Below are 56,263 nucleotides of genomic sequence, written 5' to 3'. Positions count from 1 at the left end.
CGGCGTCGGCCGCCAGTTGGTATCGCGCTCGATGCGGGCAAGATCGTATTCGCCCCACATGCCGGTCTTCAGCGCTGCGTTCATGACGATGTTTGCCGTCTCGGCTGGGCTGATTTCGCTTTTCAGGCCGGGGAAGCGTTCGGCGGCCCAGCCGATGAAGTCGCCGACGGTCTGTGTGCCGCCGCTGCCGATATTGTAGTGGCGATAGCGCAAATTTTCGGCATCGAGCAGCGCCATGACAGCCTTGGCGACGTCGCTCGACAGCACATAGTCGCCGAGCGGCTCAAGACTGTTCGGCCGGATCGTCTCGTTGCTGAGCGCCATATGCGCGACCCGGTTCGGCAGATGGCGGACATTGCGGCTGCCGGTGACACGGTCCATCGGCCCGTAGACCGAGGACAGCCGGACCGAAATGGCGGACAGGCCGAACAGATCGGCGTAGCGGTTGGTGACCATTTCAGCGGCGAATTTCGAAATGCCGTAGAGCGTCAGCGGCGCGACATAGCCGTCCTCGGGCAACGGCTCGCCGCTCCAGTCAGGGCCGTTATGGCGATAGACCGAACCGGAGCTGACATAGACGAAACGCTTGATGCCGGGACGGCTGCGTGCCCATTCTAGCATCCGCACCGTGCCCATCAGATTGACGTCGACGATGGCGGCCGGATCGTTGGCCTCGGGTGGCTGCGTCGGGTCGCTCGGGCGCGAATTCGGCGTCACCGTCGCGCCATGGATGATCGCCGTGATGCCATGCGTGTCGAGCGCTGCCCCCCATTGCGCGGGGTCCAGTATGTCTGCGGTGAGCACGGTTAGGCGCTCCCTCACCGGCGCGAAGAACTTTTCCGCGATCGAGTCGAGGCCCGAGCGGTCGAGGATCACGGCGCGGGCTTGCGGATCACGATCCAGCCATTCGCGCGCCACCACGCTCATGACAAAGCCGGTACCGCCGGTGACGAGCAGCGTCATGGGAACTCCTTTGAAGTCGACTTGAAGAATTCAGCGCGTCGCATAGCCGCCATCCACGAGCATGTCGGAGCCGGTGACGAAGGACGCGTCCGACGACAAAAGGAAAGCGGCGGCCGCGGCGATCTCATCCGGCTCGGCAATTCGGCCGAGCAGATGCGCCGGTCCGAGTGTGGCATTGGCCGCCTCGAAATCCTTGAATCGGCGCAGCAATCGCGTCGTCGCCACCGCGCCCGGCGACAGACTGTTGACGCGCACCTTGTCAGCAGCGTGGTCGACCGCCATCGCCTTGGCGAGGTGGATCAGCCCGGCCTTGGCGGCGCAGTAGGCAACCGCTTGGGTGGTGGCGACGCGGCCGAACTGCGAGCCGATGAAGACAACCGAACCACCTCCGGTGGCTGCGATCAGCGGCACCGCGAACTTGCTCATCAGGAAGGCGCCGGTCAGGCCGACATCGAGCTCGCGCCGCCACGCGCTCTCGTCGAGATCGACGACGGTGGCGCTGGTCGACGGTGCGGCCGCGTTGTGTACCAGCCCGTCGAGCCGACCGAATTTCTGTCGCGCGAATTCGACTGCGGCCCGGGCGGAACCGCTATCCGTCACATCGCATTGGCAGGCAGCCGCCGAAGGGCCGAGCTTGTCGGCAAGTTGCGTCGCCGGTTCGAGATGATAGTCGGCGCAGACCACACTTGCGCCCTCGGCAATGCACCGCCTGGCGATCGCCGCGCCGATGCCGCTGGCGGCGCCCGCGATCAGGATGACGCTGTCTTGCAGGCGGCTCATAGCGGTGGTCATCAAACGCGCTCCTCGACGGTCTGCACGATATTCGCCGAGACCGGTCGGCGCAGCAGATTGTAGCAGGCGGCAAGCGTCACCAGAACCGCACCGCCGCCGAGCAGCAGGAACATCGCCGGTGCGCCCATATGCGCCATCAAGCCGGCGGAAACGCCGGGCGTCGCAACATTGCCGATCGAGTAGAGCAAAAGCAGCGTTCCGGAGGCGCCGACCATGTGCCGGCTGTGCAACTGCGAGGCGCCGAACGCCATCGCCACCGGATAGATCGTCAGCGCCGTGGCGCCATAGAGGAAGAACAGCACGAACAGCAGCGGTTCGGAGAAATTGCCGAGCCAGGCGATTGTGGCACACAGCGTGACCGACAGCAGACCTTGCGCCAGCAGGATGAGCCGCCGCTCGAACCGGTCCGACAGCCAGCCGACGGGCGTCTGCGCCAGCATGCCGGCAATGCTGATGGTGGTGACGAGCCCGACCGTCGTTCCCGCCGACAGCCCGATCTGGGTTCCGTAGATCGGCGTCAGCACGAAGATGTTCATGTTGGTGATGCCACCCTGGAAGATGGCGACGACCGTCACCGGCGCCAGCCGGAACAGCGCCAGCGGGCCGAGGCGCTTGACCGGCCCGCTCGCATGCTCTGGGTCGGGGATCGAGACAGGCAAAGCCGGCCAGCGTCCGCCGACGAATTTGGAAACCAGCGCCAGCAGCACCATCGCCGTCGCCACCGGGAACAGATGCGGCGACTGCGGCCCGACCAGCGCAACGAGGATCTGACCGAGCAGCACCGCGATCGCCGTCGTCAGCATGTACAGCGAGAACATCGCGCCGCGATTGTGCTGCTCGGCATAGAGGTTGATCCAGCTCTCGCAAACGACGAACAGCGACGCCATCGACAGCCCGCCGAGCAGGCGAAAGCAGATCCAGCTCGGCAGGAAATCGGTGAAGACGAAGCCCGCCGCAGCCAGCAGCGCCAGCGCCAGGATCACCACGAAGGTGCGCTCATGGCCGTAATGGGCGACCGCCGGGCGCGTGACCAGACAGCCGACGAGAAAGCCGACGGGATAGGCGGTGAGCACGATCTGGACGACATCGGGGGAAACACCGGGCTTGCCGAGGTGCAGCGAAACGGCGGTGGTCAGCATGGCGCTGCCGATGCAGGCGAGACAGATGCCGACCATGATCGGCAGCAAAGCGCGCGAGCGCTCTGCGTTTTGCCACAGCCGCATCGCGGATTGGGCGATCGACCTCATGGCTGCGCTGCTCCCCTGGCCGCGCCGACGCCGACGCCACCCCGAGCGAGAGGCTACACGGGGCAGCATTTGCTGCAAACGAAGATAGATACGGCTATGGCTTTGATTTTTTTGGCCATGCTGGCGACGGAAAGCGGCATCTTGGCCGCCGGCAGGGCTTTACAGCGGTTTTGTGCCGTCCATACCATGGGCAAGTTGCCGACATCGCGAGCTGCCGGATCGAAAGCAGCAGGGAGAAATTCCATGACGATCGAACGTCTTGAAAACGGCCAACGCTTCTGCCGGGTGCTCCGATACAATGGCACCGTGTATGTCGCGGGCCTGACGGCGGACGACCTTTCCGGCGATACCACGTCGCAAACCAAGCAGATCCTCGCCAAGATCGATGCCCTTCTGGCCAAGGCCGGCAGCGACAAGAGCAAAATCCTCAGCGCCCAGATCTGGCTGCGCGACATCGCCGATTTCGAGATGATGAACACGGCCTGGGATGCCTGGATCGACCGCAGCGCCATGCCGGTGCGCGCCACGGTGGAGGCGCGCCTCGCCGGCGACCAGTACCGCGTCGAGATCATGGTGACGGCGGCCGTCGGCTGAGGGCGGGCAAACGCAATGCATGAACTGGTCATCAAAGGTGGACGCGTCGCGCTCGACGACGGTTGGGCCGACTGCGACATCGGCATCGATGATGGCCGCATCTCAGCCATCGGCAATGGCCTGTCCGGCGAGACGCTGATCGATGCAGCCAAGCGCTGGGTCATGCCCGGCGGCATCGACGCCCACTGCCATCTCGACCAGCCAGTGTGGGGCGGCGCGGGCAATGCCGACGATTTCGAGTCCGGCACCATCTCTGCCGCTTTCGGCGGCACGACCTGCATCGTGCCGTTCGGCATGCCGGGTCCTGATATGTCGACGATCGGCGCCATCGATCGCACGCTCGATCGTGCCGCGGGCCGCGCGGTGATCGACTACGGTTTGCATGCGGTGGTGACGATGGGCACCGGCGCCGATGTTGAGCAGCAGCTCTCCGAACTTGCCGGCCGTGGCATCGCCTCGGTCAAGCTGTTCATGACCTACCAGGGCTTTGCCGTCGACGACGATCTCTTCTTCAAGGTGCTCGATACCGCTCACAATCTCGGCTGGATCGTCATGGTCCATGCCGAGAACGACGCCGCCATCCGGCGCACGCGCCAGCGGCTGATCGACCTCGGCCGCACCGACATCCGCTACCACGTCGTCGCCCACAGCGAGACCATGGAGCGTGAGGCGACGCACCGCGCTCTGGCCTTCGCGGAGATGACCGGCGCGCGCATGACCATCGTCCACGTCTCGTCCTGGCAATCGGCCGAGGAGGTGGCGCGGGCGCGCTCGCGCGGGGTCGACGCCATCGCCGAAACCTGCCCGCAATATCTCTTCATCGGTTCGGCCGACCTCGACCGCCCGGCAGTCGATGCCGCGCGCTTCGTCTTTTCGCCGCCGCCGCGTTCGCCGCGCAGCCATCAGCATTTGTGGCAGGCGCTGATCGACGGCGGCATCGATCTCTGGTCATCCGACCATTCGCCGTATTTCTTCGCCGACAAGATCGGCAAGGCGGAAACGCCTGGTTTCACTACCACACTCAGCGGCATTCCCGGTATCGAGACCCGTCTGCCACTTTTGTTCTCGGAGGGGCTGTTGACCGGCCGGCTGACGCTCGACCGCTATCTCGATCTCACCTCGCGCAATGCCGCCGCCATCTACGGGCTCGCCAATCGCAAGGGCAGCATAGCGGTCGGCCTCGATGCCGACCTGGCGCTGTGGGATCCCGAAGTGAGATGGACGCTCGGCCACGCCGCCCTGCATTCGCGCGTCGACTTCACACCTTATGAGGGCAGGACCGTCACCGGCAAGCCGACCAGCGTTCTGGTGCGCGGCGTGCCGGTGATCGCCGATGGCGTGCTGAAGGCAAAGCCGGGTTTCGGACAATTCCTGCCGCGCACCGCCGCCGATCCGGCCCGTTCGGGAAAACCAGTCGAGGAGACGACGCCATGGCTCGATGCCTGACCATAGCGGTCGCCCAGACCGGGCCGATCCAGCGCAGCGCAACGCGTGCCGAGACGGTCGGTCGCCTCGTGCATCTTCTGGAACAGGCTGCCGCCGCCGGCGCGGAGATCGCTGTCTTCCCCGAAATGGCACTGACCACCTTCTTCCCGCGCTGGCGCATCGACGATCAGGCCGAGATCGACGCTTTCTTCGAAAGCGCAATGCCTGGCCCGGAAACGCAGCGCCTCTACGATGCAGCGGCACGCCTCAAGGTCGGCTTTGCGCTCGGCTATTGCGAAATCGCGCAGGAGGACGGCCGCACGCGCCATTTCAACACTATGGACCTTGTCGGCCCGGACGGGCGCTTCATCGGCCGCTACCGCAAGATGCATGTGCCGGGCTCGGCCGAGCCGGAAGAAGGCACCACCACGCATCTGGAGCGGCGTTATTTCGAGCCAGGCAATCTCGGTTTCCCGGTCTTCGACTATGGTGGCGTTCGCGTTGGCATGGCGATCTGCAACGACCGCCGGTGGCCGGAGACTTACCGCATGCTGTGCCTCAACGGCGCCGAGGTGGTGCTGCTCGGCTACAACACGCCGCTTCTACTCGACGAGGCGCCGGCGCTGGCGCATCTCAGAATGTTCCACAACCATCTGCCGATGCAGGCCGGCGCCTACCAGAACACGCTTTGGGTAGCGGCCGCCGCCAAGGCCGGCCTCGAAGATGGCCAGGCTCTGATCGGCGGCTCCTGCATCATCGCACCGACCGGCGAGATGGCGGCGCAGGCGATTTCGCTCGGCGACGAAGTCATCGTCCATCGCGCCGACCTCGACCTCATCGCCATCTGCCGGAAGGTGAATTTCGACTTCGCACTCTATCGCCGCCCGGACCAGTATCGGCTCATCAGCGAGCCCGTCGGTTCGCATGTCTGACAGGAGCCGCGACCGATCCGCCGAGTGCACCGAGCCGCCGCTGGCCGTTCCACTATCGCTTGGCGAGATCGTCGAGAACGGGCTCTGCATCGGCTGTGGGCTCTGCCGGTCGCTCGCCGCTCCGCAAGAGATCGAGATGATCATGACGCCGGAGGGGCGGCTACGGCCGATCGCCCGCACGGCGCTCAGTCATTCGACCCTGACGCGGATCAACGCCGTTTGCCCGGGAACGCGCATTGCTGGGCCACCGCCATCGCAAACAGCTGCTGCCGCGCTGAACGATACTGTGTGGGGGCCTGCCGAGCGGCTCAGCCTCGGCTTTTCCGGCGACCCGGCAGTGCGGTTCCAGGCATCGAGCGGCGGAGTGCTGACGGCGCTCGGCCAGTTCCTGCTCACCTCTGGCCGCGTCAACTTCGTGCTCCATGTCTCGGCGTCGCAGACCGCGCCGATGCGCAGCGAGCGGCGGCTGAGCTTCGACGCCGCGTCCGTTCTCGAAGGTGCCGGCTCGCGCTACGGGCCGGTGGCGCCGCTTGAGGATTTCAGCGAGGTCCTCACTCGTGGCGAACCCTTCGCGCTCATCGCCAAGCCTTGCGACATCACCGCCGTGCGCAATCTGGCGCGTCACGATCCGCGCGTCGATGAGTTGATGCGCTATGCGCTCACCTTTGCTTGCGGTGGCGCTTCCGACCTGTCGAAATCGGAACAGGTGCTGCAGCGCTTCGGTCTCACCGAGGACGAGCTCGCGCTGTTCCGCTACCGGGGCTATGGCAATCCTGGCCTCAACCGGATCGAAACCAAGGACGGCCGCGCCTTCCAGCTCACCTACCGGCAGCTGTGGGAAGACGAGGACAAATGGATGATCCAGCCGCGCTGCAAGATCTGTCCCGACGCCATCGGTCAGGTTGCCGACATCGTCGCTACCGATGCCTGGTTGAATGGCGGGCCGGCGGTCGATGACGAAGCCCTCAACGGCATCATGGTGCGCACCGTGCGCGGCCTGGAACTGTTCGATGCGGCGGTTGCGGCCGGCGCATTGGCGATCAAGCGCGAGACCAGTTTTGTCGAACTCGGCGAGCTGCAGTCGCACCAGACGCGCAAGCGCCGCGCGGTGTGGGCCAGGCTGAAAGGCATCGAGATCGCCGGCAAGCCGGTGCCGGTCGTGACCGATCTTGCCCTGGAAGACTGCGCCCGGCAAAACACGCTGACCGGCAATCTCGCTGAGGGCCGCGGCGCCCGCGACCGCGCCAAACGCGGGCGGCTGGGTGAACCCCGACCGGTGCTGCGCGGCGAAGCCGTGAAGGGTGGATGTCCATGAGTGTCGCTGAAGAAACCGACGTGATCGTCATTGGCGGCGGCATGGCCGGCGCCGGCGCTGCCTTCGAGATCAGCCGCTCGGCCAAAGTGGTTCTGCTCGAGCGCGAAAACCATTGCGGCTACCACACCACCGGCCGCTCGGCGGCAAGCTTCACCGAAAACTACGGCAACGGCGTCATCCGCCGCATCGTGCTGGCCAGCCGCTCGTTCATGACCGAACCGCCGGCCGGCTTCTCTGATTATCCGCTGCTCAGCAAGCGCGGCATGATTACCGTGGCGCGCGCCGATCAGCTCGACCTTTTGCGCCAAGACCTGGAGGCAGCGCGGGCGTTGGTTCCATCGATCGTCGCCATGACGCCGGCCGAGGCGATCGCACGCGTGCCGGTGTTGCGCGCCGACTATCTGGCCGGCGCCTATATCGAACCGCATTCGATGGACATCGACGTCAACGGCCTGCACCAGGGTTTTTTGCGCGGCGCCCGCGCGCGCGGCGCCAGGATTGTCACCAATGCCGGCGTCAAGGCCATCGACCGACAAGGTGGCCAATGGCGGGTCGAAACCCCGGCGGGAACCTTCCTCGCGCCGCGCATCGTCAATGCCGCCGGTGCCTGGGGAGACGAGATCGCCGCCATGGCCGGCGTGCGCCCCGTCGGCCTGCAGCCGAAGCGCCGTACCGCCTTCAACATTCCAGCGCCGGCCGGCGTCGACATATCGGACTGGCCGCTGGTCCACGATGTCGGCGCCGAATTCTACTTCAAGCCCGACGCCGGGCAACTCTTCGTTTCCCCGGCCGATGCGACGCTGTCAGTGCCGATGGATGCCTATGCCGAGGACATCGATGTCGCCATCGGCGCCGAACGTCTCGAAAGAGCCACCACCATCGAGGTGCAACGTGTGTCGCGCTCCTGGGCTGGGCTCAGAACGTTTGTCGCCGACGGTTCGCCCGTTGTCGGACCCGATGACGAGGTGCCGGATTTCATCTGGCTGGTCGGGCAGGGCGGCTACGGCATCAAGACCTCGCCCGCTCTGTCACGCGTCTGCGCCAGCATGATTGCCGGTGGCGGCTTGCCGGACGATGTTGCCAGGCAAGGCGTGTCGCTGGCCGATCTCACGCCGCACCGGCTGCGCGAATCTCAACGCAAACAGGTTGCTTCATGAGCGATGCCGCACTGACGGCCGGCGGCCGGCTTGCGCAGAGCGTTCTCGACCGGCTAGCGCAAGCCACCACCGACGCGCCAGGGATAACCCGTGTCGCCTATGGCCCCGGCGAACGTTTTGCCCATCAACTGGTCCGGGACGAGGCCGAAAAACTGGGCGCTGCGGCTCGCGTCGATGCGGCCGGCAATCTCTATCTGACCCTCAGAGGGCGCGACCCCGATCTGCCGGCGATCGTCATCGGCTCGCATCTCGACAGCGTGCCGCATGGCGGCAATTTCGACGGCGCCGCCGGTGTCGTGGCCGGTTTGGCGGTGATGGCCGAGCTGGTCGGGCAAGGCATGCCGCGCGATGTGATCGTGTTGGTGACGCGCGCCGAGGAAGCGGTGTGGTTTCCGCTGTCCTATCCCGGCAGCCAGGCTGCGCTCGGCTTGCTTGACCCGGCAGCGCTGGATGCGAAACGGTCTGACAGTGGACGTTCCCTTGCGGATCACATGCGCGACGAAGGCTTCGACCCTGACGCCGTGCAGCGTGGCATACCAGGCATCGATGCCGGCCGCATCGCGGCCTTTGTCGAAGTGCATATCGAACAGGGTCCACGCCTGGTTTCCGCCGGCGTGCCGGTCGGCATCGTCACCGGCATTGCTGGCGGGTTCCGCCATGTCGATGCCAAATGTCTCGGCGTCTACGCCCATTCCGGCGCCGAGCCACGCTTTGCCCGGCATGACAGCGTGCTCGGCTTCGCCGATCTGGTCGCCGGCCTCGAAGCCGAATGGGACACGCTCGAGCGCGAGGGACACGAGGCCACCATTACCTTCGGCCGGGTGGAATCCGATCCGGGCCAGCATGGCGGCAGCCGCGTGCTCGGCGAAATCAGTTTTACGCTGGATGTGCGCAGCGCCAACGCCACCGTTCTGGAGCGGATCGAGGCACGGCTGCAGGCGCTGTTCGCCGAGATCGGTGCCAGGCGCGGCGTCAGCTTCGAAGCCGGACCGCGCTTCACCTGGGACCCAGCGACGATGTCGCCGACGCTGATTACAAGGCTGGACCGCGCTGCCGCTGATTTGCAGATGCAGGCGCCGCATGTGCCGAGCGGGGCAGGACATGACGCGGCCACCTTCGCGGGCGCCGATATTCCGATCGCCATGCTCTTCGTGCGCAACGAGAACGGCAGCCACAATCCGCATGAAGCGATGGAGATTGCCGATCTCGATCAGGCGATTCGCCTGCTCCTGCGTTTCGTTATCGACTTCGACAAGGACCAACCATGAACCTCGCCGCCTTGCTCGTCATCGACCTGCAGAACGAATACCGCCCAGGCGCTGCCTGGCCGGTCGTCGGCTATGACGCGGTGCTCGCCAATGCCGCCCGTCTGATCGAAGCCGCCCGTGCGGCCGGCATTCCGGTCATCCATGCGCAGGCCTGGGTGAAGCCGGAGGAACGCGCCGGCTATGCCAGGCAGGAAGAAATCCTGACCGAGGAATTCCGCTCGGCGGTGGCCGGCAGCGAAGGCGCCGACATCTGCGCCGAAGTGGCGGCGCTGCCCGGCGACATCGTCGTCCACAAGCATTGGCCGAGCGCCTTTCGCCGCACCGATCTTTCGACGCGGCTTGCCGACCTCAAGGTGGAAAACCTGATCGTCGCCGGCGTGCTGACCGACAGCTGCGTGACCGAGAGCGTCTTCGACGCAGTCTACCAGGGCTTTCGCGTCTGGCTGGTCAAGGACGCCTGCGGCAGCATGAGCGAGGCCATGCACCGCACCGGCATGCTCGACATGGCCAACCGGCTCTATGGCGGCGGCATATTGCGCATGCCTCAAGCGCTGAAGGCGCTCGCCGGTCAGAGCTTCGATGGCTGGCGCTGCACGCGGCCGGTCGAGTTCGTCTACACGCTGGAGACCGTCGACCTGCTCTACGAAGCGCTGTGATCGGCGCCGCAGCCGCAGGCGCCTTTGACGATCATCTTTGAAGCGGCGGGTTTGAGAACCGCGCCCGGCAGCGCACCGGTCGCCTTGCCGTCACTCCAGACGGACACGCCGTTGACAAAAACATGGTCGATGCCGGCGGCGGCCTGACGCGGCTTTTCGAAGGTCGCGGTGTCGATGATCGTCTTTGGATCGAAGATCGTCAGATCGGCAAAATTGCCGATCGCCAGCGTGCCGCGCTGCTCAATGCCGAATTCGCGCGCGGCCAGGCCCGTCATCCGGAACACCGCCTCCTCCAGGCTGAACAGGCCAACATCCCTGGCATAGTGGCCAAGCACGCGCGGAAACGTGCCCCACAGGCGCGGATGCGGGTGGATGTCGTGCGGCAAGCCGTCCGACCCGACCATGCTGCGCGGATGGGCAAGGATGGTGCGCACATCGTTTTCGTCGAGCTGGAAATAGACCGCACCCGCCGGCAGCAGCCGCTCGCCAGCCTCACGCTCCGTGCATTTCCATTCGCGGGCGATGTCGGCAATCTCGCGATTGGCCATTTCGGGATACGGCGTCGACCAGGTGATGAGCACCTTCAGTCCGGTGTCGCAGCGTTCCAGCCTGAGCACGGTCGAGCTCGCAGCATAGGGGTAGACATCCATGCCGATATCCATCGTCGCGCGTGCCCGGTCGATCCGCTTCAGCGAAGGACCGCTCTTGCCGAAATTGGCACGGCCCGTGCACTGGTGGTGCGAGATGAACAGCTTGCCGCCGGCATGGCCGGCAATGTCGATGGCTTCCTCGATCGCCTCGTCCATCGTCTCGAAATAGTTGCGTGTATGGGTGACATAAGGCCCGCCAAGACGTGCCGCCGTCGCCGCCAGCGCCTTGACTTCCTCGGTCGAGGAATTGACCGCCGGCGGATAGTCGAGCCCTGTGCTGAGACCGAAGGCGCCGTCGGCCATGGCCTCAGCGACTGCCTCTTGCATCGCCGCCGTCTCGACCTCGTTGGCCGGACGATCGGTCACCGGCATGCAGCGTTGGCGCAAGGTGGTGTGGCCGACGAGCAGCGCCGCGTTGGTGGCGATGCCGCGTTTCTTTAGTTCGGCGACATAGTCGGCAAAACGGTCGAAGCGGAAATTCTCCTGGCCGCCGACCAGCGTGAAGGGCGGCGGCGGTGCGCCGTCGAGAAGCAATGGCGCGAGGCTGATGCCGCAATTGCCGGCGATCACCGTCGTCACGCCCTGGCTGATCTTCGGCACCATGCCGTCGGGCGCCAGCAGCGCGCCGTCATCATGCGTGTGCACGTCGATGAAGCCCGGCGCGACGATCTTGCCCGCGGCGTCGATCTCCCGCGCGCCGCGTGCGTCGGCCAGGTTGCCAATGGCGGCGATCCTGTCGCCGTCGATGGCGAGGTCGGCCTCGAAGCGATGCGAACCGTCGCCCGAGATCAGCGTCGCATGGCGGATGACGAGATCGTATGGCATTGCTGTCAGCCGTCCGGATTGGCGGCGATCTCTTCGCGGCGGCGCGCGACATAGGCGTCGAGCTCCTCGCGGATCGCTGCGTCCATCACCGGCTCCTCGTAATCATGCAGCGCCTGCTGCCAGAGCTCTGTAGCGCGCTCCAGCGCATCCTTGCCGCCGGCTTCCTCCCAGGCGCCATGGTTCTGCCAGTTGGACAGCATCGGCTGATAGAAGGCGGTGGTGTAGCGCGACATGGTATGCTCGGCGCCGAAGAAATGGCCGCCGGCCGGCACCGACTTGATCGCTTCGAAGCCGAGATCGTCCTCCTGGAACGGCAGCGGCCGCAGGAACTCCATCATGTTCTGCAGGATTTCGACATCGAGCACGAGCTTTTCGTAGGACGCCGTCAGCCCGCCTTCCAGCCAGCCCGCCGCGTGATAGATCAGATTAGCGCCGCCGAGCACCGCTCCCCACGTCGCCATCTCGGTCTCGTAGGCCGCCTGCAGATCGACGACGTTCGAAGCGTTCGCGTTGGAGGTGCGGTAGGGCAGATTGTAGCGCCGCGCCAATTGCCCGGCGATGATGTTGGCCTTGGCGTTCTCCGGCGTGCCGAAGGCCGGCGCGCCCGACTTCATGTCGACATTGGAGGTGAAGGCGCCGTACATCACCGGCGTGCCCGGATTGACCAGCTGCGTCAGCACCACGCCGAACAGCGCTTCGGCATTCTGCTGGCAAAGGGCCGCCGCCAATGTCACCGGCGTCATCGCGCCCATCAGCGTGAACGGCGTCACCGTCACCGGCTGGCCGAACTCGGCCATGGCGATCAACCCTTCAGCCATCGCGTCGTCGAACAGGCGCGGCGAGTTGATCGAAATGATTGTCGTCACGCCGGGTGAGGCCCGCATCTCCTCGACGCTGATGCCGCGCGCGATCGCCATCATGTTGATGCCGTCCATCGCCCTGGCGCGGCCGATTGCCGTGCAGTGGAAGGAGAGATCGCTCAGCGTCAGATTGGCGTAATAGGTGTCCAGATGGCGCGAGTTGGCCGGCAGCTCCATCGGCGCCACCACCTGGTTGCCGATGATGTGGATGGCGTTGAAGTGGTGCGCCAGCCGGATGAAGTTCTGATAGTCGGGCAAATTGCCTTGGCGCCGGCCGTTGATGCGGTCATGTACATTGGGCGGACCGGCGACCAGCCCGAACACCAGGGAATTGCCGCCGAGATGCACCTGCTTTTGCGGGTTGCGGCTGGTCAGCGTGAAGGAGGACGGAACCGCTCGCAGCGTTTCGCGCACCAGGCTTTCGTCGATGCGGATGGTCGTATTCTCGCGGTCGACGATGGCCCCGGCGGCGGCGAACAGATCCATCACCCGCTCGCTCATCACGCGGATGCCGAGCTCCGACAGGATGCGCATCGAGGTGTCGTGCAGCTGCTGCATCCGCTCTTCGTCCAGCAACTGCATCGGCGGATAGGGGTTCTTCACATGCTGCCACGGCAGTTGCGCGATGCCGCCGCCGCTGCGCCCGAGCTTTGATCTGCGGCCACCGCCGCGCCTGTCCTGCGTCATCTCTCTTGTCCCCCTCGGCTTTAGTAGCCGCGCTCCGGATTGACGGTGTTTTCCAGCGGCCGACCGCTGCGGTAGCGCTTCAGATTGTCGGCGAACATGCGCACGGATTTGACGTCCCAGCCCTCGTAGACGGCCGCGCAATGCGGGGTGATGGCGACATTGTCGTAGCCCCACAAAGGATGGTCCGCCGGCAGCGGCTCGGCTGTGAAGACATCGAGCGCCGCGCCTTTGATCCGCTTACCGTCGAGGGCTTCGAGCAGTGCCGCTTCCTCGGTCACACCGCCGCGCGAAATATCGATGAGCACGGCGGATGGTTTCATTGCGGCGAAGGTCGCCTTGCCGATCAGGCCGCGCGTGCTGGCCAGCAGCGGCACGCAGCAGACGATGAAGTCGGCGCGACCGAGCAGAGCAAGCAGGGCATCCGGGTCGTGCACCTCGTCAAGGCTGGGCATCGGCTTCGGCCGGGCGCGGATGCCGAGTGTTTCCATGCCCATCGCCTTGGCGCGCTGGGCAATGGCCGTACCGGTCTTGCCGAGGCCGATGACGAGGACCGTCTTGCCTTCGATAGGCTCGACGCGGCCCCCGCCCCACTGGCGCGCCAGCTGGCGACGCTCGAAACCGCGCAGGTCGAGCGAGAAGGACAGCATGGCGCCCAGCGCATACTCCGCCAGCATGCCGGCGGCGACGCCGGCCGAATTGGTCACCGTGACGCGCGCCGGATCCCAACGTCCGAGATGATCGGTTCCCGAACCGCCGATCGATACCCACTTCACGGTCGGGCTCTCGACAAGAGCCTGGCGCGGAAAGCGCGGCGTGCCGTCGAAGCGGACGGTGTAGACCACCTCCGCGGCTGTCTGCTCGATCAGAGCCGGCAAAGCCGTATAGGTATCACAGGCGTGGACGGTGAGATCCGGGTGCGTCTCCCCAAGCACCGCCACCGCTGCGGCTGGCCGGTCGGTGTGCAGGATGACGGTGGGGTGAGCCGACATTGCGCGAGCCTCAGCCGCGGCCAATATGATCGGCCAGAGGGCCGAGCGCCGTCAGCAGCGCCTTGCCGCTTTCCAGCGTCGCATTCTCATGCGGCGCGCGCAGGTTCAGCCAGCGCTTGTCGCCGGAGCGCACCGCCAGCACCGCCTTCATCGCCGGGATCAGGCCGGCGTCCTGGATCACCTTGCGAAACGCCTTGATCGCGGCATCCGCTTCGCTGACGTCCTTGCCTGCGATGGTTGCGTCGTAAAGCGCCCGGATGGCCGCGGCGTTGAGATTGACCGTCGCCGAGATGCAGCCTGCAGCACCATTGGCGAGCCCCTTGGTCAGCTGCGCCTCGGAACTCGGAAACACGGCGACATTGGGTGCGGCGGCAATCACCGACGCCGTGTTGTTCCAGTCGCCGGCGCTGTCCTTGAAGGCGACGACCGTTTCGGGAAATGCCGCGCTCAGCCGGGCTGTCAAAGCCGGGCTGACCGGCACGCCGGAGTTCTGCGGGATATGGTAGAGGATCATCTTCAGCGCCGGGTTGGCTACCCGCGCGATCAGCTCGCTGTAGTAGCGCGCCTGGCCGTTGTCGCCGGCCGCGGTGTAGAAAAACGACGGCAGCACCATCACGCCGGCGCAGCCGAGGCCGACAGCATGCTTCGATAGCTCGACCGTTTCAGGCAATGCGGTGACGCCGGTACCGGGCATCATCCGGGCAGGCGAAATGCCGGCCTCGACCAGCCACTCAAGCGCCTGCATGCGTTCGCTCAGCGAGAGCGACAGCGCCTCGCCCGTGGTGCCGAAGGGCGACAGGAAATGCGCGCCCTGGTCCAGCACCCATTTGGCGTGCGAGATCCAGAGATCTCGGGCGATGCGGCCATCGTTCTCGAACGGCGTCAGGATCGGGGCGATGGTTCCTTGCGGGCGGGTCATGGATGTCCTCTATGCCTGATGTTGCGTGCAGTGCCTGGCCACCGCCTCTATGGTCCGGGCGAAATACGCCGACGCGGTGACGTCGAACAGTACATCGAAACCGGCTGGCGTGCGGAAGGTGACGGCTTCGATATGGCCGACGCGCGTCTGGGCGATATCTTCGGCGCTGAATTTGTTGGCGCGCAGATCGAGCGCGCAGAGCCGGCTCATCGCTTCGGCAACTGCGGGGCCGGAAAGGCGCATCCACGCCCAGCCTTCGTCGCGCCAGGATGAATAGCCCTTCGGCCCGGTGTCATTTTCCCAGGCGCTTCTGAGTTCGGCCAGCGCCTCATCGGCACTTTCGCCAAGCAGCAGGATATCCTCGTTGCCAAGCCGCAGTACGCGCAGGCCGCGATGACTGCCGATGCGGTTGATCGCGGGCAGGGAAACACCATACGCGGTGAGCCAGGCTGCGCTGCCGCCTCCCTTCAAGCCGAAACGCGGGGTGGCGGTGAGATCGGTTAGCGCAACAGTGCCGGACGGCAGCATTGTGCCTTGCGCGGCACCGCCTTGCATGATGGGAAATACAGGCATTGCGTCGAGGCCCGCCATCTACATTTCCTGCCGCGCATTGGTCGGGTCGAAGAAGGCGTGCCCAACCACAGGAACCTCGACCAGAGCGCCGTCGCGGCACTTCACCGTCACCCGGCTTCCCTCTGTGGCATCGTCGACATGGACATAGGCCAGCGCGATGTAAGAGCCGAGCGTTGGCGAAAAGCCGATCGAGGTGATCTGGCCGACGGGATCGTTGCCGCGCAGCGCCAGGCAGCTCTCGCCGGGTATGTCCCCGGCGCCGGCGGGAAATTGCAGGCCGACCAGCTTGCGCGATTGGCCGAGCCTCGCGCGCATTTCGATGGAGCGCTTGCCGACGAAGAACGGCTTCCTCTTCGAAACCGCCCAGCCGAAGCCGAGTTCGTCCGGCGTGGTGATCGCGTCCGTGTCCTGGCCGATCAGGATATGGCCTTTCTCCAGCCGCAGGATGCGCGACGCCTCCAGCCCATAGGGCGTGAGGCCATGCGGCTTGCCGGCTTCCATCACCGCATCCCACAGCGCCGGCGCCAGGCTGGACGGGCAATGCAATTCGAAGCTGAGTTCGCCGGTGAAGCCGATCCGCATCACCCGCACCGGCACGCCGGCGACAACGCCTTCGCGGCCGCTGAGATAGGGGAAGGCTTCGCGGCCGAAATCGATGTTGCTTTCCAGCGCCTCGAGCACCGACCGCGCCTTCGGGCCGGTGACGTTCAAGCCTGAGAACGCGCCGGTGAGATTGAGGACGTCGACCTTGAGCCGCCACTGCGCGTTCCAGAACAGCATGTCGGCATAGACGCGCGCGACGGCGCCTGTCGTGGCCGTGACATAGAAGCGATCGTCGGCCATGCGGTAGGCGACGCCGTCATCGACCACCGAGCCCATTTCGTTGAGCATCAGGCAATAGCGCACGCGCCCGACCGGCTGGTTGGCATGCGCCATGGTGTAGAGCCGGTCGAGGAATTCGCCGGCATCCGGTCCGCGCAGCTCCAGCTTGCCGAGCGTCGAGACGTCGAGCAGGCCGACGCCTTCGCGCACGGCCATGATCTCGTCGCGGACTGCCTTTTGCGCGCCCCTGGCATCGCCGTAGAAATAGGGCCGCCACCAGGCGCCGACCGGCTTCATCGCGGCGTTGAGCGCAAGGTGCCGGGCGTGCAGCGCCGTGCGCCGCTCCAGTGGTTCGTGATGGCCCGCAAGCACGCCGAGCGTCTCCGGTCCGACAGGCGGGCGCGCGGTGGTGATGCCGACTTCAGCCACCGTGCGGTCGGTGGCCTCGGCGACGATCCTTGCCGTCGCCAGCGCCGAATGGCGCCCCTGACTCGGGCCCATGCCGACGGTGGTGAAGCGCTTGACCAGTTCGATCTCGCGATAGCCGTCCTTGATCGCATTGTGCAGATCCTTGACCTGCAGATCCTCGTCGAAATCGACGAAGTCGCGACCTTTGGCATTGGCAAGGATCGGCTGCACATGAGCCGGGCAGGATGGTTTCGCTTTGCCGAGGACTGCGTCTTGTGCAACCACATGGCCGAGCCGCTGCAATGCGATCGATGCCGAACGACGGGCGCCGGCAACAGCGCCCTCCAGACCATTGTCTCCGGCAACGGAGCCGGCAAGCTGTACTGATCCCCGCGCCGGCATGAGCGACATCGAGCCGATGCCGGCATCGTACCCGACCTTGGCGCCTGCCTGACACGGCAGCTGCCACGCCGGCACCTCGCCAACGGAGATCGTCAGCAGGTCGCATTCGACCCAGCGCCCGCCGATGCGAACGCGGGCAAGGTGTCCGCCGCGGCCTTCGGCGGCATCGATCGTCACCGCCTTCTGGATTGCCACGCCCTTGCCATGCAGTTCCGCTTCGAACGGGCCAGGCAGACCGCCAACGCGCGGATCGACGACCAGCATGACCGAGACGCCGGCCTCGACCAGATCGAGCGCGACGGCATAGCCTTCGTCATTGCCGGTCAGCACAACTGCCTTTTGCCCCGGGCGCACACCATAGTGGCGGATCAGCCGTTGCGCCGCGCTGCCGAGCATGATCCCCGGCAGATCATTGTTGCGGAAGATAGCGGGCTGCCCGATCGCGCCGGTGGCAAGGATGACCTCGCGCGCTCGTGTGCGATAGAGCCGGTCGCCCTGGATCAGCGGCAGCCAATTGTCCTCATACCAGCCATTGCAGAGCGTGCCCGTCATGATCCGCAGATTGGGCAGCGCCTCGAGACGCGCCGTCAGGTCCGCAAGCATTGCCGGGTCGTGGCGGCCATAGGTCAGCGACCCGCCGACCTCCGGGTTCTCATCGCAAAGCACGACGTCGGCACCCCCTTCGGCGGCGGCGATCGCGGCATTCAGCCCGGCCGGACCGGCACCGACCACCAGCACATCGCAGTGAAGATGCGACTTGTCGAAATGCCGGTGCGCAGCCTTGGTGTCAACGACGCCGAGCCCGGCCTTGCGGCGGATCATCGGCTCCCAGAATTTCAGCCAGCTGTCGCGGCGCGGGCCTATGAAGGTGCGGTAGTAGAAGCCGACCGGCAGGAAGCGCCCCAGCCTGTCGATGATCGCATCGCGGTCATGCGCGAGCGAGCCGTTGACGTTCTGTGCGCTGACCTGCAGGCCGTCGCTGACCGGCGTGCGGTCGGCGGCGACATTCGGCTCAGACGGCAGTTGCACCAGGGTGTTGGCTTCGGCGCCGTTCATGCTGAAGACGCCGCGCGGGCGATGGTATTTGAACGAGCGCGACAGCATCCATTGCCCCGACGCGGCGAGCGCGCTGGCGATGGAGTCGCCGGCATAGGCTTCGAAGCCTTTGCCTTCGAAGCTGAAGCGCAGCGGGCGCGTCCGGTCGATCCTGGTGCCGAAAGGAGCGGGCAGGCGGTTCATGATTGGCCGCTGCGTTGCGAGGCATCGAAGGTGCGAATGATCTCGTTGCTGACGAGATCGCGCTCGGCGAGGAAAAAGTAATTGCTCGGCACGTGCCGCCACCACTCGACCACAACGCCTTTGCGGTTCTCGGCGCGGAACAGATGCCGCGACCAGTCGGCGTCGGCGGTCACCGCTGGATCGAGCGTCTCGCGCACCGGTCCGAACGACTGGAACTCGTCTATGTTGCGCGGGCCATTCATCGGGCAGGTCAAGATTTTCATCGTCAGTGTTGTTTCATGTTCAATGACTTGCCGCCGTCGCGCCCATCTCATTGAGTAGCTGGAAGGTCTCGAACCGCTCCAGCGCGAACGGCTTCAGGATATCGGGCACGCGGCCACTGGCGATGGTCTCGGCCATGCGCTTGCCGGCAACCGGCGTTGCCTTGAAGCCCCATGTGCCCCAGCCGCAATCGAGCCACAGATTGTCGAGCGGGCTGGCGCCCATGATCGGGCTGTAGTCCGGAGTCATATCGGTAATTCCGGCCCATTGCCGGAGCAGCCTGACACCTTGCAGGAACGGGAAGAGATGCACGGCGCCTTCGGCCAGATGCTCTTTCATGTCCAGCGTAGAGCGCGTCGAATAGAGCTGGTAAGGATCAGAGCCACCGCCGATCACCACTTCGCCGCGCGACGACTGCACGAGATAGGTGTGCAGCGAGACGGAGGAGACCAGCGTGTTGAGCCATGGTTTCAGGGGCTGCGTCACCATTGCCTGCAGCGGATAGCAGCGGATCGGCAGCTCGACGCCGGCCATCAGCGCCACATCGTAGTTCATGCCGCCGGTCGCGATCAGCACCTGGCCGCAGGCGATGCGGCCGCGGTTGGTCTTCACCGCCTCGACCCGGTCGCCGACGATTTCAAAACCTTGCACCTCGGTGCGCTGGTGGATCTCGACACCGCGCCGCGACGCCTGTGCGGCATAACCCCAGGCGACCGCATCGTGCCGCGCGGTGCCGCCATCGGCATGCCAGAGACCGCCGAGGATTTCGAGCGCGCCGCCATAGTCCATGTTGAGGGACGGCACCAAGTCTTCGACTGTCTTCTGGTCGACCACTTCGGTGCGTGTGCCCAGATGCTTGCCCATCTCGGCGCGTGAGTGGAAGCTGCGCAGCGTCGCTTCGCTGTGTGCAAGTGTCAGCTGGCCGCGCTGCGAGAACATGACGTTGAAATCGAGCTCCTGCGACAGCGTCTCGAACAGCGCCACGCCTTCCTTGTAGAATGCGATGCCTTGCGGTGTGATGTAGTTGGAGCGGATCGTCGTGGTGTTGCGCGCGGTGTTGCCGCCGGCGAGGTAGCCCTTCTCGAGCACCGCGACACTGGTGATGCCGTGGTACTTCGCCAGATGATGCGCGCATGACAGACCGTGGCCGCCGCCGCCGATTATGACGACATCGTAGGACGGTTTGAGCTCGGGCGTGGCGGGGATATCCTCGCTGGCCGGATAGTCCCGGCTGAGACCGTATTTCAGCAGTCTGAGCGGCATATCAGTCTACCACGCCGGCCGCTGAAGGATTTTGCTGATCACTGGAGGATCGTAGAGCAGGCCTGAAAGATCGGTGAAGCGGCTGTCGGGGTCGGTGAGCGACAGGATGGCATCGCGGATCGCCATGGCGCGGCCTCGTCCGAGCACGGGCGTTGCGAACTCCATATATTTGGCCTCGATGTCCCCTGACGCCAGCGGCGCTTCCGGGCCGCCGCGTGCATGGACATCGCCCGAGGTCAGCACCCGTCCGTCAGTCGTGGTGATGATGACATCGGCCCAGCGGCCCGCCGGGAAGCGGGCGCTGTGGCGCTCGTGCTCCGACACGCTGATGCGGGCGAGCATCTCGGCGACAGCTGCATCCTCAAGGCCGGCGCCGGATATGTGCTCCAGCCCGATGCGACCATGCAGGATGAAGGTCGCAACGGCAAAGCGCAGGCTGTACTGCGCCTTCGACGTCGTGTCGGGCATGCCATCGAACAGCGTCGCGGCATAGTGGAAACTGTTGACTTGGACATGGCCGATGTCGGCCGGCGTCAGGTGATGTGAAAGAACCAGTCCGCGCGTCGCGTCGATCGCTGCATGCGCCCAGCGGCAGATCGGGTAGGGCTTCACATATTGATGCAGCGTCTGCCAGAAGACGCCGAGGTCCCGCCAATGATCGGCGACTTCGGGCGCCTCGACGGTGATGGCTGGCGCGCCGGTGAAGCCGCGTTCGGCAAGCACCGCCGCCGACAGGCCGGTCAGCGCGCCGATGCCCGAACCGTCATGCAGCATCGTCGGCGTGGCGATCTCGCGCATCATCTGGCTGCGCGGACCGTGATACTCGGCAATGCCAAGCGCCTCGCGCAACTGCCCGTCACTCAGCTTGCGCAGACGCGCCGCCACGGCGGCAACGCCCAGCGCATTCCAGGCACCTGACGTATGATAGTCCGACACCGTCGCATGCAGCGCGATGCCGGCCCGTCCGGCGACCTCGTAGCCGATGACCAGGGCTGCCAGCGCGTCAGGGCCGCTAAGCTCAGGAAGCTGTTCCGCCAGCGCCGCCAGCGCCGGCACCACCACCACGCCGATATGGCCCTTGGTCGGGCTGTAACCGTCATGGCCGTCGAGATTGTCGATCTGCGTCGCGGCCGCGTAGGCCGCCCCCGCCGTCGAGGCGCGGCGGCCGTCGAAGAGCATGCGTGCGCAATGCTTGGGGTCGTTCGAATTGTAGAGCAGGGTCGCGGTATCACGGGCGATGCGTCCGGCCTCCATCGGCCCCGCCGCAATCGCAATTCCAATCGTGTCGAGCAAGAGGTAGCGGGCCTGGTCCAGCACCGCCGCGGGGAAGACCGATGCCGGCCGGCGTAAGACGAAGTCGGCCACGCGCACGGCAGTTTCAGCGCTCGCATCCGGCCCTTCACGGCGATGGGGCGACACAGCCACTTGCTTCACTCCCTCTGTCGTCACGACATCATTAATTTGGGTCCATCGCGCTTTCACGCAATTAGTTCAGCGGCTTTGGCCAAAAATATCTATGCCATGTCGCTTGCGTGCAATTGAACGCCGGCGGCTCCATGGTCTACCTATTCTGGCACAGCGCAGGAGCCGGAGATGAAGCCACCCCCGCCTTTGAACTATATCAGGTCATTCGAGAGCTCGGCCCGGCATCTGAGTTTCACCATGGCAGCCAAGGAGCTTGGCTACACGCAGGCGGCTGTCAGCACGCATGTCCGCTCGCTCGAACACTACATCGGCCGGCAATTGTTCATCCGCTATCCGCGCAGCCTCAAGCTGACCGAGATGGGCGAGGCGTTTCTGCCGACGCTGCGCCAGGCGCTCGACCAGATCGACCAGGCGACGGAGGCGATCGTCACCTCGTCGCGCAACCGCACCGTGGTCGTCTCCTGTCCGATGAGCCTTGCGGAAAACTGGCTGGCCGGCTGCATGGCCGCCTTCCGCAAGAAGCATCCCGAAATCGAGATCGTGCTGCATGGCACGATCTGGGAGGATCTCAGCGAACAGATCGCCGACATCACCATTTCGACGCGGCGCTTCGACGATCGCCCGCCCGCCGCCATCCCGCTCTGGAATGACGAACTGGTGCTGCTGTGCGCACCTTCGCTGCTCGAAGGCGAGCACGCCGTCAAAGCGCCGGAGGATATCCTCAAGGTGGACCGGATCTTCGTGCATGGCCGCCAGGAATACTGGCAGGTCGTTGCCACCGCGCTCGGCGTCGACATGCAGGATTTCGACAAGGGCCTGTCGACCAACGCCTCCAACATCGCGCTCGAGCTTGCCGCCATGGGCGCCGGACTCGTCGCCACCCAGCGTTCGCTTGCCCACGCCTATCTCAGGCGCGGACTGCTCGTCGAGCCGTTTGCGGTCCGGCCGCCAAGCCCCTGGAATTACTACCTGACCGAGACCCAGCTTTCCAAGGGCAACATCGCCCGCACGGTGCGCGAATGGATCATAGCGCGGGCGCAGGAAGACAGCGCCTGAGGAGCGGTCGCCGACATCGGCATGACCGCACGTGAAAAAATTTGAGACGCCAATGGCATTGTTTTATTAGGTCTCGCAGGCCGGTTTTCAGCGGTTTGTGAGGCCTCAAGCCCTTCCGGGATTTTTGCATCGGCTCTAACATTCTCCGCGCAATGGGGAATGAACGGGCGGAAAGCCCAAACCGGAGAAGCAACAATGGCACTTTTCAGGAGCAACGGTGACCGCGTCCCGGCGGTCATCGAAAGCTACGCAGATGAAGTCAGAAGCGGCAGGATGGACCGCCGCGAATTCCTCGCCATGGCGAGCGCGATGGGCGCCTCGACGGCGTTCGCCTATGCAATGGCTGGCCTTCCCACGCCGGCTGAAGCTGCAACGATGGAGCCTGGCAAGAAGGGCGGTATCCTGAAGATGCAGATGATCATCAAGGACATGAAGGATCCGCGCACATGGGACTGGTCGGAAATGGCCAACGTGCTGCGCCAGTGCAACGACTACATGATCCGCTACACCCAGGACTTCACCTTCGAGGGCCATCTCATCGAAAGCTGGGAGGTCAGCGACGACGCCACCGAATACACGCTGCATGTGCGCAAGGGCGTGAAGTGGTCGAACGGCGACGAGCTCAACGCCGACGACATCGTCTTCAACATCGGGCGCTGGTGCGACAAGGCGGCCGAAGGCAATTCGATGGCTGGCCGCATGGCCACGCTGATCGATCCTGCCACCAAGAAGGCGATTGCAGGCGCCATCACCAAGGTCGACGACCATACGGTGAAACTGAAATGCGGCCAGTCCGATGTCACCATCATACCCGGCTTCGCCGACTATCCGGCCATCATCGTCCACCGCGACTTCGACAAGAACGGCGCCGACATGACCAAGACGCCCGGCACCGGCCCGTATGAGTTGATCTCCTACAAGGTCGGTGACTCGGCCTCGGTTCGGCGTCGCAAGGACTTCACCTGGTTCGGCGGAGAAACCTATCTCGATGGCGTCGACTGGACCGACTACGGCACGGACGCTTCAAACCCCGCCATCGCCAGCGCCTTCGAAGCCGGCGAGATCGACTGCAACTACCAGACCGTCGGCGGCACGGTGGACCTCTATGACGGTATGGGTCTGGTCAAGGAATCCGTCGTCACCGCGGGAACGATCGTGCTGCGCACCAATATCAGCAACAAGCCCTATGACGACAAACGGGTGCGAAACGCGATCCAGCTCGCGGTCGACAACGAGACGGTGCTGAAGCTCGGCTATAGCGGCCTCGGCCAGGTCGCCGAAAACCACCATGTCTGCCCGATCCATCCCGAATATTACGAACTGCCGAAAGTGCCGCGCGATCTCGCCAAGGCCAAGGCGCTGATGACCGAGGCCGGCCAGATGGATCACGAGTTCGAACTCATCTCCTATGATTCGGACTATGTGAAGGACCCTGCCGACGTCGTTGCCGCGCAGATGCGCGAGGCCGGATTCAAGGTCAAGCGCACGATCATCCCGGGCACTTCGTTCTGGAACGACTGGACGAAATATCCGTGGTCGACCACCGAATGGGGCATGCGTCCGCTGGGTGTACAGGTGCTGGCGCTCGCCTACCGCAGCGGCGAAGCCTGGAATGAGTCGGCCTACGCCAATCCCGAGTTCGACAAGAAGCTCAATGCCGCACTCGCCATCGCCGATACGGCCAAGCGCAAGGAGTTGATGAAGGATGTCGAGTTCATCCTGCAGGATTCTGGCGTCCTGGTTCAGTCGTTCTGGCGCTCGCTCTACCGCCATCACGCCACCTATGTGAAAAACCTCAAAATGCATCAGACATTCGAGCTGCAACTGGAGAAGGTCTGGCTCGACAAGGCTTGAACTCTAAGCATCTAGGGGGCGGCCCGATCGCCCCCTGGAGTTTCGCCAAGGCGACGAGACCGAATTCATTGATCTGGAACAAGACAAGTCGCCGAACACAAAGGGAAGAAATCTCGATATGCGTACCCATGCACAAGCCGTTGTCATCGGCGGCGGCCTGATCGGCTGCTCGATCCTCTATCATTTGGCCAAGCATGGCTGGTCCGATGTCGTCCTGCTTGAGCGCGACGAGCTGACCTCCGGCTCGACCTGGCACGCGGCCGCCAACATTCATGGCCTGCATGACTCGACCAACATCAGCCGCCTGCAGCACTACACCATGGCGCTGTACAAGGAGCTGGAGACCGAGACCGGCCAGGGCTGCGGTATTTTCCAGCCGGGCTCGCTCTATCTTGCCCAGACCGAGGCGCGCGAGCACCAGCTGCGGCTGCAGGAGGCCAAGGCGCGGCGCTACAAGATGAATTTTTATGAAGTCGCGCGCGACGAGGCGGAGCGCCTCCATCCGCTGGTCGATTTCGACGGCATACGCTGCATCATGTACGAACCCGAAGGCGGCAATGTCGATCCGTCCGGCGTCACCGCCGCCTATGCGGCAGGCGCGCGCCAGCGCGGCGCCGAGATCCATCGCTTCACCCCGGTCACCGGCACTGAAGCGCAACCTGACGGCAGCTGGATCGTGCGCACGCCGAAAGGCGATATCCACACGCAATGGGTGGTCAATGCCGCCGGCCTGTGGGGCCGCGAGGTTGCCGCCATGGCCGGCCTGCAATTGCCGCTGATCCCGACCGAGCACCAGTATTTCGTCACCGAGACCATTCCCGAAATCGCCGCCATGGGACGCCGGCTGCCTTCGGTCGCCGACCGCGACGGCGAATATTACCTGCGTCAGGAAGGGCTCGGCCTGCTCATCGGCGCCTATGAACGCAACATGAAGTTCTGGGCCGAGGACGGTACACCGCTCGACTTCGGCCACGAATTGTTTCCCGACGATCTCGACCGCATCGAGGACAATATGATGCGCGCCATCGCGCGCGTGCCGGCGGTCGGCAAGGCAGGCGTCAAGCGCGTCATCAACGGCCCGATGATCTGGTCGCCAGACAGCGCCGTGCTGTTCGGCCCGGTCCCGGAATTGCAGAACTATTTCTGCTGCAACGGCATCATTCCCGGCTTCTCGCAATCCGGTGGCATGGGCAAGCTGGCGGCCGAGTGGATGATCGAGGGCGAACCGTCGCTCGACATGTTCGCCTGGGACATGGCGCGGTTCGGCCACTGGGCCGGCAAGGCCTTCACCAAGGCCCGCGTGCAGGACCAGTACAGCCACCGCTTCAAGATCCATTTCCCCAATGAGGAACGCGCCGCCGGGCGCCCCGTCCGCACGCGGCCTGCTTACGAGATGCAAAAGCAGATGGGTGCCGTCTTCGGTCTCAACTTCGGCTGGGAGCATCCGCTCTGGTTCGCTGCCGAGGGTGAGCCGCGCGAGGAGACGAACGGCTTCACCAGGCAGAACTGGTGGGGCCCGGTCGGCCGTGAGGCGCGCATGCTGCGCGAACATGCCGGCATCATCGACGTCTCGAATTTCGCCAAATACGAGGTCAAGGGGCCGGGCGCCGAGGCCTGGCTGAATTCGCTGTTCGCCAACCGCATGCCGTCCGAAATCGGCCGCTCCTGTCTGACGCCATTGATCGGCAAGCGCGGCGGCATCGCCGGCGACTTCACCGTGACGAAGCTTGGCCAAGACGAGTTCATGGTCTTCGGTTCCGGCATGGCCGAGCGCTTCCATCAGCGGTTCTTCAAGGCGGTCCCGTTGCCCGAAGGCACGAGCTTCCGCTCGCGCACCGAGGAAATGGGCGGCTTCAACGTCGCCGGTCCGAAGTCGCGCGAATTGCTGCAGCGGCTGACCAATGCGGACCTGTCGAGCGAAACGTTTCCCTTCATGCGCTCGCGGCGGATCACCGTTGCCGGCGTCGACGTGGTGGCATTGCGCGTCTCCTTCACCGGCGATCTCGGCTGGGAGCTTTATTGCCCGGCCGCGGACCAGGTCGAGCTCTACAGTGCGCTGCTCAAGGCTGGCAGCGAAGTCGGCGCCGGTCCGGTCGGCTCGCGCGCGCTGATGTCGCTGCGCGTCGAAAAAGGCTATGGCAGCTGGAGCCGCGAATACTCGCCCGAATATTGGCCGCAGGAGGTCAAGTTCGACCGCCTGGTCAAGATGGACAAGGGCGACTTCCTAAACCGCGACGCCTATGCCGCCATCTCCGAAAAGCCGGCCCGCGACCAACTGATCATGCTGTCGATCGCCGCCAAGGATGCCGACGCCACCGGTGGTGAGCCTATCTTTCTCCCCGACGGCACGCCGATCGGCCAGGTCTCGTCAGGCGCGTACGGCTACTTCGTCGAGCAGTCGCTGGCGCTGGGCTATGTCAAGGCAGGCTCCGCCAAGGCTGGAGACAAGGTGTCGGTGGCGATCCTCGGCCGGCCGCACGACGCGGTGCTGTTGAGCGAGCCGCCGTTCGACCCCGAAGGCAAGCGGCTGCGGGCGTAGACGTATGGCTTTCCGGGGCGCCCGGAGAACCTGAGTCAGGAAGATTTCAACGACGAAAAAGGGGAATCGCATGATCAAACGGCATCTGCTTAGCACCATGTTTGCCCTGCTTCTGACGTCCTCTGCGCACGCGGCGGACGTCAAAGTCATCAATGACGACGCCTGGTTCGCCGAAGGTCCGGTCTGGTACCAGGACAAGCTCTTCTATGTCGAATATGGCCGCGGCACCGTGGACGTATGGGACGGCAACAAGAACGAGATCTTCTGGAAGATGGACGGCTGCGGCCCTTCGGCGGTGCTGCCGACGACGTCAGGCGAGTTCCTCGTCACCTGCTACGACAGCAACTCGATCGGCCGCATCTCCGCCGACGGCAAGACGCTGCCGGCCTATGACAAGGATACCGACGGCAAGCCGTTCAGCGGACCGAACGACTTCGCGCCCGACAAGGACGGCGGCATCTATTTCACTGGCTCCGGCAAGGGCGGTCCGCTGATCGACGCTTCGGCCTATTACATCGGCAAGGACGGCAGCGTAAAGAAGGTTGCCGGCGACCTGCACAATGCCAACGGCCTCGTCATGTCGAATGACGGCAAGATCCTCTATCTGGTCGAGACCGAAGACAACAGGATCATCGAATTCGATGTCCAGGCTGATCACAGTCTGAGCAACCGGCGTGTCTTCCTGCGCCTGGACGATCTCTTCCCCGACCAGCCGCACATCTGGCCCGACGGCATCAAGATAGACAAGGCGGGTGAGATGTATGTCGGCCAGAGCCCGCGCTCGCTGGACGCGCCAGGCAAGATCATTGTCGTCGACAAGGACGCCAAGCTGCTGCGCACGCTTTCGGTGCCGTCGCCCTCCATGCCGAACTTCGCCTTCGGACCGGACGAGAAGGTGCTCTACGTGATGGCGCTCGACCAGATCGACGCAGCACCCTGGCACGGCAAGGTCTACGAAGTTCCGAACAAATAGGCGTTCGCCGCCTCAGCCGCCGAAGCGGTCCAACCAGTGCTGGGCGAGGTCGGAGCGGCGGCAGATCCAGATGTCGGGATTGTTTCTGACTTTGTCGAGGAAGCGGGCCAGGCCGATCATGCGGCCCGGCCGTGCGGCGAGCCGGCAGTGCAGCGACACCGTCATCATGCGCGGTGTCGTCTGTCCTTCGGCCAGCAGCCAGTCCACCCCATCGCTGACATAGTCGAAGAACTGGCTGCCGGTTTCCAGGCCCGAGCCGCGCGAGAAACGGCTGTCATTGTTGTCGAAGGAGTGCGGCACCACCAAGTGTCGCTTGCCGTCGACCTCGACGAAATAGGGCAAATCGTCATTGTAGTCGTCGCAATCGAACAGGAAGCCGCCATGTTCGACCACCAGCCGCCTGGTGTTGAGGCTGGGCCGGCCGGTGTACCAGCCGAGCGGACGAATGCCGGTGATCTGCTGCACCGTGTCGACGGTCATGGCGATGTGCTTGCGCTCCTCCGCCTCGCTCAGCGGCGCGTAGTCGATCCAGCGCCAGCCATGGCAGACGATGTCGCTGCCGAGTTCGGCCATCGCCTTGCCGGCCGCCGGATTGAGCTCCAGCGCCCGCCCGACGACGTAAAAGGTCGGAACGATGCCCTTGTCCCGAAACAGCGAGGCGAGCCGCCAGACGCCTACGCGCGAGCCGTATTCGTAGAGCGATTCCATGTTGCGGTTGCGCAGGCCGGGTACCGCTGGCGATACGGCTAGATCCGACAGGATCGCCTCGGAGACACCGTCGCCTTCGTCGATGCTGTATTCGGCACCTTCCTCGTAGTTGACGACGATATTGAGCGCCAGCTTCGCACCGCCGGGCCACGCAGCGGCAGGCGGCTTTTCGCCATAGCCGATGAAGTCACGGGCCGGCAGATATGGCATCGCTCAAGTCTCCCTCTGATATCATCGCAAATTCAGCCGCCGCGCAGATCGGTCAGGATGTGCAGCGCACGGTCCATCATGTCCTGCGGCCCGACCGTTGCGCGCAGGCAATCGGTCAGGCCATAACCGCCGAGGCTGCGCACAATGATGCCGGCACTGCGCAAGGCGGCATCGGCGGCCACCGCTGCGGCCGCGTCGCCGAACCGGATCAGCACGAAATTCGTTCGGCTTTCGGGAACGCTGTATCCCGCCGCTCTCAGATCCTGGGCAAAGCGGTCGCGGATCGCGGCCGTGCGCGCCACCGTCTCGCGCATATAGGCCTGGTCCTCGATTGCCGCGACCGCCATGGCGAGGCTTGCCGTGGTGACCTGGTTGGAGTTCTGCAGCTTGCGGATTTCGGCGGCGATCACGGGCGGAAACAATCCCCAGCCGACACGCGCGCCGGCCAGCCCATAGGCCTTGGAAAGGCTGCGCAGCACGACGGTGTCGCCGCGCCCGACGAGCGCGAAGACCGGCTGCGGGTTCTGGTCGTCGAACTCGCCATAGGCCTGGTCGATTACCAGCAGCACGTCGCCGCGCAAGGCGGCGCGCAGGCGCAGCAGTTCGGAATTGCGGATGCGGGTGCCGGTCGGATTGCCGGGATTACAGACGAAGACGATCCGCGTCCCCGGCGTGACGGCAGCGAGGATGCTGTCGACGGACACGATGAAGTCGCGCTCCGCCACCTTGACGTAGACGGCATCGACCCGTGAGGCGGCGGAGGCCGCGAAATTATAGGCGCAAGCGGTGGCCAGCACCTCGTCGCCTGGACCGGCAAACGCCGCGACGGTGCAGGCGATCAGGTCCATGGAACCCGCACCGCACAGGATCAGCTCGCGTTCGACGCCATAGGCCTGCGCGATCGCTTTGCGCAGCACGGTCCAGTCCGGATCGGGGTAGAGATGGCTGCGCGCGATCGCGTCCTGGCCGGCGGCGATCGCTTTGGGGCTTGGCGGGAAGGCACTCTCGTTCTGGGCAAGCGTCGGCCGGTCATAGCCGCCGAAATTCGCCAGCGAGAAGGCCGACATCGCCTCGATATGGGCGGCAGCTTTCAAAGGCATGCCGCACCCCGGACAATCTTGTTGGCGATCATTCCCCCGAACTGCCTCCCTCGGACCGGCTTTCGAGCAAGCTACAAGCCGCCGGCCCGATCACAAGCAAAAACTCGCCGCGCAATGGCCGCGAAATTCTGGCCCTTCTGTCTGCCGCAATCGCATGGCGTCGGCGTCGATGTTGCAAATGGACCGGCCAAGTCCGAAATATCGGACTGAGACCTGATCCGGAAACGGTATGCACCCAAGATTGCTCAAGACCTTCCTCGCCGTGGCGCGGCACCGCAACATCACCCGCGCATCGCGGGAGGTTCATCTGGCGCAGTCGAGCGTCAGCGACCAGATCCAGTCGCTGGAAAGCGAACTCGGCGGCGCCCTCTTCATCCGCTCGCGCGACGGCCTCGACCTGACGGCCGCCGGCGAAGCGCTGAAACCCTATGCCGAAGAGATCCTGCAACTGACGGAAGAGGCGCGTATTGCTGTCGAGGCAACGACGGGAACGACCGCCGCGACGGTGACGGTCGGCGCGCTGGAGACGATTGCCGCCGTGAAACTTCCGCAATGGCTGGCGGCCTTTCGAGTCGACCACCCGGAGATCGGTCTGCGGCTGAAAATCGCCGGCAGCGATGCGCTGCTTCGGCAGGTCGAAGAAAGCGAGATCGACGTAGCCTTCTGCTTCGACAAAGGCGGGCTCGATGAACGCCTGGCCAGGCGCACGATATCGACCGAGCCGCTGGTTCTTGTAGCCTCCGCCGATGATGCGGCTGTACTGAGGCAAAACGACCTGGCCGCGCTCGCCGCGATGCGCTTCGTGGTGACGGAAACCGGATGCGTCTACCGGCATCTGTTCGACACGGCCTTTGCCGAGACAGGCGTAGCAGCGCCAAGACTTGCCGCCGAAGTCGGCAGCATCGGCGCCATTGCGGGCATGGTGGCGAGCGGTGTCGGCATGGGCCTGGTGCCGCGGCTGGCCGTTGCCGAGGCGCTCGATCGCGGTGAGATCGTCGAACTGCCGTGGCCGGGTTCGGCCCGCACAGCCTCGCTGGTCATGATCTGGCGCCGCCGCCGCGTGCAGCCGCCGGCGCTGAAATTGCTGCTGGCGGCAGCGAGCGAGACTTTCGCCTCGCTCAGATCAGCCGGTGACCACCCTCGACATGCAGAACCGTCCCTGTCGTAAAGCCGTTGCCCATCAGGAAGGCGATGGCGTCGGCAATGTCGTCTGGTTGCCCGACGCGCCCGACCGGCAGCCGCTTGGCCATTGCATCGAGCGTCTCATCCTTCTTGTCACCGGCTACAAAACTCCAGATCGGCGTGTCGACCCAGCCCGGCGAGACGGCGTTGACGCGGATCGGCGCCAGTTCGACCGCCAGTGCCCGAACCAGCCCTTCCAGCGCCGCGTTGACGGCGGCGACGACCGAGCCGCGTGCCGCCGGCCGATAGGCGGCAATGCCCGAGGTGAAGGTGATGGAACCGTTGGTAGAAAGCTGCGGCGCGCCATGCTTGGCCAGCAGCAGCGGTCCATAGAACTTGCTTTCGACGACCCGCTGCGCCGCCTTCAGGTCGACCGCGGGCAGCAATTCATAGGCACCTTCGATGTCGGCTGCGGTGCTGACGAGGTGATCGATGCGACCGACCTGCGCGAACAGATCCGCGACTTGATCTTCCCAGGCGATGTCGGCCGCGATGGCGCTCAAGCCAGCGGGGTTTTGCAACGCTTCGCTGGCGCGCTTCAGCTTGGCTTCACTGCGGCCGACGATGATGACTTCGGCGCCTAGGTCCAGGCAGCGCTTCGTCAGCGCCAGCCCCATTCCGGAGCTGCCGCCAACGACAATGATTTTTGAATTTGCGATGTCTGCCATGATGTCCGTCCTGTCCTGAACCGCTTCGGGCGAGACTTCGCAGACCGGCGGCAGGAGTGGAAACGGAAGAAAACGATAGTGCCATCGGAGGCTCCGATGGCACTTGTCGTCAATGCAGGGAGTCAGGTCAGTAGCCGACGGTGAAGCGCTGGCGGATATGCGCAGGCTTTTCGATCTCGTCGGCCATGACGATGGCATAGTCCTCGAAGGAAATGCTGCTGCCCTTGTCGGAGGTCAGCAGCGTGTCCTTGCCGACGCGGTATTTGCCGGTCCGCTCGCCGGCAACGAACAGCGCCGACGGCGACAGCAAAGTCCAGTCGAGGTCGTCGACTGTCCGCAGCGTGTCGAGGAAGTCGGCGCCCTTCTGCGCCTCGGCCTTGTAGATCGCCGGGAAGGTCGGTGTATCGACCAGGCGCTTGCCCGGCGCGACTTCGAGGCTGCCGGCGCCGCCGACGACGAGGTAGCGCTTGACGCCGGAGGCGCGCACCGCTGCGATCAGCGTGTCGGGATCGCTGTCGAGGAAATGCACCGAGGTGATCACCGCATCATGGCCCTTGATCAGGGCGGAGAGGCCATCCTTGTCGAAGACGTCGCCTTTCCTGGCGGTCACGCCCGGCAGGGCGGCGATCTTGTCCGGATTGCGGGCGATGGCGGTGATGGAATGGCCGCGATCGGAGAGCTCTTTCAGCAGGCGCGAGCCGACCTGGCCGGACGCGCCGATGAGTGCGATTTTCATGGGGATTTCCTTTCGTCTGGGGGAGGATGCTTGGTGGATCACGCCGCCGCGATATGGGCGACGAGATTGTCGTAGCTGCCGAACAGTGGATTGGCGCCGATCAGGCGCGGTGCTGTCTTTCTGACCACCGCGAGCGCGGGAACGCCATTGGCGTTGAGTCGCTGGAACAGTGCCCGACCGCGGCCGACGAGGTCGCGATGCGACAGCATCAATGCATCCGTCGGCGCCTTCACCATGTTGGCTGCATCGTCCATCCCGGCGTCGGCCAGCACGGCAGCGACGCCATCGACCGTGACGATGTCGCGGCCGTCGACATAACGGGCATGCTGGATCGCGCTTAGGGCGGGCAGCCGGCGGCCCGGCTCGTCGAGGCCGGCCGCAACGATGCCGAGCGTGGCGGAACTGGAATCGAGCAAGGTGTCGGAAACGTTGAGCACATTGTCTAGATAGGCTTGCGTGAAGCGTTGTCCGCTCAGCCGCGCGATGCGCTGGTCGTTGTCCCAGGCATAGGCGGCGAAGCCTGCATCCAGCGGCCGTGGGCCGGCGCCGGAGAACAGGCCGGTCGGCACAAGCTCGAGCGCGACGCCGTTGGCGGCCAGCCTGTCCAGCATCGGCGTGGCGCCGTAGCACCAGCCGCAGAGCGGGTCGAAAAGATAGGTCACGGTTGCGTCGGTCACGGCGGACTCCATTCGTCGTCCGAAAGATGGCAGCCGACACGCTTGCGAAAAATAGCGATCAATCATACAAACTGTCTGATCAGATCAGACAATGAGCGATCCGTGACCGAGCTTCTCAACCTCAACCGGCTCGTCTACTTCACCACCGTTGTCGAGACCGGCTCGTTCACGGCGGCCGCCGATCGGCTTGATGTCGCCAAGGCGGTGGTCAGCCATCAGGTCGGCAGGCTGGAGCAGGAACTGGGCGCGACGCTGCTGCGGCGCACGACGAGGCGCGTTGCGCCGACCGAGGAGGGGCGCCTGTTCTACGATCGCGCCGCCATCATCCTGCGCGAGGCGGAAGCCGCCTATGGCGATATTTCGCAGAGCGCCTTGAAGCCAACTGGCATGTTGCGGCTGACGGCGCCGCTCGACTATGGCGAGAAAGTCGTGGCGCCGACCATCGCCGCCTATCTGCGCAAATACCCGAAGATGCGGATAGAGACGATCTTCGACGATGCCGTCAGCAATCTGGTCGACGAGCAGATCGACCTCGGCATTCGCGTCGGCTGGCTGGTCGATTCCAGCAATCTGGCGCGGCGGCTCGGCAGCCTGCAGCAATTTGTCGTCGCCAGCCCGGAGCTTGCCGCCAGGCTGCCTAAGGATGCTGGCCCCAGGCAGGCCAAGTCGCTGCCCTGGGTCGGCAATGCCCAGCTGCGCGGCGTCGGCCAATGGTTGTTCTCGAAGGACACGGAGACGGTGCTGGCCGAGCTCAACCCGGTCGTCAGCTGCGACAAGACGCCGGGCGTGCTGTCCTGCGTGCTGGCCGGCATCGGGCTCGGCATCTTCCCGGATTACAGCGTCGCCGACGATCTCGCCCGTGGTCGCCTGGTGCGGGTGTTCGCGGACTGGACCTTGCCGTCCGGCGGCATCCATGCCGTCTTTCCGCCGGCGCGCTTCAGGCCGGCCAAGGTGCGCGCTTTCGTCGACCTGCTGATCGCGGCCGAAAGGCGGCGCGCGCGCAGTGCGGGCTGATTTCGGCGCCGGTTGGCAATGCCGGCAAGAGAACCTTTGTTCGGCCAGCGCTTTTTGGATATGCTGCGATTCCGAACCGTCAAAAGGGTGCTGCCGATGACCACCAAGATCTTTGCGACCTGCGCGCTCGTTCTCGCTGTCGGCTGTAGCCTGTCCAGCGCGGCCATCGCCAAGGAGAAGCACCGCCATCGTCAGCCAGAGCCCGAACGCTACGTTCCCGCCCATCGCGACCTCATCTACGCCCTGTTCGGCGGCCCGCGCTACTATGACAAGATGCTGATCACCACGGCGGCCGGCGCCTGCTCCTACAACCGGGTCGGACCCGACGCGAATGCGCTGAACAAGATCAACGACCACCATTGCGGGAAGTAGATTGGTCTCAACGGCGCGGTTGTCCTGCGTCGCTGGTTTTACCGGGTGACGGCCGCCGCGAACTCGATAGAGACAGTCGATGACCGCTGATGAGAAATGGTCTCCGTCCGAAAAGAAGGTCGCCCGCAATGCCTATGACGCAGCGCTGAAGGTGGCGCTCGACAAGACGATGGCCGAACTCAAAAGCAAGGTCAGCGCGGTGGCGGTGCCTTCCGATATGTGGGAAGTGGAAGACTTCCTGCGGCAGCAGCGACGCATGATCGACGAGCTATTCGACTATCGCTACTCACAGCTTGTAGTGGTCTTTGCCAGTCTGATCCGGCAAGGATATCTGGACGAGAATCTCCTTGCGGGTTTGTCGGAAGACAAGCGGCAGATGATCCGAAAATACGCCAGCTGGAATCGCGGAGGGTAGGGCTCCTCTCTGGCGATCCTGGCGCCGCATTCAAACTTGGACCGTTCACCATCTTCGTGCGCGCCGCGCAGTTTGAGCTCAGCCATGGCTTGCCTCTCTGGCATCTACGGTCGCGGCGCTGTCGTCTTGCGCCATCGCCAGCGGCGCACCCGGTTCGCCTTCCCACAGGATCAGGCTGGCGGCGCCGATCAGGCCGGCGCGGTCGCCGAGCTCAGCCTGCACGATCGGCACGTCACGATAGGCCGGCATTGCTCGTTGCTGGACGACCGCCCTGATTGACGGCGCCAGAAGGTCGAAGCCATTGGAAAGGCCGCCACCCATGACAATCAGATCAGGCGAATAGAGATGAAGCAGATTGGTGAAGCCGATGCCCAGCCATCTCGCTTCTGCCTCGATCAGCTCGAGAGCGTCGGCGTCACCGGCTCGCGCGGCGTCGACGGCATGCCTGGCCGAGACGTCGCCGTCGGCGGAAAGCCGCCGCAGCAGCGAGCCGTCGCCCGGCGCGGTCAGTCGCGTGGCGCGGCGGCCGAGCGCGGTTCCCGAAGCGACAGCCTCGAAGCAGCCGATGGCGCCGCAAAAGCAGCGGTCGCCTTCGCCGGTGATGGTCATGTGGCCGATCTCGGCCGCCAGTCCGCGCCGGCCGTGATAAATGTGGCCGTCGGCCACGACACCGCCACCGATGCCAGTGGACACGGTGACGAACACCAGCGATCCACTGCCACGTCCGGCGCCAAAACGCCATTCGCCGAGCGCTGCCGCATTGGCGTCGTTCTCCAGCCGCACCGGCAAGCCGAAATGCTGCCCCAGAATGTCGATCAGCGGCACATCATGCCAGCCGGCCAGCGTTGGCGGCGCAATGACGATCCCTGCCTTGGGATCGAGCGGTCCCGGCGCGCCGACGCCGATGCCGGCGACCTTTGCCTGCGGGTGTTCCCTAAGCAGCGTGCCTGCCAGAGCGACGATCTGGCCGATCACCGCCTCCGATCCCGCACCCGCCATCGTCGGCGCTGAAGCATGAGCGACGATACGGCCATCGCTTTCGACCAGCGCACCGCGCAGCGCCGTGCCGCCGAGATCGAAGGCGAGCGCAAGCTTGTTCATCAGGCGGCGACCTCCAGCCCATGCAGCCAGGCCATGCGCTGGGCAAGGTCGGGATCGCCGAAAGCAAGCGAGCCCAACACCACCGTCTCCGCGCCGGCGGCGCGCAGCATCGGCACCGTCTCGTGGCGGATGCCACCATCGGCAGCGAGCACGATGTCGGCCTCGCGGCCGGCTTTGCGCATCAGCGCGCGCGCCTCGATCAGACGCGGGCAGGCCTGGTCGGACAGGCTCTGGCCCTTGACGCCGATGGAAGTGCCGAGCAGCGTCACGAACGCCACTTCCGCCAGGAAGGGCGTGACGGCCGCGACCGGCGTTTCCAGCCGCAGCACCACACCGGCCTTGGCGCCGAGTTCATGCGCCAGTTTCACGGCGCGCAGGCCGGCTCCGCCGTTTTCGGCGTGCACACTGATCAGGTCGGCGCCGGCCTCGATGAATTGGCGCGTCTGTTCCTCGACGATCTCGGCCTCGACCATCAGATGCACATGGATAGGCTTCGCCGTCAGTTTGGCGATGCGCGCCACCAGGTCCGGGAAGAACAGGAAGCCCGGGGTGAAACGGGCATCAGCGACGTCGATATGATGGATGTCGGCATGCGCCTCGATACGCTTGAGGTCGCGCTCCATATTGGCGAGGTCGGCCGACCACAGCGAGAACTCGCCGATCAGCCGGTTGCGCGGCAGGGCGGCGATTGCGGCGGGGCCGGACAGGGGCTTGTTCGTCGTCATCGTCCTCAGGCTCCGTAGCCGCGCATGGTCTGGCGGTTGGTTTTGACCGCGCCGGCAGGGTCGGTGGCGGCGGTCTCGGACTCTTCCTCCAGCACCAGCCAGCCGTTGAAATTGGGCGCGGCATTGGCGATCTCGATCACCTTCGCCGTATCGCAGACGCCCTTGCCGAGCATCGCCCATGTACCATCAGCGTCGACATCCTTCAGATGCACATAACGGATACGGTCGCGATAGGTGGTGAGTGTATCGGCCATATTCTGATGCCCACGCAAAATGTGGCCGGTGTCCGGCACCCAACCGACCAGCGAGGCATCGATCAGCCCGAAGATGTGATCATAGTCGGCGCGGTCGAACAGCAGCGTGTTGTGATGTGAGCTCGGATGCACCGCGACCTGGACGCCGGCCTTGCGCCCGAGTTCGCCGGCTTTGTTGTAAACCTCGGCGGCGATGGCAAACTTGTCGTCGCGCGGACCGTCGGAGACGACGGTGGCCGAGCCCATCGACACCAGCGCACCCGGAAAGGCGGCGGCGAAGTCGATCCAGCGTTTGGCCGTATCGAGGTCTGCGCCGATCTGATCTTGCAGCGTAAAACCGCTCTTGGAACCGAAGGCGAAGGAGACAAGCGTCAGCCCGGATGACTTCAGCGCGGCGGCGAACTCCGTTGGCTTGCCGGCATAGCGGCCGATCATCGTGTCGGTGATCTCGATGCCGGCATAGCCGCCATCGGCGATCGCCTTGAGCAGATCGTCCGGGCCGCCGGCAAAACGGTCACCCAGCATTTCCCAGGTAAAGGTCTGGCAGCCGACTTTCAGGTCTTTCACGATCATCCTTTCATTCCTTGATTCCACCTCCGTGAGAGGGACATCCTACTTGACCGAGCCCGCGGTCATGCCGGCGAGGAAGAACCTCTGGGCAACGAGGTAGATGAACAAGAGCGGTAGCGAGCCGAGCACGCTCATCGCCATCATCTGGTTCCATTCGAAGGCGTGCTGCCCCATCAGCAGCTGGATGCCGATCGGGACGGTGCGCATGGACGTTGACTTCGTCAGTGTCAGCGCAAAGAGAAATTCGTTCCAGCACAACAGGAAGGTGTAGACCGACGTCGCCACGATACCAGGCAGTGAAATCGGGACGATCACCCGCCAGAGTGCGGTCCAGCTGGTGCCGCCGTCGACCGCCACCGCTTCATCGAGATCGCGGGGCAAGGTGTTCAGATATCCCGTCATCAGCAGGATCGCGTAGGGCAGCGTAAACACCAGGTAAGTCAGGATCAGCGCGACGTAGGTGTCGAAGATGCCATACGAGACGACAAGCCCGAAGAAGGGGATCAAAAGCGTGATCGGCGGGATCGTCTGCGTGCTGATGATAAGTGTGTTGAGGCTGCCCTTGCCGCGGAAATTGAAACGGCTGAACCCATAGGCCGCCAGCAAGGCGATCAGCACCGTCAGCACGGTCACCGCTCCGGCCACGAAATAGCTGTTGAAGAAGAAGCGCAGCTTTACCGGGTCGCCAAGGATGGCCGCATACGCTTCCAGCGTGAAGGCCTTCGGCAGGACGGTTGGCGGCAGGGCAAAGATTTCGGTATTAGACTTGAACGAGCTGCTCAGCATCCAGTAGATCGGGAAGGCCGCGAAAAAGAGCCCTGCGGCAAGCGCGACATGGAGCGCGACGGTGATCAGCCTGTCTTTCGGCGTGTGCCTTTTCCTCATGTGACTACCGAGCCTTTTGATAGCGGATGTAGAACAGCGTCAGGCCGAGAGAGATCAGCAGGATGACCACGGCGCTCGCTGACGCCTGCGACAGGTTGTAGCTCGAAAACGCCAGCTTGTACGTGTAGGTGCTGAGGACCTCGGTCGAGTAGATCGGACCGCCGCCTGTCGTTATCCAGATCAAAGGAAAGACCTGCATGGTCCAGATGAAGTCGAGCAGCGAGATGCTGATGATGATCGGCATCAGCTGCGGGATAGTGATGAAGATCAGCTTCTGGTAGGCCTTCGCCCCGTCGATATCGGCGGCCTCGTAGAAATCCTTGGGAATGCCCTGCAAGCCTGCGAGCAGGCTGACCATGAAAAGCGGGTAGCCAGCCCAGATATTGGCGAAGGTGACGGCGTGCAGTGCGGTCGCGGGCGAGGAAAACCACTCGACCTTGGAACCGATGATGCCCATCTGCATGAGAACGCTGCTCACGACACCGTTCGGCTCAAGCAGGAGGCGCCAGATCACGGCGATAATCACCGCGGTGAACAGCCAGGGCAGTATGTAGAGCACGCGCAGGATATTGCGCAGCGTCGGATTGATGCGGTCGCTGTTGAGCATGAGTGCGAAGACCATGCCGATGGTCATATGGAAGACGACACTCATGCATGTGAAGTAGAGCGTGTGCCACAGCGAGGCCCAGAACACCGGATCGGCAAAGATCGCCTGGTAGTGTTTCAGTCCGGCAAAGGACGGGTCGCGACGCAGCACCGCGCTGTTCTGGAACGAATAGCCAATCACCGTCACCATCGGCAGCAGCATCAGAAGGCCGATTATGAGGAGCGACGGTGACAGATAGAGATAGGGTGCGACCGCTCGTTTCAGTCGATGGTGGGAGCGCTTCTGCCGAGTCATGTGCCACCCTTGGGATATGCCTTCAAGAGGAAGGTGCGCTTCGGAAACAGGTCCATCTCAAATTGCCGATCCGTTGTTGACGGGTGGCCTGCCCGAAGTCAGGCCACCCGGTCGAAGATAGCGAACGGGCAACAGGCCGCTCAGAATTTCGCCGTCCAGCCCTTTTGAGCGTTGGCCGCGGCTTGTTCCGGAGACTGCTCGCCGGCGAGCATCTTCTGGGCTTCCACGTCGAACTGGGTCATCAGGTCTTCAGCCACCGGCAGACCCGTGAATTCGTTGGCGAGATAGCCGGTCTTGAAGATTTCGAAAGCCTTGCCGAAAGCCTTGTCCGAGGTCACGAAATCGGGCTTGGCGTTGACGTTGCCCGGGAAGGCGTTTGCAAGCGACACGAGCTTGGCGTTCACCTTTTCACTCATCAGATATTGGACGAGCTTCCAGGCTTCATCCTGATGTTTCGAGGACGCAGAGATGCCGATGCCCCAGGAGGCGTAGGGAAGGCCGCGCTTGCCGCTGTAGTCCTCCACGACCGGGACCGGGATGAGATCGAAGTTCAGCTTGGGATTGCGTTTGCGGATCAGGTTCACATGCGCAAGCGAGTCGATCATCATTCCGATCCGATCGTTGACGAATTCCTCGACCTTTTCCTGCTCGGTCTTGGTGGCAATGCCGGGCGAGATGACGCCGGCGTCGTTCAGCGATTTGACGAAGGTGAGCATATCGACGACCGGCTTGCCCTCGAGAGCCGGCTTGCCGTCAGCCATCATCGATTGACCCGAGGCCCAGACCCACGACATCATGTCGTTCTGGACACCGGACGGCGTTTGCAGCGACAAGGGCAGCACCCAGCCATACTGATTCTTGTCGGCATGGGTCATCTTCTTGGCGGCTTCGAGAAACTCCGCGCGGGTCGACGGCAGCTTGGTGACGCCTGCCTGGGCGGCGAGGTCCAAATTCACGAAGACCGGATAGACGAACGAAGCCACGGGAAACATCACCGCCTTGCCGTCCACCTTGATGATATCCGCGACCTGGGTCTTGTCGAACCCGCTCGCATCCATCATCGGGTTCATGTCGGCCAGCGCACCCTGCGCGTTCAGATTGTTCACCCAGGCGCCGTCGAGGCCGACGACGTCGCTAAGCGTTCCAGTTGCGGCGCCAACCGAGATCTGGTCTCGCGTGGTCGCATAGGGGCCGCTGACCAGCGTCACTTTGATTCCGGGGTTTGCAGCCTCGAAGTCATTCATGATTGCCCTGAGCGATCCGGCCGGCAATTCGGGCTCCCACCATTGGGTGAATTCCAGTGTCGTGTCCGCCATGGCGCTGGTTGCGCCAAGCAACCACGCGGCCGCGGCTATTTTCAGCATCGTGGGTTGTATCCGAAACATCATTTTCTCCTCCTTCTACAAGATCGACCGCACAATGCGGACGATCGTCTGTTTTATTCAGAAGCCTTTTTTCAAGTATCTTCCGCAGGCACCTCGCTCCCGCCCGCGGTCTTCCGCAGATCTTCAGATCGCCAGATGCGTTTCGGGATCGAAGAAATGGAACTTGGCATCATCCACGGCTAGCCGGATTTCCGAGCCGGAGTGGACGGCGCTGATCGGCTCGAATCTCGCCACCGCGTTCGATGCCAGGCCAAAATCGTCCACCGCGTCCGGATCGCCGGAGTCCACCCGGATCGCGTCGATGTTCAGGTGGACGATCTGTTCGGAGCCGAGTTCCTCGATCGAGGTCACCTTGGCCGGTATCGTCTGATACTTGCGGCCGGATTCGAGGCTGCTGTCATAAAGATCCTCCGGTCGGATGCCGAACACGACCTTGCCCCCGTCATACGACCGCAAGCCCGGCCTGCGCACGAAGGCTGCATCCTGCAGCCGGATGGCGAAGGTGCCGGACATCAGTTCGTCGCCCGTCAGGGTCGCCTCGAAAAGGTTCATCGAAGGGGAGCCGATGAAGCCGGCAACGAAGGCGTTGACCGGCGATTCATAGAGCCTCTTGGGTGTGTCCACCTGCTGCAGCACGCCGCCTTTCAACACCGCGACCCTATCCCCCATCGTCATCGCTTCGATTTGGTCGTGGGTCACGTATATGGTCGTTACGCCGAGTTGCTTTTGGAGGCTGGTGATTTCGGCGCGCATTTGAACCCGTAGTTTCGCATCCAGGTTGGAAAGGGGTTCGTCCATGAGAAAGGCGGCCGGCTCGCGCACCATGGCGCGGCCCATGGCAACCCGCTGACGCTGTCCGCCTGAAAGGTTCGCGGGTTTGCTGTCCAGCAAAGGCGTCAGCTGAAGGGTTTTGGCGATCTCGTCCACGCGCTTCTTGCGCTCGGCCTTCGACTTGCCTGCCAGCCGCATCGAAAAGGCGATGTTTTCGGACACCGTCATATGCGGGTAGAGCGCGTAGCTCTGGAAGACCATCGCGATGTCGCGGTCCTTGGGCGGCATGTCGACGACGTCGACTCCGCCGATCCGAAGGCTGCCGCTGGTGATGTCCTCCAGTCCCGCGATCATTCGCAACGCGGTGGATTTGCCACAGCCGGACGGCCCAACGAGAATCAAAAACTCGCCGTCCTCGACCGACAGGTTCAATTGGTCGATTGCGTGAAAATTGTTCCCGTATGTCTTGCAGATATTCTCAAGAACGACTTCTGCCATATTCCTCCCTCCACAAGTCTAAGCCACTGATTTTTATGATTGTCCTCGGCTTATGTTCACCTGCGAAATGTTTCCTCGGATAGTTCGGGCTATGTTCCGGTATCGAGCCGCGCATATTTCAGTTCGACTGCCGACGGCGCGTTCGTCGATGCCAGGAGTTCCGTGACCTGGTCGTCGGTCGGAAGCGCCTCGCGCCCGCCCCGCCCCGTTATCGAAAGGGCCGCCGCCGCGGCCGCGAATGCCACCCGGCCCGCAGTGTCGGCCCCGCGCGTCAATGCAAGCGCATAGGCGCCATGAAAGCAGTCACCGGCGCCGGTCGAGTCGACGACGGCAATCCGGTGCGGAGGCAGGTGCCAGAGCCCTGTCTCTTCGCGTCCGCGATAGAAGACGCCCCTGCCGCCATCCGTCAGAACCACGGCGGACCGCGACGGCAACCACAATGCATCGAGTATCTCGGCCGGCGACCGGCGGCCCGTGGCGGTCCGCGCAAAGCCGAGCGGAAGAATGAGATGGTCGCAGAGCCCGATCAGCCGCTCCGTGGCTGGGCCGCTGCTCCATTCGATATCGCCGAGGATCGCAAGGCCGAGATCGCGAGCCCGAGCCACGACATCCAGCGACCGGATCGCATAGCTGTCGACGATCAGGACGGTCGCGCGGCTGAGGATACCGTCCGGAAAGTCCGGAGCGGTGCCCAGCATCGCATCGTCGTCATACGCGATGAACCGTTCTCCGTCCGAGCCGACGGTGATCCGCGAGCGCACCGGGCGTGCATCGGGATGGCGCGGCGCGAATGCGGTTTCGACACCGCTCGCAATGAGGTCGCGCATCACGGCGTCGTCATCGGCACTGCCCAGCCATCCGACGAACCCGCCGGCTCCGCCGAGCCGCACGACGGCGGCCAGCGCCGTCGCGACATTTCCCCCGAAAGCGCGGGCACTTTGCAGAACTTTCCCCTTGCCCGCCGACAACGGCTGATCGACGTAGACGATGTCGTCGATCGCAATAGCACCGAAGCCGAGGATAGGGGGGACGGTGGGCATCGTTCAGGCACCCGCCTTCGCCAGGGCGTCTTGCGCCGAAAGGCCGTCGTGGATGACGCCGCGAAAGGCAAGCGCTGCCTTCTCTGGATCGCCATGCCCCCAGAGATTACGGCCTACCACGGCACCGCGTGCGCCGGCCCGGATGGCGTCCGCCGTCTGCTGAAGCGCGCCGAGCAACGTATCGGTCTTTGGGCCACCCGCAATCACAACCGGCACCGGGCAAGTCCGGACGGTCTCTCGGAACGACTCGAAATCGCCCGTGTAGCCGATTTTGATCACGTCGACGCCGGACTCGTAACCGATGCGCGCCGCATAGGCGATCTCGTCGGGGGTGAAGACGATTTTTGCTCCGTCGGTGAAATCGCGAGGGTAGATATGCGCCACCACGGGCATGCCGTAGCGGGCCGCTGCATTTACCGAATCGGTCAGCCAGCGTATGTATTTGCCCTCGGTCGCGCCGCGCACCGGAATGGCCACGGCCAACGCATCGGCGCCAGCGCGCACCGCATCCTCGGGCGTTGCAATCAGTTCACTGATGCGATCGTCTGGAGTGAAGCAGCCCGCCTGAATCACCAGGGAAGCTTTGCCTGCATATTGCGGCCACAGATGGCGCGCGGTGCCAGGCTGGATGCTGACATAGTCGGGTTTGCCCGCCATGACGCGTGCAAGCGCACCCGGCAGGTCGGCAAGGCCGCCTTTGCGCACGTCGCCATAGCCGACAAAGTGGTCGACCGCGCCGCCAAAAAGTTTCCCCGATGGATGTGAGAAGAGGCGCGCTAGGCGCACCTTGGTTCCGAGGCTCATGAGTCCAAAACTCTCCAATCGATTGGTTTCAAAATCCTGGACCCAGTGTTTGCGAAAGAAAGGATAAATGCAATCTTTCGAAAGCTTTCGAATTCGCGTATTTTTGGTAGAGTGAACCGAGGCCAGGGCGATCGCTTGGCGCATGGAGGCAAGGACAGGGCAATGTTGTCGGAGCAGAGACGCCAATCGATCCTGGGTGAAGTGCAACGCAGCGGACAGGTTCGCATCAAGGACCTGTCAGACGATTTTGGCGTGTCGGAAGTCACGGTGCGCTCCGACCTCGAGATACTGGATCGCAAGGGACTACTGACCAAGACCCGTGGAGGGGCGGTGACCCGGACCACCGATTCGACCACGGCCGCGTTCGCCCGGCGGATGCAAACGAACCTCGACGCAAAGAAGCGCATCGCCCGGGCGGCGGTAGAGCTGTTCGCGGACAACCAATCGGTCATCTTCGACGGCGGCTCGACATTGATGCAGCTTGCCATGCAGTTACCGCCGCTCAGCAATGTCGTGGTCGCTGCCACGGGCATGAATATCGTGCAGCATCTTATGCATCGTCCCGGGCTCGACGTTCATATGATCGGCGGCCGGGTCTATCCCGACACGGTGAGCACGCTGATCACCGATGCCGACACGGCTCTCGGCGGCTTGGTAGCGCATCAGGTCTTTGTTGGAGCGCATGCGATTGACTCGTCACTGGATGTGGTCGACGTGAACGAAGACATGGCGCGAACGAAGCGAAACCTCGTTCGCATGGCCCGGCGCGTTGTCCTCCTCGCCGATTCGAGCAAATGGGGCGTCAGCGGGACCTCCAAGGCATTTTCGCTGTCGGCCGTCGATGTGGTGATCACCGACGATGGCCTGCCCGGTCCAATACGCAGCGAGCTTGATATGATCGGGGCCAAGGTGATCTATGCCTGAACCCGTCTCGGTCTCTGACCGAGACGGAAAGACCCAATGCGCGCATGACCCACGGGCTTCGTATCGGCGGTCGGCCGTCTTTCATGACAGTCATGTTCTCCTCCTCAGGCTGGCGCCTCCCAATGCTGCGCCAGAATTCTCACATGCTCTATAAAAATTTTACGCGCGTCAACATTTAAAATCCTGTATAGCGGATTGTGAAGGCGGACCGCTGCACCCACGACGGTCCCCAAGCATGCCATTGGCTTCGGAGGAAAAGCTGGAAATGCACGGAAAATCAAAGACAAAGCTCGGCATCGGTGTGATCGGCTGCGGCAACATCTCGATGACCTATCTGCGCAACGCGGCGCTCTTCGGAGGCGTCGAGCTGCGTGCCTGCGCCGACATTTCGGCTGACATGGCTGAGCTCCGCGCCAGGGAATACGGCATCCGCGCGCTCGGCGTCGATGCGCTGCTCGCCGACCCCGACATCGACCTGGTGCTGAACCTGACGATCCCGGCGGCGCATTTCGACATTTCGTTCTCAGCGCTTTCGGCGGGCAAACATGTCTTCACCGAAAAGCCGCTGGCTACCACCGCTGCCGACGGTCGCCGGCTTGTCGACGAAGCTGCAAAGCGCGGCCTGCTGATAGGCTCGGCTCCCGATACCTTCCTTGGCGCCGCTGGACGCCGCGCCCGCCGCCTGATGGACGAGGGCGCCATCGGCAAGCCGGTGACCGGCACCGCCTTCATGATGGGACGTGGCATGGAGCACTGGCATCCCAATCCGCAATTCTACTACCAGCCGGGTGGCGGTCCGGTGTTCGATATGGGTCCCTACTACCTGACCATGCTGGTCAATCTGCTCGGTCCGGTCGAGCGTGTCATGGCGATGGCGACGCGCGGCCACGAGGAGAGGCTGATCACGGCCGACGGCCCGTTCAAGAACACGACGTTCAAGGTCGGCACACCGACCAACATATTGTCGCTGCTCGAATTCCGTTCGGGCGCCACCGTCACCTTCGGCGCTTCCTGGGATGTCTTCAGACACTCCAACCATCCGATCGAACTGCACGGCACCGAAGGTTCGCTCAGGCTGCCCGACCCCGACACGTTCGGCGGCACCGTCTCGCTGTCGGCGCGCGGCGTCGACTGGGCCGATTTCGCCAGCGAGAGCGAACTCTACGGCGCCCGCAACTGGCCCTATGCCGCGCCCGACCGCGCCAATTACCGCATGCTCGGCGTCGCCGATCTGTCGCGCGCGCTGGCGACGGGCAGAAAACCGCGCGCCTCGGGCGAACTCGCCTTGCATGTGCTGGAGATCATGGAGGCAATCCTGGCTTCGGGCGAAAGCCGTGACTCGGTTGCCGTCAACGGCACGGTCGACCAGCCGCCACTGCTTGGCGAGGAGGAAGCGGCAAGCCTGCTTGGCTGATGGGAAGATTCAGGCTGATTGACGCATCACAAGGGCGGCGTCGAGGCTGACTTTCGGCGCGACGCTCGCTGTGTCCTCGTTGAGCAAGGCGAGCAGCGTCTCGACACTGCGCCCGGCCATGGCGGCAAAATCCTGCGCGATGGTGGTCAGAGCGGGGCAGGTGTAGCGGCTCAGCGGATGGTCGTCATGGGCGGCGACACGCAGGTCGCAGTCCGCCTTGCGGCCAACCTTCCTGCCTTGCGCGAAGGCCGCCGCCATCACGCCGAAGGCCAGGCGATCATTGGCGCACAGTATGGTCTTTCCCGGCAGGCCGCCAGCCCCAAGCATCTGTTCCATCTGCTCGTAACCGATGCGCTCGAAATCCCATGTGTAGTCGCTTGTGTTGCCGATGACGACCGGCTCCTGGCCAAGCCGCTGCATGGCGCCGACATAGCTGTTCAGCCGCTCTGGCGAATTGTGGTTGACATGCGGGATATCGAAATAGACCGGCGCGTCGCCGGAGCGGCAGAGATAGTCGACGATGGTCGAGACACTCTGGGCGTTGTTGTTGCCAACGAAGGGTACGCCGCCTTCGAGATAGGTGTCGAAATAGACGATCGGCATTGTCTGCGTCAGCTTCTCCAGCGTGCGGCGGTCCGAGCGCAGGCCGAGCGGCGCGATCAGCGCGCCTGAGACTTTCAGCGACTGGATGGTGCGCGTCGCCTCGACTTCGAGCTCGCGCGAGCCGTGCGAGGAAATGACGATCGGCCAGTAGCCTTCATCACGCAGCCTTAGCTCGATGCGGCTGACCATTTCGGAATAGAAGGGATCGGCCACCGTCGGCACGACGATGCCGATGGCGCGGGTTCGCTTGCGGTTGAGATTGCGGGCAAACAGATTGGGCTGGTAGTCGGACGAGCGCAGTGCCTCCTCGATGCGCTTGCGCGTTGCCGGTTTGACGCTGGTCGGATCGTCGAAATATTTCGACAGCGTCGGCCTGGAAACGCCGCACGAGCGGGCGAAATCCTCCATCGTCTTGTGCTTCGTCATTCAATCCCTCGTCTGGCGGGCGCCAAACCTTGGTCGTCCCTTGGCGCTGCCCAAGGGTCCCGTAGCCGGCGTAGCACAACGTAACCGTAGACGAAATTTACAGGAAACTTCAGTCGTTTCAACGCGCAACGGCAAATTATACCGTGCGTAAATTTAATCAATTGACGCGAAAATTGTCCCGCATCAAAGTCTCGACCGTGGCGAGCAAGCGAAATATCCAGGAACCATGACACAACAGATCGACAGCTTCTTTCCCAGCTCCAACCGTGGCTCGACGCCGCCGCTGTTGTCACCGGCAATGCCGTCGATCCGCGCTACGGCGACGACCTCTCCGGCAAGGGCGGAGGCCGGCCCGAACTGGTCTTGCGTCCACGCAGCGCCGTCGAGGTCGCCGAAATCCTGCGCCTGTGCAGCGGCTTTGGTCAGAAGCTGGTCGTCCATGGCGGCCGCACCGGGCTGGCCGGTGCAGCGCGGGTGCAGCCGGGCGAAGCGGTGCTGTCGCTGGAGCGCATGACCGCGGTCGAAGCGCCCGACCGCGCGGCGGCAACCATCATCGCGGAAGCCGGCGCGCCGCTGCAAATGGTGCAGGAAGCAGCCGATGCGGCCGGCCTGATGTTCGGCGTCGATATCGGCGCGCGCGGCACGGCGACGGTCGGCGGCAACATCGCCACCAATGCCGGCGGCATCCGCGTGCTGCGCTACGGCATGTACCGCGCCCAGGTGCTCGGGTTGGAGGCCGTGCTTGCCGACGGCTCGATCCTGACTTCGCTGCGCGGGCTGGCCAAGGACAATTCCGGCTACGATCTCAACCAGCTGTTCATCGGCAGCGAAGGCACGCTGGGCGTGGTCACGCGCGCCTGCCTGCGCCTGCATCCGAAGCCCGCCACCGAGGTCGCCGCTTTCTGCTCTCTTGGTTCGCTGGACGCGGCCATTGCGCTGCTCGGCCTGCTCAAGCAGCGGCTCGGTCCTTTGCTCTCGGCCTATGAGGTGAATTTCTCGCCGCTCTACGGCGCCATGATTGCCGGCATGGCCGCGCCGGCGCCGCTGCCTGCCGGCGCGCCCGTCTACGTGCTGGCCGAAATCCAGGGCAACCAGGCCGAGCTGGACGGCGAGCGTTTCGCTTCGGTGCTGATGCAGGCCGTCGAGGACGGCATCGTCGACGACGTGGTCGTCTCGCAGTCGCCGCGCGAATTCCGCGCGCTTTGGGACGTACGCGAGGAGGCCAACCGCTTCCTGTTTGCAATCGAAGGCCTGATCGGCGTCGACATCAGCATTCCGCTGTTGACGATGGCGGCTTTCCTGCGCGAGGCCGAAGCGGCGATCCGCGCCAAGGATGGCAGCGCCGAGATCTATGTCTTCGGCCATCTCGGCGACGGCAATCTGCACTACCAGGTCGACACCACGGAACCGGCCGCCGCCTATGAGATCATCTATCGCGGCGTGGCCGCATGTGGCGGCGCCGTCTCGGCCGAACACGGCATCGGCCTCGACAAGAAGAAATGGCTGAACCTCGTGCGCAGCGACGCCGAACTATCAGCCATGCGCCGCCTGAAGGCGGCCTTCGATCCGCACAACGTCCTCAATCCCGGACGGATTTTCGATATCGCCTGACTGCTATGGGGTATGTTTTGCCGCAATTCCCTAGGGAAAGCGCTACGCGCTTTTCCCGGGAAAACCGCTGCACACTTTTCCTGGAATTGCTTTAGCTCGCAGCCGGCGAAAGCAGCGCGTGGTAGTCCACCGTTTTCACCTGCTCGACGCCGTCCAGCGTCATGTTGCCGGCGACATAGACGATGATCGCCAGGCCGAGCCAGCCGATCCAGCGGTATTTGGCAAGCAAGGCCGCCACCAGCGTCGAGGCGACGGCCATCAGCACCACCGACAGGATGAGACCGAACACCAGCGCATTCATGTCATGGGCGGCAGCACCTGCCACGGCCAGCACATTGTCCAGCGACATCGAGACGTCGGCGACGACGATCTGCAGGATCGCCGTGCGCAGCGCCTTGGCCGGCCGCACCGCCGCAAGCGCTGTCGCGGCAGGGTCGATGTCTGCATCGCCGTGCTCATCGCCGCCGGCGGAGCGCAATTCCTGGAACATGTTCCAGCACACCCAGAACAAAAGCATGCCGCCGACCAGCATAATCCCAGGGATTTCCAGCAGCTGTACCGCGATCACGGCAAAGACGACGCGGATCACCGCGGCCGCGGCTATGCCGGCGACGATCGCTTTTTGGCGCAACGCCTTGGCCAACCCGGCCGCCGCCATGCCGATCACCACGACATTGTCGCCCGAGAGCACGAGGTTGATGGTGATGACTTCCAGATAGGCGGCGACAGTGGTCTGGTCGAAACTCATAGAGCGGTCTCCCCGGAAGGCTCCGGCTGGTTGCGGCGGATCGGACCGATGTCTGCGCAAACGCGAGGACAGCTGATTTGAGTGCAGCAAGGCGTTGAAACAAGACGTCAGGCGCGGCCAATCGTTCCTCATCCACGGAATTCATCGCCAGATCGTGATTTCCCGACCAGAAATGCCCCTCATGGAAGGGAAGACAAAAGCGTTCCGCTTGCCTATCAATATTGCCGACCAAAGGAGAGATGGGCATGAGCAAGACGGCACTGATTTTCTGGGGCGGTTGGGAAGGTCACACACCGGCCCGCAGCGCCGCTGTCGTCGGCGAGATATTGACCGGACATGGCTTCGAGGTGCGGATAGAAGAGGGCACTTCCGCGCTTGCCGACCCGCAGCTCTCGGCCATCGATCTGATCGTCCCGGTGGTCACCATGTCGACCATCGAAAAGCCGGAGCTGCAAAATCTCATCGCCGCCGTCAGCGGCGGATCCGGCCTTGCCGGCTTTCATGGCACCATGGGCGACAGTTTTCGCAACGAGACGGCCTATCAGTTCATGACCGGCGGCCAATGGGTCGCCCATCCCGGCGATATCATCGACTACCATGTCGACATCACCAGCGATGATCCGATCGTCAGGGGTATCGAGGGTTTCGCCTACCATTCCGAGCAGTATTACATGCATGTCGACCCGAGCAACGAAGTGCTGGCGACGACGACGTTTGGCGGCGAGCATCTGGACTTCATCGACGGCGTCGTCATGCCCGTGGTCTGGAAGCGCCGCTACGGCAAAGGCCGCGTCTTCTTCAGCGCGCTAGGTCACACGGCGGATGAGTTTTCCGTGCCGCAAATGCGCACCATCTTCGAGCGCGGCGTGCTGTGGGCCAGCCGAGCGGCCTGATCCTGGGCCTGTCGTCAAGCTGAGCGCAGTGGGGCGGATTGCTTCGGATCCGCGCATGGCGGTGGACTTGTGGCCTGGGTGGCGACGCAGGTCCGGGAACTAGTCGGGCGGCGGTCGTCCGGTCAGACAAAGAAGTCTTGGACGGCCTGCGGCTATTTTTCCCGCATCGCCCGGCGGAAGTTCTGCGTGATCGGCTCGGCGAGATAAGAAAGCACGGTGCGAGCACCCGTCCGGATCATCGCCTCGCTCGACATGCCGGGCAGCAGCTTGCGGCCCTCCAGCTTGGCGAGTTCGCTCTTGTCGATCAACACGGTCGTGGCGAAATACGGTGCGCCGCTGCGTTCCTCCACCATGCGGTCAGCCGACACGATCTCCACGACGCCGTCGAGTGGCGGCAGGTTGTAGCGGGCGAAGGCCGGGAAGCTGACGCGCACGGGCTGTCCGGGGGCGATCGTCTCGACATCCTCCGGTTTGACCATGGCCTCGACCACGAGCTGCTGTTCGAGCGGCACGACTGTCATCAGTGTGTCGCCCGGTTTGACGACACCGCCCGCCGTGTGGACCTTCAGGTCCATGACGATGCCGTCAACCGGTGCGACGACATCGGTACGGGTAAGCACGTCCCTGGCGGCACGCTCCTGCTGTCTGAGATCAAACAACTCCGCCTCGACCTTGCTCAACTCGTCGACGGCGTCGTTCAGCCGTACTGTGCCGAGGTTCAGGATTTGCATATCGATCTCGGCCATGGCGCTTCTGGCACGAGCGATCGCCGCGACGTTGGTCGCGCGCTCCCCCTCGAGCTCCTGCTGTTGTCGTCTGAGCAACAGGTTCCGCTCGCGGGTGGTCAGCCCCTTCTTGAGCAGGCTCTCGAGGTCTTTGGTCTCACCCTCGATCGCCTTGATCTGCGTGTCCTTGGTGACGATAAGCTGCTCAAGTCCCGTTATCTCGTCCTGGGTCTGCTGACGGCGCTGGCTCAGGATCTCCTGCTCGTCTGTCAGATTGTGGTGCTTCGCCGCGAACACGTCACGCTGTGCGGCCACTGCGTCCCTTGCGGCAGTGGCGGGGTTTGCGAGCAACGCCGGATCAAACGCGATCTCGGCCTTGTCGTCACGCTCAGCCCTGAGGCGCGCGGCCAGCGCGTCACGCGTTGCTATCCGGTTCTGGATCAGGTCGAGCTGCGCCCTTGCCTGCGTGTCGTCGAGCCGGACGAGGACCGTGCCGGCCTTGACGATGTCACCGTTGGCGGCGTTCAGCTCCGCGATGATACCACCCTCGAGGTGCTGGATGAGCTTGCGATCACCGGCGACCTTGACAACGCCCGGCGCCACCGCGGCACTGTCCAGCGGGGCCAGTGCCGCCCAACCCCCAGCCACGCCAAAGAACAGGAACATGATCGCGAACCCGGTCGACGTCACGCCCGCAAGACGCAGGGGTACCGGTTCCAGCAGGGAGGGTGGCGGGAGGGGTAACGGCACGACGTTCATATCAGTTCTCGTTTCATGCCTGGTTTGCCACGACAGCCGTACTCATTGTGCTTTGCCGCGACGTACGCTTTGGAGCGGGACGTGACTCGTTATCGGCGCCGGTCACGGTGGTGGATATCTCGGGCGTCGGACTCGCAGGTATTTGATTTACCTGGCGGATGCGCGCGGAGAGTTTGTTGAAGACATAGTCACGCGAACCGTAGAGGTCTTGTTGGCCCCGGTTGAGAACCAATATCTTGTCAACTTTCTCCATGATGTTCGGTCGGTGCGCGATCAGGATAACGGTCGTGCCCGCCGCCTTGACCACGCCAAGGGCTGCAATCAAAGCGTCCTCACCGTCGCGGTCGAGGTTGGAATTGGGCTCGTCCAGGATAATGAGTGGCGGGTCGCCGTAGAGTGCCCGCGCCAACCCGATGCGTTGGCGCTGCCCGCCTGACAGCACCGCGCCGGAGTCGCCGATCTCGGTGGCGTAACCCTTCGGCAGCCCTTTGATAAGTTCGTGAACGCCCGCCAACTGCGCGGCCTTGACCACGTTATTGAAGACCGCCGGGTTGAGTGTCGCGAAGCGGCAGATGTTTTCGGAGACGGTGCCGGCGAAGAGTTCGATGTCCTGCGGCAAGTAACCGACATGGTGACCCCGGTCCTCCGCCGCCCATTGGGCAACGTCCATGCCGTCCAGCAACGCACGCCCCCCGGATGGACGCCAGGCACCGGCCAGTATTCGCGCCAGGCTCGTCTTGCCGGCTCCGCTCGGGCCGATCAACGCCATTGCTTCACCCGGAATGAGCCGGAAGCTGATCCCTTTCAGGATAGGCTCGCCACCCTGTCGGGCCAGCACAAGGTTGTCGGCCTCGAACCTGCCTTTCGGCCGAGGCAGCGGCATAACCGGCGTGGCCTCCAGGTGCTGTCCGGCGACCGCGGTGAGGCGCTTGTAAGCGGCACGCGCTCCGACCGTCGCCTTCCATGTGCCGATCGCTTGCTCGACCGGCGACAAGGCTCGCCCCATGAGGATCGAGGCGGAAATCATGATACCAGGTGAAGCCTCGTTGCGAAGCACCAGATAAGCGCCAAGGCCCAGTATGGCCATTTGCAGGGCCAGCCGGTGACAACGCGCGATGGCCGCGATGACGCCGCCTCGGTTGGCGGCAAGAACTTGTCCCTTGTTTGCCTCGTCCTGCTGCGCCTTCCAGCCCTCCATCAGTGGCTTCAACATGCCCATCGCCTGTACGACCTCGGCATTGCGGATCGCCGCCTCGGCCTGCACGTATGCCCGCGACTGTGCGCTGGCGGCCTCGGTCAACGGTTTGCGTGTGATGTATTCGTTGAGCAACGCCAACGCGAACAGGACGATTCCGCCGCACAGCGCCAACCAGCCCAGCCACGGGTGCATGAAGAATATGGCGGCGAAAAACAGCGGTGCCCAAGGCGCGTCGAGAATCGGGAAGATGCTCGGGCTGGTGAAGAAATTCCGCACTTGATCCAGGTCGCGCAGCGGACGGGCGTTGGCGTGACCGGGCGCCGAGGCGGCATATTCCACCGATGCGGTCAGGAGAACTGGTCCCAACCGCGCGTTCATCCACGATCCGACCTTGGCCAGAAGACGCCCGCGCACCACCTCCAGCCCCGCCATTGCCGCCAGTGCACCCGCCGCCATCAGCGACAGCATCACCAACGTCTCCAGGCTGTGGCTGGACAACACCCGATGGTAGACCTGGAGCATATAAAGCGCCCCGGTCAGCATCAGCGCGTTGATGCCGCCGCTGAACCAGATAAGCGGCCGGATGGCACGTTTTGCCTCTTTCATCACCACCTGCAGGGCAGGGGGCTGTTGTCTGGTTTTCATCATCTGGATGACATCTCCGTGCAAGAGATCGCGGGTGGCGGTACGGGGGCAGCAATGGCTGCCCCCGTTGGTCAAGTCAGGTGACGTCAACAAATATGTGCTGCGTCGCTGTTATGTCCGCGTCCGCGTCTGCCACCTCGAACGCGAAGTTGAGGCTGGCGTCGACTGTCCCACTGGTCTGCTGCACAAACCCGATGTCGACGATCTTCAGGACATCGTTATCGGTCGGATCCCAACCCGTCAGGTTGGTCGTGGCAAAGCTGCCGCCATTGGCTCCGATGGCCCCGTTCAGGTTGATGGCGTTACCCGTCATCCCGTTGGCGCTCTGCATGATCTGGATGCCCTGAATCTGGTAGGTCTCGCCGGCGACCGTGTAGTCGTTCTGTTCGAGGATGACCAAGGCATCGTTGTTATCGAGCGAGAACTCGGTGCTGTACGGGAAGGGGACATTGGCGTTCCCTTTGATCAGATCCGAGTTCTGCACATTGACCGCCCTCGTCACCTCGTTCCCGTTGGCATCCTTCAGGTCGAGAATCAGGACCAGGTCTTCGCTGTTGCCGATGCCGTCGAACTTGATGACGACACCACTGGCGCTCGCGGTCGGGTCAAGCCGCTCCGTGCCACCACCGGGGGCTTTCGGGGCCACATCCCCCAGAATGTTCTCTTCGAAGAAGCGCAAGGTCAGAGCTTCACCCTTCTGGATGGTGTCGCCAGCGACCCCGTTCGTCGCCTGGGTTGCGGAAACCCAGTCTTCGTGGGTGTTGGTGATCATGTCGTGGACACCCTGCGTGAACGCAGTGTCCGGAGTGAGCCCGCCAGCGATCGCTCCGTCGCCGGTCGAGTTGAAGCCGAACTTGATGGAGTTGGTTGTCGAGTTCGCGGTGAATTGCACGAAGAACGGATCCGGATCGCCGTCCGGCGTCAGCTGCTCGGCGACGATCAGCGGGTGTCCCGTGTTGCCGGTGGGCGCCTTGGCCAACAACTCGTTGGTGTGCAGCACGTCGAAGCTGAAGCCTTCGAGCGGGTCGGTCAGGGTGATGGTATAAGTGTCCAAAACCTTGTCGAAGAAGAGGGTGCCAGCCGCCGTGCCGGTCTGGGTGTTAGGCGCGGGGTCCTTGTCGTAGGTGAAGGTGAAGTCGAACGTCGCGGAGGTGTCCGTCTCCAACGCGAGCGTCACGTTCGGGGCGATGATATTACCTCCGCCGCCGCCGGTGATCGTGCCCGTGAGCCCGATCTGGATACCGGCGAGGTTAGTGTTTCTGTCGACGAAATCAGAGTGCGTGGCGTCGTAGAACGTAGTCGGGCGGCTGTCCGCACCGATGTCGTAGCCGAAGGCTCCGCTGGCCTCCTCACCGGCCGCGTTAACCAGGCTTTCGTGAGTACCATCGCTACCACCACCGGACGCATCACCGTCAAACGGCACGGTGATCGTTGGAGCATCGTCCTTGAAGACGAGGTTTGTGCCGATGTTGACGCTGCTCAAGGCCTGATCGCCGTCACCGTCGGTGATGGTCGCCGTCAAAGTGACGAGATCATCGGACGCCAACGTTGTTTCCTGATCCGGGCCGGTGTCGGGCGAGTGTATGACAGCACGCGCCTGATCGAGTGTCACGAGGCCGGCGGCGTCGACGCTGACCGTGAACACGAGGTCGTCGGTACCGGCGGTACGGCCTTCAACGTCGCCGCTGAGATTGACCGAGAGGAGGACCGCCTCACCGGTTAAGGTGTCGGTGAGGCCGCTATCGTTGGTGACCTGGTTGATGTCGAGCACATAGCTGATGGCGTCACCATCGGCACCGGCATCCGAGGTGAAGAAAGTCGAGAAATCCGCGCTATTGTCACCCAAGCTGGACTCGTCGACGGTCAATGTCGGCTCGGTACCGCTTGCCTCGATACTCGGTCCGTCATCCTCGAAGTTGAGGTTCTGGCCGATGTTGTGCGTGGCCGTGGCTTGATCGCCGTCACCATCGGTGATGGTCGCCGTCAGGGTAATGAGGTCGGCGGCAGCCAACGTCCTGCTGTCGTTCGCATCGGTGGCGTCCGCGTGAATGATCGCCCGAGCCTGGTCGAGTGTCACGAGGCCGGCGGCGTCGACGCTGACCGTGAACACGAGGTCGTCGGTACCGGCGGTACGGCCTTCAACGTCGCCGCTGAGATTGACCGAGAGGAGGACCGCCTCGCCGGTTAAGGTGTCGGTGAGGCCGCTA

Annotated in this window: 51 protein-coding genes (1 of these 51 cut by a window edge); 19 read left to right on the top strand and 32 right to left on the bottom strand. The window is 64.0% G+C overall.

The genetic code is table 11. The features are described 5' to 3' along the window. The 4 genes in view from H0241_RS28125 to H0241_RS28110 are tightly spaced (at most 53 nt apart) and all read right to left on the bottom strand, a layout consistent with a single transcriptional unit that may run on beyond the window. Positions 1 to 963, bottom strand: the 5' portion of a protein-coding gene (locus H0241_RS28125) for an NAD-dependent epimerase/dehydratase family protein (protein WP_181061035.1). Its footprint begins 54 nt before the window's first position; 963 of the gene's 1,017 nt are visible here — the first part of the coding sequence; its start codon is at positions 961 to 963; its stop codon lies off the left edge, out of view. Positions 964 to 993: 30 nt separating this feature from the next. After that, positions 994 to 1,755 (bottom strand): SDR family NAD(P)-dependent oxidoreductase, encoded by a 762-nt coding sequence (locus tag H0241_RS28120; RefSeq protein WP_181061034.1) that lies wholly within the window; start codon positions 1,753 to 1,755, stop codon positions 994 to 996. Further along, on the bottom strand, positions 1,755 to 3,002 hold the full coding sequence (locus H0241_RS28115) for an MFS transporter (protein ID WP_181061033.1): 1,248 nt from the start codon (positions 3,000 to 3,002) through the stop codon (positions 1,755 to 1,757). Before H0241_RS28115 ends, H0241_RS28120 begins: the two co-directional genes overlap by 1 nt. A gap of 53 nt (positions 3,003 to 3,055) precedes the next feature. Beyond that, positions 3,056 to 3,247, bottom strand: coding sequence for a hypothetical protein (locus tag H0241_RS28110; RefSeq protein ID WP_181061032.1), 192 nt, complete (start codon positions 3,245 to 3,247; stop codon positions 3,056 to 3,058). On the opposite strand from H0241_RS28110, the gene H0241_RS28105 reads away from it, so the two are divergent. Genes H0241_RS28105 through H0241_RS28075 form a run of 7 tightly spaced genes read left to right on the top strand, consistent with a single transcriptional unit; the run spans position 3,246 to position 10,349 of the window. Next, a complete protein-coding gene (locus tag H0241_RS28105; RefSeq protein ID WP_181061031.1) occupies positions 3,246 to 3,596 on the top strand; it encodes a RidA family protein in 351 nt (116 codons plus the stop codon). The two genes, H0241_RS28110 and H0241_RS28105, sit on opposite strands and share 2 nt — an antisense overlap. Positions 3,597 to 3,611: 15 nt before the next feature. Beyond that, positions 3,612 to 5,042 (top strand): dihydropyrimidinase, encoded by a 1,431-nt coding sequence (gene hydA / locus H0241_RS28100; RefSeq protein ID WP_181061030.1) that lies wholly within the window; start codon positions 3,612 to 3,614, stop codon positions 5,040 to 5,042. Then, complete coding sequence (locus H0241_RS28095) at positions 5,027 to 5,953, top strand: nitrilase-related carbon-nitrogen hydrolase (RefSeq protein WP_181061029.1); 927 nt, start codon at positions 5,027 to 5,029, stop codon at positions 5,951 to 5,953. The genes hydA and H0241_RS28095 overlap by 16 nt, the downstream gene beginning before the upstream one ends. Further along, complete coding sequence (locus tag H0241_RS28090; RefSeq protein ID WP_181061028.1) at positions 5,946 to 7,268, top strand: Coenzyme F420 hydrogenase/dehydrogenase, beta subunit C-terminal domain; 1,323 nt, start codon at positions 5,946 to 5,948, stop codon at positions 7,266 to 7,268. The genes H0241_RS28095 and H0241_RS28090 overlap by 8 nt, the downstream gene beginning before the upstream one ends. Further along, the gene (locus H0241_RS28085; RefSeq protein ID WP_181061027.1) at positions 7,265 to 8,425 is read left to right on the top strand and encodes an NAD(P)/FAD-dependent oxidoreductase; all 1,161 of its coding nucleotides are present in this window, start codon (positions 7,265 to 7,267) and stop codon (positions 8,423 to 8,425) included. Before H0241_RS28090 ends, H0241_RS28085 begins: the two co-directional genes overlap by 4 nt. Next, the gene (locus H0241_RS28080; RefSeq protein ID WP_181061026.1) at positions 8,422 to 9,693 is read left to right on the top strand and encodes a Zn-dependent hydrolase; all 1,272 of its coding nucleotides are present in this window, start codon (positions 8,422 to 8,424) and stop codon (positions 9,691 to 9,693) included. The genes H0241_RS28085 and H0241_RS28080 overlap by 4 nt, the downstream gene beginning before the upstream one ends. Continuing rightward, positions 9,690 to 10,349 carry a cysteine hydrolase family protein gene (locus H0241_RS28075; protein ID WP_181061025.1) on the top strand — a complete coding sequence of 220 codons (660 nt, stop codon included), beginning with the start codon at positions 9,690 to 9,692 and terminating at the stop codon, positions 10,347 to 10,349. Before H0241_RS28080 ends, H0241_RS28075 begins: the two co-directional genes overlap by 4 nt. On the opposite strand, the gene H0241_RS28070 is transcribed toward H0241_RS28075, so the two are convergent. From H0241_RS28070 to H0241_RS36265, 9 genes are read right to left on the bottom strand one after another with little or no spacing between them, the layout of a single operon-like run. After that, complete coding sequence (locus H0241_RS28070) at positions 10,334 to 11,824, bottom strand: N-acyl-D-amino-acid deacylase family protein (protein ID WP_181061024.1); 1,491 nt, start codon at positions 11,822 to 11,824, stop codon at positions 10,334 to 10,336. The genes H0241_RS28075 and H0241_RS28070 overlap by 16 nt on opposite strands. A gap of 5 nt (positions 11,825 to 11,829) precedes the next feature. After that, positions 11,830 to 13,371, bottom strand: a complete 1,542-nt coding sequence (locus tag H0241_RS28065; RefSeq protein WP_181061023.1) for a trimethylamine methyltransferase family protein — start codon at positions 13,369 to 13,371, stop codon at positions 11,830 to 11,832. 20 nt (positions 13,372 to 13,391) lie between these two features. Beyond that, a complete protein-coding gene (locus H0241_RS28060) occupies positions 13,392 to 14,360 on the bottom strand; it encodes a D-2-hydroxyacid dehydrogenase (protein ID WP_181061022.1) in 969 nt (322 codons plus the stop codon). 10 nt (positions 14,361 to 14,370) lie between these two features. After that, the gene (locus H0241_RS28055; protein ID WP_181061021.1) at positions 14,371 to 15,279 is read right to left on the bottom strand and encodes a dihydrodipicolinate synthase family protein; all 909 of its coding nucleotides are present in this window, start codon (positions 15,277 to 15,279) and stop codon (positions 14,371 to 14,373) included. Between the two features lie 9 nt (positions 15,280 to 15,288). Next, complete coding sequence (locus tag H0241_RS28050; protein WP_181061020.1) at positions 15,289 to 15,870, bottom strand: aminomethyltransferase family protein; 582 nt, start codon at positions 15,868 to 15,870, stop codon at positions 15,289 to 15,291. Further along, positions 15,871 to 18,723, bottom strand: coding sequence for a 2Fe-2S iron-sulfur cluster-binding protein (locus H0241_RS28045; protein ID WP_181061019.1), 2,853 nt, complete (start codon positions 18,721 to 18,723; stop codon positions 15,871 to 15,873). After that, complete coding sequence (locus tag H0241_RS28040) at positions 18,720 to 18,986, bottom strand: sarcosine oxidase subunit delta (protein WP_181061018.1); 267 nt, start codon at positions 18,984 to 18,986, stop codon at positions 18,720 to 18,722. The genes H0241_RS28045 and H0241_RS28040 overlap by 4 nt, the downstream gene beginning before the upstream one ends. A gap of 19 nt (positions 18,987 to 19,005) precedes the next feature. After that, the gene (locus tag H0241_RS28035; protein ID WP_181061017.1) at positions 19,006 to 20,247 is read right to left on the bottom strand and encodes an FAD-dependent oxidoreductase; all 1,242 of its coding nucleotides are present in this window, start codon (positions 20,245 to 20,247) and stop codon (positions 19,006 to 19,008) included. Between the two features lie 6 nt (positions 20,248 to 20,253). Then, a complete protein-coding gene (locus tag H0241_RS36265) occupies positions 20,254 to 21,672 on the bottom strand; it encodes an MmgE/PrpD family protein (RefSeq protein ID WP_328824850.1) in 1,419 nt (472 codons plus the stop codon). A gap of 168 nt (positions 21,673 to 21,840) precedes the next feature. Here H0241_RS36265 and H0241_RS28025 point away from each other — a divergent pair, with 168 nt between their 5' ends. The 4 genes from H0241_RS28025 to H0241_RS28010 all read left to right on the top strand — a co-directional run bounded on the left by H0241_RS28025 (position 21,841) and on the right by H0241_RS28010 (position 28,094). After that, positions 21,841 to 22,728 carry a LysR substrate-binding domain-containing protein gene (locus H0241_RS28025; RefSeq protein WP_181061016.1) on the top strand — a complete coding sequence of 296 codons (888 nt, stop codon included), beginning with the start codon at positions 21,841 to 21,843 and terminating at the stop codon, positions 22,726 to 22,728. Between the two features lie 195 nt (positions 22,729 to 22,923). Beyond that, on the top strand, positions 22,924 to 24,582 hold the full coding sequence (locus H0241_RS28020) for an ABC transporter substrate-binding protein (RefSeq protein WP_181061015.1): 1,659 nt from the start codon (positions 22,924 to 22,926) through the stop codon (positions 24,580 to 24,582). 118 nt (positions 24,583 to 24,700) lie between these two features. Continuing rightward, positions 24,701 to 27,121, top strand: a complete 2,421-nt coding sequence (locus tag H0241_RS28015) for a GcvT family protein (RefSeq protein ID WP_181061014.1) — start codon at positions 24,701 to 24,703, stop codon at positions 27,119 to 27,121. Between the two features lie 70 nt (positions 27,122 to 27,191). Beyond that, the gene (locus H0241_RS28010) at positions 27,192 to 28,094 is read left to right on the top strand and encodes an SMP-30/gluconolactonase/LRE family protein (RefSeq protein ID WP_181061013.1); all 903 of its coding nucleotides are present in this window, start codon (positions 27,192 to 27,194) and stop codon (positions 28,092 to 28,094) included. A 12-nt stretch (positions 28,095 to 28,106) separates the two neighbouring features. On the opposite strand, the gene H0241_RS28005 is transcribed toward H0241_RS28010, so the two are convergent. Together H0241_RS28005 and H0241_RS28000 are read right to left on the bottom strand one after the other, a co-directional pair. After that, positions 28,107 to 29,012, bottom strand: a complete 906-nt coding sequence (locus tag H0241_RS28005) for an allantoinase PuuE (protein WP_181061012.1) — start codon at positions 29,010 to 29,012, stop codon at positions 28,107 to 28,109. 32 nt (positions 29,013 to 29,044) lie between these two features. Continuing rightward, positions 29,045 to 30,112: a pyridoxal phosphate-dependent aminotransferase gene (locus H0241_RS28000; RefSeq protein ID WP_235984523.1), complete on the bottom strand. Its 1,068-nt coding sequence runs from the start codon at positions 30,110 to 30,112 to the stop codon at positions 29,045 to 29,047. Positions 30,113 to 30,341: 229 nt separating this feature from the next. Here H0241_RS28000 and H0241_RS27995 point away from each other — a divergent pair, with 229 nt between their 5' ends. Beyond that, positions 30,342 to 31,280 (top strand): LysR family transcriptional regulator, encoded by a 939-nt coding sequence (locus tag H0241_RS27995; protein ID WP_181061011.1) that lies wholly within the window; start codon positions 30,342 to 30,344, stop codon positions 31,278 to 31,280. Here H0241_RS27995 and H0241_RS27990 read toward each other — a convergent pair. The 3 genes from H0241_RS27990 to H0241_RS27980 form a co-directional block, all read right to left on the bottom strand. Next, the gene (locus H0241_RS27990) at positions 31,231 to 31,962 is read right to left on the bottom strand and encodes an SDR family oxidoreductase (protein WP_181061010.1); all 732 of its coding nucleotides are present in this window, start codon (positions 31,960 to 31,962) and stop codon (positions 31,231 to 31,233) included. The two genes, H0241_RS27995 and H0241_RS27990, sit on opposite strands and share 50 nt — an antisense overlap. A 127-nt stretch (positions 31,963 to 32,089) precedes the next feature. Then, the gene (locus H0241_RS27985; RefSeq protein WP_181061009.1) at positions 32,090 to 32,698 is read right to left on the bottom strand and encodes an NAD(P)-dependent oxidoreductase; all 609 of its coding nucleotides are present in this window, start codon (positions 32,696 to 32,698) and stop codon (positions 32,090 to 32,092) included. Positions 32,699 to 32,736: 38 nt separating this feature from the next. Further along, positions 32,737 to 33,387, bottom strand: a complete 651-nt coding sequence (locus tag H0241_RS27980; RefSeq protein ID WP_210285107.1) for a DsbA family protein — start codon at positions 33,385 to 33,387, stop codon at positions 32,737 to 32,739. A gap of 90 nt (positions 33,388 to 33,477) precedes the next feature. On the opposite strand from H0241_RS27980, the gene H0241_RS27975 reads away from it, so the two are divergent. From H0241_RS27975 to H0241_RS27965, 3 genes are all read left to right on the top strand, one after another. Continuing rightward, positions 33,478 to 34,389 carry a LysR family transcriptional regulator gene (locus H0241_RS27975; protein ID WP_181061007.1) on the top strand — a complete coding sequence of 304 codons (912 nt, stop codon included), beginning with the start codon at positions 33,478 to 33,480 and terminating at the stop codon, positions 34,387 to 34,389. Between the two features lie 96 nt (positions 34,390 to 34,485). Beyond that, positions 34,486 to 34,761, top strand: coding sequence for a hypothetical protein (locus H0241_RS27970; protein WP_181061006.1), 276 nt, complete (start codon positions 34,486 to 34,488; stop codon positions 34,759 to 34,761). Positions 34,762 to 34,840: 79 nt separating this feature from the next. After that, positions 34,841 to 35,176, top strand: coding sequence for a hypothetical protein (locus H0241_RS27965; RefSeq protein WP_181061005.1), 336 nt, complete (start codon positions 34,841 to 34,843; stop codon positions 35,174 to 35,176). A 78-nt stretch (positions 35,177 to 35,254) separates the two neighbouring features. Here the strand turns inward: H0241_RS27965 and H0241_RS27960 are convergent, their stop codons facing one another. The 9 genes from H0241_RS27960 to H0241_RS27920 form a co-directional block, all read right to left on the bottom strand. Continuing rightward, positions 35,255 to 36,277 carry an ROK family protein gene (locus H0241_RS27960; RefSeq protein ID WP_181061004.1) on the bottom strand — a complete coding sequence of 341 codons (1,023 nt, stop codon included), beginning with the start codon at positions 36,275 to 36,277 and terminating at the stop codon, positions 35,255 to 35,257. Beyond that, on the bottom strand, positions 36,277 to 37,002 hold the full coding sequence (locus tag H0241_RS27955) for a ribulose-phosphate 3-epimerase (protein ID WP_181061003.1): 726 nt from the start codon (positions 37,000 to 37,002) through the stop codon (positions 36,277 to 36,279). Before H0241_RS27955 ends, H0241_RS27960 begins: the two co-directional genes overlap by 1 nt. A 5-nt stretch (positions 37,003 to 37,007) precedes the next feature. Next, positions 37,008 to 37,829: a sugar phosphate isomerase/epimerase family protein gene (locus H0241_RS27950; protein ID WP_181061002.1), complete on the bottom strand. Its 822-nt coding sequence runs from the start codon at positions 37,827 to 37,829 to the stop codon at positions 37,008 to 37,010. A gap of 39 nt (positions 37,830 to 37,868) precedes the next feature. Further along, the gene (locus tag H0241_RS27945; protein ID WP_181061001.1) at positions 37,869 to 38,711 is read right to left on the bottom strand and encodes a carbohydrate ABC transporter permease; all 843 of its coding nucleotides are present in this window, start codon (positions 38,709 to 38,711) and stop codon (positions 37,869 to 37,871) included. Positions 38,712 to 38,715: 4 nt separating this feature from the next. After that, positions 38,716 to 39,612 carry a carbohydrate ABC transporter permease gene (locus tag H0241_RS27940; RefSeq protein WP_181061000.1) on the bottom strand — a complete coding sequence of 299 codons (897 nt, stop codon included), beginning with the start codon at positions 39,610 to 39,612 and terminating at the stop codon, positions 38,716 to 38,718. Positions 39,613 to 39,752: 140 nt separating this feature from the next. Beyond that, positions 39,753 to 41,000 (bottom strand): ABC transporter substrate-binding protein, encoded by a 1,248-nt coding sequence (locus H0241_RS27935; protein ID WP_181060999.1) that lies wholly within the window; start codon positions 40,998 to 41,000, stop codon positions 39,753 to 39,755. A gap of 120 nt (positions 41,001 to 41,120) precedes the next feature. Beyond that, positions 41,121 to 42,266: an ABC transporter ATP-binding protein gene (locus H0241_RS27930; protein ID WP_181060998.1), complete on the bottom strand. Its 1,146-nt coding sequence runs from the start codon at positions 42,264 to 42,266 to the stop codon at positions 41,121 to 41,123. Positions 42,267 to 42,355: 89 nt separating this feature from the next. Then, positions 42,356 to 43,306 (bottom strand): PfkB family carbohydrate kinase, encoded by a 951-nt coding sequence (locus tag H0241_RS27925; RefSeq protein WP_181060997.1) that lies wholly within the window; start codon positions 43,304 to 43,306, stop codon positions 42,356 to 42,358. Between the two features lie 3 nt (positions 43,307 to 43,309). Then, positions 43,310 to 44,110, bottom strand: a complete 801-nt coding sequence (locus tag H0241_RS27920; RefSeq protein ID WP_181061085.1) for a beta/alpha barrel domain-containing protein — start codon at positions 44,108 to 44,110, stop codon at positions 43,310 to 43,312. Positions 44,111 to 44,272: 162 nt separating this feature from the next. On the opposite strand from H0241_RS27920, the gene H0241_RS27915 reads away from it, so the two are divergent. Then, positions 44,273 to 45,034, top strand: coding sequence for a DeoR/GlpR family DNA-binding transcription regulator (locus H0241_RS27915; protein ID WP_181060996.1), 762 nt, complete (start codon positions 44,273 to 44,275; stop codon positions 45,032 to 45,034). 265 nt (positions 45,035 to 45,299) lie between these two features. Beyond that, complete coding sequence (locus H0241_RS27910; protein WP_181060995.1) at positions 45,300 to 46,448, top strand: Gfo/Idh/MocA family protein; 1,149 nt, start codon at positions 45,300 to 45,302, stop codon at positions 46,446 to 46,448. A 9-nt stretch (positions 46,449 to 46,457) separates the two neighbouring features. On the opposite strand, the gene H0241_RS27905 is transcribed toward H0241_RS27910, so the two are convergent. Continuing rightward, positions 46,458 to 47,477, bottom strand: a complete 1,020-nt coding sequence (locus H0241_RS27905) for a LacI family DNA-binding transcriptional regulator (protein WP_181060994.1) — start codon at positions 47,475 to 47,477, stop codon at positions 46,458 to 46,460. Between the two features lie 213 nt (positions 47,478 to 47,690). On the opposite strand from H0241_RS27905, the gene H0241_RS27900 reads away from it, so the two are divergent. Beyond that, the gene (locus H0241_RS27900) at positions 47,691 to 49,088 is read left to right on the top strand and encodes an FAD-binding oxidoreductase (protein ID WP_181061084.1); all 1,398 of its coding nucleotides are present in this window, start codon (positions 47,691 to 47,693) and stop codon (positions 49,086 to 49,088) included. Between the two features lie 91 nt (positions 49,089 to 49,179). Here H0241_RS27900 and H0241_RS27895 read toward each other — a convergent pair whose 3' ends face one another. After that, positions 49,180 to 49,836: a YjbE family putative metal transport protein gene (locus tag H0241_RS27895; protein ID WP_181060993.1), complete on the bottom strand. Its 657-nt coding sequence runs from the start codon at positions 49,834 to 49,836 to the stop codon at positions 49,180 to 49,182. Between the two features lie 245 nt (positions 49,837 to 50,081). Here H0241_RS27895 and H0241_RS27890 point away from each other — a divergent pair, with 245 nt between their 5' ends. Further along, on the top strand, positions 50,082 to 50,729 hold the full coding sequence (locus tag H0241_RS27890; protein ID WP_181060992.1) for a ThuA domain-containing protein: 648 nt from the start codon (positions 50,082 to 50,084) through the stop codon (positions 50,727 to 50,729). A gap of 152 nt (positions 50,730 to 50,881) precedes the next feature. Here the strand turns inward: H0241_RS27890 and H0241_RS27885 are convergent, their stop codons facing one another. The 3 genes from H0241_RS27885 to H0241_RS27875 form a co-directional block, all read right to left on the bottom strand. Then, on the bottom strand, positions 50,882 to 52,213 hold the full coding sequence (locus H0241_RS27885; RefSeq protein ID WP_181060991.1) for an HlyD family type I secretion periplasmic adaptor subunit: 1,332 nt from the start codon (positions 52,211 to 52,213) through the stop codon (positions 50,882 to 50,884). 13 nt (positions 52,214 to 52,226) lie between these two features. Continuing rightward, a complete protein-coding gene (locus H0241_RS27880; protein ID WP_235984527.1) occupies positions 52,227 to 54,056 on the bottom strand; it encodes a type I secretion system permease/ATPase in 1,830 nt (609 codons plus the stop codon). A 76-nt stretch (positions 54,057 to 54,132) separates the two neighbouring features. Beyond that, positions 54,133 to 56,263, bottom strand: a 2,131-nt coding sequence (locus H0241_RS27875; RefSeq protein ID WP_235984521.1) for a DUF5801 repeats-in-toxin domain-containing protein, incomplete at its 5' end; no start/stop codon positions are given.

Origin of the sequence: Mesorhizobium neociceri (assembly GCF_013520985.1) — a bacterium.
In the GTDB taxonomy this organism is placed as follows: Bacteria; Pseudomonadota; Alphaproteobacteria; order Rhizobiales; family Rhizobiaceae; genus Mesorhizobium; species Mesorhizobium neociceri.
The sequence above is the reverse complement of the archived record's forward strand: the minus strand, read 5'-3'. Positions and strand labels throughout refer to the sequence as shown.

Excerpts from the sequence above, each read along its gene's own strand:
- H0241_RS28120 (WP_181061034.1), bottom strand. The coding sequence starts at position 1,755 with ATGACCACCGCTATGAGCCGCCTGCAAGACAGCGTCATCCTGATCGCG.
- H0241_RS28115 (WP_181061033.1), bottom strand. The coding sequence starts at position 3,002 with ATGAGGTCGATCGCCCAATCCGCGATGCGGCTGTGGCAAAACGCAGAG.
- H0241_RS28105 (WP_181061031.1), top strand. The coding sequence starts at position 3,246 with ATGACGATCGAACGTCTTGAAAACGGCCAACGCTTCTGCCGGGTGCTC.
- H0241_RS28110 (WP_181061032.1), bottom strand. The coding sequence starts at position 3,247 with ATGGAATTTCTCCCTGCTGCTTTCGATCCGGCAGCTCGCGATGTCGGC.
- hydA (WP_181061030.1), top strand. The coding sequence starts at position 3,612 with ATGCATGAACTGGTCATCAAAGGTGGACGCGTCGCGCTCGACGACGGT.
- H0241_RS28095 (WP_181061029.1), top strand. The coding sequence starts at position 5,027 with ATGGCTCGATGCCTGACCATAGCGGTCGCCCAGACCGGGCCGATCCAG.
- H0241_RS28090 (WP_181061028.1), top strand. The coding sequence starts at position 5,946 with ATGTCTGACAGGAGCCGCGACCGATCCGCCGAGTGCACCGAGCCGCCG.
- H0241_RS28085 (WP_181061027.1), top strand. The coding sequence starts at position 7,265 with ATGAGTGTCGCTGAAGAAACCGACGTGATCGTCATTGGCGGCGGCATG.
- H0241_RS28080 (WP_181061026.1), top strand. The coding sequence starts at position 8,422 with ATGAGCGATGCCGCACTGACGGCCGGCGGCCGGCTTGCGCAGAGCGTT.
- H0241_RS28075 (WP_181061025.1), top strand. The coding sequence starts at position 9,690 with ATGAACCTCGCCGCCTTGCTCGTCATCGACCTGCAGAACGAATACCGC.
- H0241_RS28070 (WP_181061024.1), bottom strand. The coding sequence starts at position 11,824 with ATGCCATACGATCTCGTCATCCGCCATGCGACGCTGATCTCGGGCGAC.
- H0241_RS28065 (WP_181061023.1), bottom strand. The coding sequence starts at position 13,371 with ATGACGCAGGACAGGCGCGGCGGTGGCCGCAGATCAAAGCTCGGGCGC.
- H0241_RS28060 (WP_181061022.1), bottom strand. The coding sequence starts at position 14,360 with ATGTCGGCTCACCCCACCGTCATCCTGCACACCGACCGGCCAGCCGCA.
- H0241_RS28055 (WP_181061021.1), bottom strand. The coding sequence starts at position 15,279 with ATGACCCGCCCGCAAGGAACCATCGCCCCGATCCTGACGCCGTTCGAG.
- H0241_RS28050 (WP_181061020.1), bottom strand. The coding sequence starts at position 15,870 with ATGGCGGGCCTCGACGCAATGCCTGTATTTCCCATCATGCAAGGCGGT.
- H0241_RS28045 (WP_181061019.1), bottom strand. The coding sequence starts at position 18,723 with ATGAACCGCCTGCCCGCTCCTTTCGGCACCAGGATCGACCGGACGCGC.
- H0241_RS28040 (WP_181061018.1), bottom strand. The coding sequence starts at position 18,986 with ATGAAAATCTTGACCTGCCCGATGAATGGCCCGCGCAACATAGACGAG.
- H0241_RS28035 (WP_181061017.1), bottom strand. The coding sequence starts at position 20,247 with ATGCCGCTCAGACTGCTGAAATACGGTCTCAGCCGGGACTATCCGGCC.
- H0241_RS28025 (WP_181061016.1), top strand. The coding sequence starts at position 21,841 with ATGAAGCCACCCCCGCCTTTGAACTATATCAGGTCATTCGAGAGCTCG.
- H0241_RS28020 (WP_181061015.1), top strand. The coding sequence starts at position 22,924 with ATGGCACTTTTCAGGAGCAACGGTGACCGCGTCCCGGCGGTCATCGAA.
- H0241_RS28015 (WP_181061014.1), top strand. The coding sequence starts at position 24,701 with ATGCGTACCCATGCACAAGCCGTTGTCATCGGCGGCGGCCTGATCGGC.
- H0241_RS28010 (WP_181061013.1), top strand. The coding sequence starts at position 27,192 with ATGATCAAACGGCATCTGCTTAGCACCATGTTTGCCCTGCTTCTGACG.
- H0241_RS28005 (WP_181061012.1), bottom strand. The coding sequence starts at position 29,012 with ATGCCATATCTGCCGGCCCGTGACTTCATCGGCTATGGCGAAAAGCCG.
- H0241_RS28000 (WP_235984523.1), bottom strand. The coding sequence starts at position 30,112 with ATGCCTTTGAAAGCTGCCGCCCATATCGAGGCGATGTCGGCCTTCTCG.
- H0241_RS27995 (WP_181061011.1), top strand. The coding sequence starts at position 30,342 with ATGCACCCAAGATTGCTCAAGACCTTCCTCGCCGTGGCGCGGCACCGC.
- H0241_RS27990 (WP_181061010.1), bottom strand. The coding sequence starts at position 31,962 with ATGGCAGACATCGCAAATTCAAAAATCATTGTCGTTGGCGGCAGCTCC.
- H0241_RS27985 (WP_181061009.1), bottom strand. The coding sequence starts at position 32,698 with ATGAAAATCGCACTCATCGGCGCGTCCGGCCAGGTCGGCTCGCGCCTG.
- H0241_RS27980 (WP_210285107.1), bottom strand. The coding sequence starts at position 33,387 with ATGGAGTCCGCCGTGACCGACGCAACCGTGACCTATCTTTTCGACCCG.
- H0241_RS27970 (WP_181061006.1), top strand. The coding sequence starts at position 34,486 with ATGACCACCAAGATCTTTGCGACCTGCGCGCTCGTTCTCGCTGTCGGC.
- H0241_RS27965 (WP_181061005.1), top strand. The coding sequence starts at position 34,841 with ATGACCGCTGATGAGAAATGGTCTCCGTCCGAAAAGAAGGTCGCCCGC.
- H0241_RS27960 (WP_181061004.1), bottom strand. The coding sequence starts at position 36,277 with ATGAACAAGCTTGCGCTCGCCTTCGATCTCGGCGGCACGGCGCTGCGC.
- H0241_RS27955 (WP_181061003.1), bottom strand. The coding sequence starts at position 37,002 with ATGACGACGAACAAGCCCCTGTCCGGCCCCGCCGCAATCGCCGCCCTG.
- H0241_RS27950 (WP_181061002.1), bottom strand. The coding sequence starts at position 37,829 with ATGATCGTGAAAGACCTGAAAGTCGGCTGCCAGACCTTTACCTGGGAA.
- H0241_RS27945 (WP_181061001.1), bottom strand. The coding sequence starts at position 38,711 with ATGAGGAAAAGGCACACGCCGAAAGACAGGCTGATCACCGTCGCGCTC.
- H0241_RS27940 (WP_181061000.1), bottom strand. The coding sequence starts at position 39,612 with ATGACTCGGCAGAAGCGCTCCCACCATCGACTGAAACGAGCGGTCGCA.
- H0241_RS27935 (WP_181060999.1), bottom strand. The coding sequence starts at position 41,000 with ATGATGTTTCGGATACAACCCACGATGCTGAAAATAGCCGCGGCCGCG.
- H0241_RS27930 (WP_181060998.1), bottom strand. The coding sequence starts at position 42,266 with ATGGCAGAAGTCGTTCTTGAGAATATCTGCAAGACATACGGGAACAAT.
- H0241_RS27925 (WP_181060997.1), bottom strand. The coding sequence starts at position 43,306 with ATGCCCACCGTCCCCCCTATCCTCGGCTTCGGTGCTATTGCGATCGAC.
- H0241_RS27920 (WP_181061085.1), bottom strand. The coding sequence starts at position 44,110 with ATGAGCCTCGGAACCAAGGTGCGCCTAGCGCGCCTCTTCTCACATCCA.
- H0241_RS27915 (WP_181060996.1), top strand. The coding sequence starts at position 44,273 with ATGTTGTCGGAGCAGAGACGCCAATCGATCCTGGGTGAAGTGCAACGC.
- H0241_RS27910 (WP_181060995.1), top strand. The coding sequence starts at position 45,300 with ATGCACGGAAAATCAAAGACAAAGCTCGGCATCGGTGTGATCGGCTGC.
- H0241_RS27905 (WP_181060994.1), bottom strand. The coding sequence starts at position 47,477 with ATGACGAAGCACAAGACGATGGAGGATTTCGCCCGCTCGTGCGGCGTT.
- H0241_RS27895 (WP_181060993.1), bottom strand. The coding sequence starts at position 49,836 with ATGAGTTTCGACCAGACCACTGTCGCCGCCTATCTGGAAGTCATCACC.
- H0241_RS27890 (WP_181060992.1), top strand. The coding sequence starts at position 50,082 with ATGAGCAAGACGGCACTGATTTTCTGGGGCGGTTGGGAAGGTCACACA.
- H0241_RS27885 (WP_181060991.1), bottom strand. The coding sequence starts at position 52,213 with ATGAACGTCGTGCCGTTACCCCTCCCGCCACCCTCCCTGCTGGAACCG.
- H0241_RS27880 (WP_235984527.1), bottom strand. The coding sequence starts at position 54,056 with ATGAAAACCAGACAACAGCCCCCTGCCCTGCAGGTGGTGATGAAAGAG.